Source organism: Bacillus sp. ISL-46 (assembly GCF_018613205.1).
In genome coordinates this window covers 115,343-173,013 of the sequence record NZ_JAGGQR010000013.1, presented here as the reverse complement: position 1 = coordinate 173,013, position 57,671 = coordinate 115,343, and the positions used below count along the sequence as shown (strand labels likewise).

At 38.2% G+C, this 57,671-nt stretch carries 56 protein-coding genes and 2 pseudogenes; 21 read left to right on the top strand and 37 right to left on the bottom strand.

Annotation, left to right across the window (positions count from 1 at the left end; translation table 11 throughout):
• Positions 1-18 precede the first annotated feature (18 nt).
• From J7E67_RS07870 to J7E67_RS07855, 4 genes are all read right to left on the bottom strand, one after another.
• Positions 19-1,596, bottom strand: a complete 1,578-nt coding sequence (locus J7E67_RS07870; RefSeq protein WP_251026623.1) for a response regulator transcription factor — start codon at positions 1,594-1,596, stop codon at positions 19-21.
• Positions 1,571-3,367, bottom strand: coding sequence for a sensor histidine kinase (locus tag J7E67_RS07865; RefSeq protein ID WP_214715119.1), 1,797 nt, complete (start codon positions 3,365-3,367; stop codon positions 1,571-1,573). The genes J7E67_RS07870 and J7E67_RS07865 overlap by 26 nt, the downstream gene beginning before the upstream one ends.
• 155 nt (positions 3,368-3,522) lie before the next feature.
• Complete coding sequence (locus J7E67_RS07860; protein ID WP_214715117.1) at positions 3,523-5,112, bottom strand: response regulator transcription factor; 1,590 nt, start codon at positions 5,110-5,112, stop codon at positions 3,523-3,525.
• Positions 5,109-6,932, bottom strand: a complete 1,824-nt coding sequence (locus tag J7E67_RS07855; protein ID WP_214715115.1) for a sensor histidine kinase — start codon at positions 6,930-6,932, stop codon at positions 5,109-5,111. Before J7E67_RS07855 ends, J7E67_RS07860 begins: the two co-directional genes overlap by 4 nt.
• A gap of 211 nt (positions 6,933-7,143) precedes the next feature.
• Here J7E67_RS07855 and J7E67_RS07850 point away from each other — a divergent pair, with 211 nt between their 5' ends.
• From J7E67_RS07850 to J7E67_RS07840, 3 genes are all read left to right on the top strand, one after another.
• Positions 7,144-8,112: a carbohydrate ABC transporter permease gene (locus J7E67_RS07850; RefSeq protein WP_214715113.1), complete on the top strand. Its 969-nt coding sequence runs from the start codon at positions 7,144-7,146 to the stop codon at positions 8,110-8,112.
• Positions 8,112-8,939 carry a carbohydrate ABC transporter permease gene (locus J7E67_RS07845; RefSeq protein ID WP_214715111.1) on the top strand — a complete coding sequence of 276 codons (828 nt, stop codon included), beginning with the start codon at positions 8,112-8,114 and terminating at the stop codon, positions 8,937-8,939. Before J7E67_RS07850 ends, J7E67_RS07845 begins: the two co-directional genes overlap by 1 nt.
• Positions 8,940-9,034: 95 nt before the next feature.
• The gene (locus tag J7E67_RS07840; protein WP_214715109.1) at positions 9,035-10,333 is read left to right on the top strand and encodes an ABC transporter substrate-binding protein; all 1,299 of its coding nucleotides are present in this window, start codon (positions 9,035-9,037) and stop codon (positions 10,331-10,333) included.
• A 61-nt stretch (positions 10,334-10,394) separates the two neighbouring features.
• Here the strand turns inward: J7E67_RS07840 and J7E67_RS07835 are convergent, their stop codons facing one another.
• The gene (locus J7E67_RS07835; RefSeq protein WP_214715107.1) at positions 10,395-10,799 is read right to left on the bottom strand and encodes a globin domain-containing protein; all 405 of its coding nucleotides are present in this window, start codon (positions 10,797-10,799) and stop codon (positions 10,395-10,397) included.
• 233 nt (positions 10,800-11,032) lie between these two features.
• Between J7E67_RS07835 and J7E67_RS07830 the strand changes: the two genes are divergently transcribed.
• The gene (locus tag J7E67_RS07830; RefSeq protein ID WP_214715105.1) at positions 11,033-11,380 is read left to right on the top strand and encodes a DMT family transporter; all 348 of its coding nucleotides are present in this window, start codon (positions 11,033-11,035) and stop codon (positions 11,378-11,380) included.
• 1 nt (position 11,381) lies between these two features.
• Positions 11,382-11,696, top strand: a complete 315-nt coding sequence (locus tag J7E67_RS07825; RefSeq protein WP_088085642.1) for a DMT family transporter — start codon at positions 11,382-11,384, stop codon at positions 11,694-11,696.
• Between the two features lie 63 nt (positions 11,697-11,759).
• On the opposite strand, the gene J7E67_RS07820 is transcribed toward J7E67_RS07825, so the two are convergent.
• From J7E67_RS07820 to J7E67_RS07805, 4 genes are all read right to left on the bottom strand, one after another.
• Complete coding sequence (locus J7E67_RS07820) at positions 11,760-12,143, bottom strand: VOC family protein (RefSeq protein ID WP_214715102.1); 384 nt, start codon at positions 12,141-12,143, stop codon at positions 11,760-11,762.
• Positions 12,144-12,166: 23 nt separating this feature from the next.
• On the bottom strand, positions 12,167-13,156 hold the full coding sequence (locus J7E67_RS07815; RefSeq protein WP_214715100.1) for a hypothetical protein: 990 nt from the start codon (positions 13,154-13,156) through the stop codon (positions 12,167-12,169).
• 763 nt (positions 13,157-13,919) lie between these two features.
• Positions 13,920-14,408 (bottom strand): hypothetical protein, encoded by a 489-nt coding sequence (locus J7E67_RS07810; RefSeq protein ID WP_214715096.1) that lies wholly within the window; start codon positions 14,406-14,408, stop codon positions 13,920-13,922.
• Between the two features lie 125 nt (positions 14,409-14,533).
• Positions 14,534-14,761, bottom strand: coding sequence for a hypothetical protein (locus J7E67_RS07805; protein ID WP_088085639.1), 228 nt, complete (start codon positions 14,759-14,761; stop codon positions 14,534-14,536).
• A gap of 263 nt (positions 14,762-15,024) precedes the next feature.
• Here J7E67_RS07805 and J7E67_RS07800 point away from each other — a divergent pair, with 263 nt between their 5' ends.
• Together J7E67_RS07800 and J7E67_RS07795 are read left to right on the top strand one after the other, a co-directional pair.
• Complete coding sequence (locus J7E67_RS07800) at positions 15,025-15,549, top strand: DinB family protein (RefSeq protein WP_214715095.1); 525 nt, start codon at positions 15,025-15,027, stop codon at positions 15,547-15,549.
• 234 nt (positions 15,550-15,783) lie between these two features.
• Positions 15,784-16,209, top strand: a complete 426-nt coding sequence (locus J7E67_RS07795) for a VOC family protein (protein WP_214715093.1) — start codon at positions 15,784-15,786, stop codon at positions 16,207-16,209.
• Between the two features lie 82 nt (positions 16,210-16,291).
• Here J7E67_RS07795 and J7E67_RS07790 read toward each other — a convergent pair whose 3' ends face one another.
• The 3 genes from J7E67_RS07790 to J7E67_RS07780 all read right to left on the bottom strand — a co-directional run bounded on the left by J7E67_RS07790 (position 16,292) and on the right by J7E67_RS07780 (position 18,672).
• Entirely contained in the window at positions 16,292-16,897 is a 606-nt protein-coding gene (locus J7E67_RS07790; protein WP_088085635.1) for an exonuclease domain-containing protein, read from the bottom strand.
• A 482-nt stretch (positions 16,898-17,379) separates the two neighbouring features.
• Positions 17,380-17,952: a TetR/AcrR family transcriptional regulator gene (locus J7E67_RS07785; RefSeq protein WP_214731319.1), complete on the bottom strand. Its 573-nt coding sequence runs from the start codon at positions 17,950-17,952 to the stop codon at positions 17,380-17,382.
• A 12-nt stretch (positions 17,953-17,964) separates the two neighbouring features.
• Positions 17,965-18,672, bottom strand: a complete 708-nt coding sequence (locus J7E67_RS07780) for an MBL fold metallo-hydrolase (RefSeq protein WP_214715726.1) — start codon at positions 18,670-18,672, stop codon at positions 17,965-17,967.
• Between the two features lie 192 nt (positions 18,673-18,864).
• Here J7E67_RS07780 and J7E67_RS07775 point away from each other — a divergent pair, with 192 nt between their 5' ends.
• The 4 genes from J7E67_RS07775 (at position 18,865) to J7E67_RS07760 (ending at position 20,812) form a co-directional block, all read left to right on the top strand.
• Positions 18,865-19,188 carry an ArsR/SmtB family transcription factor gene (locus tag J7E67_RS07775; RefSeq protein ID WP_210427106.1) on the top strand — a complete coding sequence of 108 codons (324 nt, stop codon included), beginning with the start codon at positions 18,865-18,867 and terminating at the stop codon, positions 19,186-19,188.
• Positions 19,172-19,627: an SRPBCC family protein gene (locus J7E67_RS07770; protein WP_214715727.1), complete on the top strand. Its 456-nt coding sequence runs from the start codon at positions 19,172-19,174 to the stop codon at positions 19,625-19,627. The genes J7E67_RS07775 and J7E67_RS07770 overlap by 17 nt, the downstream gene beginning before the upstream one ends.
• A 56-nt stretch (positions 19,628-19,683) precedes the next feature.
• On the top strand, positions 19,684-20,073 hold the full coding sequence (locus tag J7E67_RS07765; protein ID WP_168242051.1) for an SRPBCC family protein: 390 nt from the start codon (positions 19,684-19,686) through the stop codon (positions 20,071-20,073).
• Positions 20,074-20,302: 229 nt separating this feature from the next.
• Positions 20,303-20,812, top strand: coding sequence for a DoxX family membrane protein (locus J7E67_RS07760; protein WP_214715728.1), 510 nt, complete (start codon positions 20,303-20,305; stop codon positions 20,810-20,812).
• A 60-nt stretch (positions 20,813-20,872) separates the two neighbouring features.
• Here J7E67_RS07760 and J7E67_RS07755 read toward each other — a convergent pair whose 3' ends face one another.
• From J7E67_RS07755 to J7E67_RS07730, 6 genes are all read right to left on the bottom strand, one after another.
• Entirely contained in the window at positions 20,873-21,094 is a 222-nt protein-coding gene (locus J7E67_RS07755) for a hypothetical protein (RefSeq protein ID WP_214715729.1), read from the bottom strand.
• Between the two features lie 178 nt (positions 21,095-21,272).
• Positions 21,273-22,469, bottom strand: a complete 1,197-nt coding sequence (locus J7E67_RS07750) for a class I SAM-dependent rRNA methyltransferase (RefSeq protein WP_214715730.1) — start codon at positions 22,467-22,469, stop codon at positions 21,273-21,275.
• Between the two features lie 560 nt (positions 22,470-23,029).
• Positions 23,030-24,661: a M4 family metallopeptidase gene (locus J7E67_RS07745; protein ID WP_214731317.1), complete on the bottom strand. Its 1,632-nt coding sequence runs from the start codon at positions 24,659-24,661 to the stop codon at positions 23,030-23,032.
• 362 nt (positions 24,662-25,023) lie between these two features.
• Positions 25,024-26,028 (bottom strand): DUF3231 family protein, encoded by a 1,005-nt coding sequence (locus tag J7E67_RS07740; protein WP_214715732.1) that lies wholly within the window; start codon positions 26,026-26,028, stop codon positions 25,024-25,026.
• Between the two features lie 433 nt (positions 26,029-26,461).
• Positions 26,462-27,706 carry an MFS transporter gene (locus J7E67_RS07735; protein WP_214715734.1) on the bottom strand — a complete coding sequence of 415 codons (1,245 nt, stop codon included), beginning with the start codon at positions 27,704-27,706 and terminating at the stop codon, positions 26,462-26,464.
• A gap of 284 nt (positions 27,707-27,990) precedes the next feature.
• Positions 27,991-28,674 (bottom strand): AlkZ-related protein, encoded by a 684-nt coding sequence (locus tag J7E67_RS07730; RefSeq protein ID WP_374223921.1) that lies wholly within the window; start codon positions 28,672-28,674, stop codon positions 27,991-27,993.
• A gap of 149 nt (positions 28,675-28,823) precedes the next feature.
• On the opposite strand from J7E67_RS07730, the gene J7E67_RS07725 reads away from it, so the two are divergent.
• The gene (locus J7E67_RS07725) at positions 28,824-30,173 is read left to right on the top strand and encodes an FAD-dependent oxidoreductase (protein WP_214715736.1); all 1,350 of its coding nucleotides are present in this window, start codon (positions 28,824-28,826) and stop codon (positions 30,171-30,173) included.
• Positions 30,174-30,251: 78 nt separating this feature from the next.
• Here the strand turns inward: J7E67_RS07725 and J7E67_RS07720 are convergent, their stop codons facing one another.
• Positions 30,252-30,707 (bottom strand): DUF2269 family protein, encoded by a 456-nt coding sequence (locus J7E67_RS07720; RefSeq protein ID WP_214715737.1) that lies wholly within the window; start codon positions 30,705-30,707, stop codon positions 30,252-30,254.
• 156 nt (positions 30,708-30,863) lie between these two features.
• Between J7E67_RS07720 and J7E67_RS07715 the strand changes: the two genes are divergently transcribed.
• On the top strand, positions 30,864-31,091 hold the full coding sequence (locus J7E67_RS07715; RefSeq protein ID WP_214715738.1) for a hypothetical protein: 228 nt from the start codon (positions 30,864-30,866) through the stop codon (positions 31,089-31,091).
• 94 nt (positions 31,092-31,185) lie between these two features.
• Here J7E67_RS07715 and J7E67_RS07710 read toward each other — a convergent pair whose 3' ends face one another.
• The 5 genes and pseudogenes from J7E67_RS07710 to J7E67_RS07690 form a co-directional block, all read right to left on the bottom strand.
• Positions 31,186-32,604: a tetratricopeptide repeat protein gene (locus tag J7E67_RS07710; RefSeq protein ID WP_214715739.1), complete on the bottom strand. Its 1,419-nt coding sequence runs from the start codon at positions 32,602-32,604 to the stop codon at positions 31,186-31,188.
• A gap of 129 nt (positions 32,605-32,733) precedes the next feature.
• Positions 32,734-33,273: an HD domain-containing protein gene (locus J7E67_RS07705; protein WP_214715741.1), complete on the bottom strand. Its 540-nt coding sequence runs from the start codon at positions 33,271-33,273 to the stop codon at positions 32,734-32,736.
• Between the two features lie 32 nt (positions 33,274-33,305).
• Positions 33,306-33,878, bottom strand: a complete 573-nt coding sequence (locus J7E67_RS07700) for a GNAT family N-acetyltransferase (RefSeq protein WP_214715889.1) — start codon at positions 33,876-33,878, stop codon at positions 33,306-33,308.
• Between the two features lie 9 nt (positions 33,879-33,887).
• Positions 33,888-34,364 (bottom strand): annotated as a pseudogene (locus J7E67_RS07695) (GNAT family N-acetyltransferase); the annotation flags it as partial.
• A 166-nt stretch (positions 34,365-34,530) separates the two neighbouring features.
• Complete coding sequence (locus tag J7E67_RS07690; RefSeq protein ID WP_214731315.1) at positions 34,531-35,535, bottom strand: DUF3231 family protein; 1,005 nt, start codon at positions 35,533-35,535, stop codon at positions 34,531-34,533.
• A 151-nt stretch (positions 35,536-35,686) separates the two neighbouring features.
• Here J7E67_RS07690 and J7E67_RS07685 point away from each other — a divergent pair, with 151 nt between their 5' ends.
• The gene (locus J7E67_RS07685) at positions 35,687-36,028 is read left to right on the top strand and encodes a DUF3889 domain-containing protein (protein ID WP_214715743.1); all 342 of its coding nucleotides are present in this window, start codon (positions 35,687-35,689) and stop codon (positions 36,026-36,028) included.
• A 230-nt stretch (positions 36,029-36,258) separates the two neighbouring features.
• A complete protein-coding gene (locus J7E67_RS07680) occupies positions 36,259-37,113 on the top strand; it encodes a hypothetical protein (RefSeq protein ID WP_214715744.1) in 855 nt (284 codons plus the stop codon).
• Positions 37,114-37,168: 55 nt separating this feature from the next.
• On the opposite strand, the gene J7E67_RS07675 is transcribed toward J7E67_RS07680, so the two are convergent.
• On the bottom strand, positions 37,169-37,876 hold the full coding sequence (locus J7E67_RS07675) for an MOSC domain-containing protein (RefSeq protein ID WP_214715745.1): 708 nt from the start codon (positions 37,874-37,876) through the stop codon (positions 37,169-37,171).
• A gap of 253 nt (positions 37,877-38,129) precedes the next feature.
• Between J7E67_RS07675 and J7E67_RS07670 the strand changes: the two genes are divergently transcribed.
• From J7E67_RS07670 to gnd, 4 genes are all read left to right on the top strand, one after another.
• Positions 38,130-38,855: a GntR family transcriptional regulator gene (locus tag J7E67_RS07670; RefSeq protein ID WP_214715746.1), complete on the top strand. Its 726-nt coding sequence runs from the start codon at positions 38,130-38,132 to the stop codon at positions 38,853-38,855.
• Positions 38,855-40,396, top strand: coding sequence for a gluconokinase (gene gntK / locus J7E67_RS07665; protein WP_214731313.1), 1,542 nt, complete (start codon positions 38,855-38,857; stop codon positions 40,394-40,396). Before J7E67_RS07670 ends, gntK begins: the two co-directional genes overlap by 1 nt.
• An 87-nt stretch (positions 40,397-40,483) precedes the next feature.
• Positions 40,484-41,830: a GntP family permease gene (locus J7E67_RS07660; protein WP_214715749.1), complete on the top strand. Its 1,347-nt coding sequence runs from the start codon at positions 40,484-40,486 to the stop codon at positions 41,828-41,830.
• Positions 41,831-42,170: 340 nt separating this feature from the next.
• Positions 42,171-43,574, top strand: a complete 1,404-nt coding sequence (gene gnd, locus J7E67_RS07655) for a decarboxylating NADP(+)-dependent phosphogluconate dehydrogenase (RefSeq protein ID WP_214715751.1) — start codon at positions 42,171-42,173, stop codon at positions 43,572-43,574.
• A gap of 79 nt (positions 43,575-43,653) precedes the next feature.
• On the opposite strand, the gene J7E67_RS07650 is transcribed toward gnd, so the two are convergent.
• From J7E67_RS07650 to hemY, 8 genes are all read right to left on the bottom strand, one after another.
• Positions 43,654-44,724, bottom strand: a complete 1,071-nt coding sequence (locus J7E67_RS07650; protein WP_214715753.1) for a sulfate/molybdate ABC transporter ATP-binding protein — start codon at positions 44,722-44,724, stop codon at positions 43,654-43,656.
• A 1-nt stretch (position 44,725) separates the two neighbouring features.
• Positions 44,726-45,613 carry a sulfate ABC transporter permease subunit CysW gene (gene cysW / locus J7E67_RS07645; RefSeq protein ID WP_214731311.1) on the bottom strand — a complete coding sequence of 296 codons (888 nt, stop codon included), beginning with the start codon at positions 45,611-45,613 and terminating at the stop codon, positions 44,726-44,728.
• A gap of 397 nt (positions 45,614-46,010) precedes the next feature.
• A complete protein-coding gene (gene cysT / locus J7E67_RS07640; protein WP_214715758.1) occupies positions 46,011-46,844 on the bottom strand; it encodes a sulfate ABC transporter permease subunit CysT in 834 nt (277 codons plus the stop codon).
• An 83-nt stretch (positions 46,845-46,927) separates the two neighbouring features.
• Positions 46,928-47,998 (bottom strand): sulfate ABC transporter substrate-binding protein, encoded by a 1,071-nt coding sequence (locus tag J7E67_RS07635; protein ID WP_214715760.1) that lies wholly within the window; start codon positions 47,996-47,998, stop codon positions 46,928-46,930.
• 218 nt (positions 47,999-48,216) lie between these two features.
• Positions 48,217-48,375 (bottom strand): YezD family protein, encoded by a 159-nt coding sequence (locus tag J7E67_RS07630; RefSeq protein ID WP_214715761.1) that lies wholly within the window; start codon positions 48,373-48,375, stop codon positions 48,217-48,219.
• Between the two features lie 346 nt (positions 48,376-48,721).
• Positions 48,722-49,225 (bottom strand): GNAT family N-acetyltransferase, encoded by a 504-nt coding sequence (locus tag J7E67_RS07625; RefSeq protein ID WP_214715762.1) that lies wholly within the window; start codon positions 49,223-49,225, stop codon positions 48,722-48,724.
• A gap of 433 nt (positions 49,226-49,658) precedes the next feature.
• Positions 49,659-50,906, bottom strand: a complete 1,248-nt coding sequence (locus tag J7E67_RS07620; protein WP_214715763.1) for a cation:dicarboxylate symporter family transporter — start codon at positions 50,904-50,906, stop codon at positions 49,659-49,661.
• Positions 50,907-51,388: 482 nt separating this feature from the next.
• Positions 51,389-52,795, bottom strand: coding sequence for a protoporphyrinogen oxidase (gene hemY, locus J7E67_RS07615; RefSeq protein WP_214715764.1), 1,407 nt, complete (start codon positions 52,793-52,795; stop codon positions 51,389-51,391).
• A 268-nt stretch (positions 52,796-53,063) separates the two neighbouring features.
• Here hemY and J7E67_RS07610 point away from each other — a divergent pair, with 268 nt between their 5' ends.
• Entirely contained in the window at positions 53,064-53,873 is an 810-nt protein-coding gene (locus J7E67_RS07610; RefSeq protein ID WP_214715766.1) for an alpha/beta fold hydrolase, read from the top strand.
• Positions 53,874-53,972: 99 nt separating this feature from the next.
• Here the strand turns inward: J7E67_RS07610 and fabF are convergent, their stop codons facing one another.
• The 4 genes and pseudogenes from fabF to J7E67_RS07590 all read right to left on the bottom strand — a co-directional run bounded on the left by fabF (position 53,973) and on the right by J7E67_RS07590 (position 56,855).
• Positions 53,973-55,220: a beta-ketoacyl-ACP synthase II gene (gene fabF / locus J7E67_RS07605; protein WP_214715768.1), complete on the bottom strand. Its 1,248-nt coding sequence runs from the start codon at positions 55,218-55,220 to the stop codon at positions 53,973-53,975.
• A 75-nt stretch (positions 55,221-55,295) separates the two neighbouring features.
• Complete coding sequence (locus J7E67_RS07600; RefSeq protein WP_214715769.1) at positions 55,296-55,874, bottom strand: TetR/AcrR family transcriptional regulator; 579 nt, start codon at positions 55,872-55,874, stop codon at positions 55,296-55,298.
• A gap of 136 nt (positions 55,875-56,010) precedes the next feature.
• Positions 56,011-56,447 (bottom strand): annotated as a pseudogene (locus J7E67_RS07595) (DUF1801 domain-containing protein).
• A 219-nt stretch (positions 56,448-56,666) separates the two neighbouring features.
• Positions 56,667-56,855, bottom strand: coding sequence for a hypothetical protein (locus tag J7E67_RS07590; RefSeq protein ID WP_214715770.1), 189 nt, complete (start codon positions 56,853-56,855; stop codon positions 56,667-56,669).
• Positions 56,856-56,992: 137 nt separating this feature from the next.
• Here J7E67_RS07590 and J7E67_RS07585 point away from each other — a divergent pair, with 137 nt between their 5' ends.
• On the top strand, positions 56,993-57,592 hold the full coding sequence (locus J7E67_RS07585; protein ID WP_251026635.1) for an HAD hydrolase-like protein: 600 nt from the start codon (positions 56,993-56,995) through the stop codon (positions 57,590-57,592).
• Positions 57,593-57,671: the final 79 nt, after the last annotated feature.

Below are 57,671 nucleotides of genomic sequence, written 5' to 3'. Positions count from 1 at the left end.
CCTTTCTTTCTTGAAAACTTAAACATCTAAGGCATTACGGAATTCAACAGGGGTTTTTCCAAAGTGTTTTTTAAAAACAGTACTGAAATATCCGGAGTTAGAAAAGCCAACTAAGTTTGCTACATCAATGATTTTTAGTTGCTTATCTCTTAAAAACTCCAGGGCTTTGTCCATTCGTAAATTCACCAGATAATCACTAAAATTCTGCCCGACATAATTTTTAAATGTTTCCGATAAATGAGCACTATTGATATGAAAGAGCTCCGATAATAAGGTAAGTGAAATTTCACTAGCATAATGCTGATCTAGATAATGCCGAACACTATCAACGATTAATTTCCCGTTCGAAAACCGCGCCATACGTACCTTTTCAATAATTAGCTGGGCTAATTGAAGGAGGTTTTCAAGCACTTTACTTTGCGAATTAAGTTCCCATATACTTTGTTGGCAATTCCAAATCGTTTTTTGAATATCTTTAGTTTCAATATCATATTTTTTTGCCAGTGACCCTAACAAAAATAACACTCGATTGGCAGCAAATGAAAAGGACAAAATCGATCCATTCCCTTGTAATAATAGTTGAATATTTTCCTTAAACGCCTCGAAATGAACATTTTCAATCGTATTTGTTAACTTTCTTTCAAAATCAGGTGAAAACTCAAATTCTTCTTCTTTCGTTATCGCGGCATCAATCACCTGTGATTGCGAGCCAAGTTGACTTTGACTCCAAGCAAGCAAACTGGAAATATAACCTGTCTTAAAGCTAGCTAGACCCTTGACAACATTTCCGATTCCAATCACCGTTTCTAAACTCAACAACCTTTTCACATTCTGTTGTACCCTTTCAACCAAATTAGAAGGACTATTTATATCTATTCGTATTAGAAAATGAACCATATTTGAATAGCTTGGGTCGTAAAACGAATAAGTTCCTGTATTCTCTTTTGAAATTTCCTTGCATAACATTTGGAAAGGAAGCCAGAGTTCCTTTAATCGATTGGGATTGCCATAACTCTCTCTAATTTCCACGGTGACAAATTGGACAACTGCGTCCTCATTTACAAGGTCCTCGATCTGAAGCTGGCGCAGTCTTTCAATGACCAATTTAAGCTGTAACCATTCCTCTTTTACTAAATAGAGCAAGTATTGTTCCTGCACTTCTTGCAATTGGGTGTGAACCAGATGACGCATCTGGGCCGTTTCCACTTGTTTTCGTCTCTCTTCCTCTATTTCTTTACGGATTTTTCGTAATGCTTCTACTAATTCATCCGGGGCTACCGGTTTTAACAGATAGTCTCTAACCCCTTCCTTCATGGAACCACGTACCAATTCAAAATCGCAATAACCCGATAATACGATTACTTTTACTTTTGGAAATTCCTGCTGACAACGTTTAGCGAATTCAATGCCATCCATAATGGGCATTCTCATATCTGTTATGACCAAATCAATATCCATGCAACCAAGCAATTCAAGTGTATCTTTCCCATTAGAAGCTTCGCCAACAATTTCAAAACCTTCTTCTTCCCAATCCACCTTCATTCGTAAACCTTTACGAATTTGAATTTCATCATCCGTGATTATGACCTTCATCATGTATATCACCTCTATCAAAATTTATACATAATGTAATCCTCGTGCCTACATTCTTTTCAGATTCAATCTGATAGGAAAAGCGTTCTCCGTAGTAAAGCTTTAATCGCCCAAGGACATTCTTTAGACCAATGCTGTTTCCTTTGCTCGCTAGGACACTAATCCTTTCATTCTTTGTTTCTTCACTCACTAAGTCTGATATCACTTCTTCAGACATGCCAATCCCCTTATCTTCTAAAACTATCATTATTTGATTATTCACTTTTTTCGTTTTAATAAAAATTTCAGCCGTGATCTTTTCTATAAAACTATATTTGACGGCATTTTCTACGAGCGGTTGGAGGATGAATTTAATAATAGAGAGATTTCTTGTCTCCGGATCCTCTACAATATCAATCGTGAGGGCATCCTCATATCTCACCTTTAAAATGTCGGTGTAGCTGCGAATATAGCTGATTTCTTCACCTAATCTCACGACGTCATTTTGTGTATTCAATGAATACCTCATCATCCGGCCTAAGTAGATACTTACATTCATCACCTCTTTATTCTTCCCCTGAACAGCTAATCCTCCGATGATTTCGAGTGTATTGTTCAAAAAGTGAGGATTGATTTGCAGTAATAGGGCTTTGTATTCCGCATCTTTTCGACGGATGTTGGCTTCATATTCTATTTCAATTAAATGCTTCAATTGATCGACGGTATGGTCGAATACTTTAATCACATAACCAACTTCATCATTAGACGATTTAATGGTTGGCATAAAGCGTTTTGCACCTAAAAAATCCCCATGCTCGATAAATTTCATCGCTTTTGCTAGTTTTCCTAAAGGGCTTACGATATTGGAAGAGAGCATGAACGACGCAAAGATTGTTATTAAAAACACAATCGCACTAGTAATAAGTAAGTTTCGCTGTAGAATATTAACTTTTGAGAATAAGTCAGACTTGGTCACTTCACTAACAAGAATCCAATCACCAACTGCTAACTTTTGGAAAAAAACAAAGTATTTGTCTCCCTGATAATCAGTTTCTAATAAACCTTTTTGTTTGGTATTATTCTTTATTTTAGTTAAACTATTTTTTAATACCCTTTTTGGGGTATCGATCTTCCCCTCTAATACATTTGCTCCCTGCTGATCCAATAAATAAGCATGTCCATTTTTTCCGATCGTGATTTTTCGTAAGGCTGTTTCTAGCAAAGATGAAGGGAAATTAACCTTTATAAATCCGTATGAAACAACCGTATTCAAATCAACGAGGGGCAAAATATAACTATTACTATTTCCTTGTGCTGGCATATATGGATCAATATGTGATTTTACAAATCGTTGTTCATTGATCGTAAAGTCTTTAAACCAATCTAGGTTGTGTAAGTTGGGGGTATTGCCCCATGCCCCCTCACCATTATTCAGAACGACTGAGATAGACATACCATTTGAATTGTTCACCATCATTGATGATAGCATCATTTTCAGTTGATTCTTCTGTAACAAGCTCTGTTCTTTCGGAATATTTGCATCCTTTTTTTCTAACTTTAACCACTGCTGAGTCGTTTGATTGACTAGGACCTGTTTTCCTAAATCCTCCGCCTGCGTTGTAATCAAGTCAATATAGAGCGAGTACTGATCCATTGCTTCTATTGTTAACTCCTGGGTCTGATCTTCAATAATTGATGTAAACCAACTTGGGATTATCATCGATAAAATGATTAATGGAATTGTTAACAAACAAGTAAAAATAATAAATAGGCGATTGCGTAAGGAAAAAAACATGGTATCCCCCCAAACAAAAAAGAAAACCCTTACATTCTATGGCTCAATCTATTAGTTTTGACTATTATTATCTATTCAATTTAACATATCCCCTATCAACTTACCACGGGATATTTAAATCCATAAAATAAGCAGAAACCGGATTTCGGCTCTGCTCATTTCTGATTCATATAGGCTTCCCGATATTCATTCGGGGTAATGCCCTCAACCTTTTTAAATACTTTGCGAAAATATTTGTCGTCTTGATACCCTATCATAGTAGCAATTTCATAAATTTTTAACTGGCTGTTTTTTAATAATGTTTTGGCCTTCTTCATCCGAAACTTCACAATATAATCGGATATATTGACGTTAAATTCTTGTTTGAATTTTCTCGAGATATATTCTCGACTGATATAAAAATGCTCGGAGATCTCTTGCAGTTTTACATCCCGATCGAAGTTCGCTTGCAAATACTTTTCAATATCATAAATGATGTTACTATGTTTCTGAAGGGTTCCTTTCTTAACTTTTTTCAAAAAGATAGCAATCTCTCGTTTTTTTCTCTGTTTGTATTCTTCAAGCATAAAGTGACCGTTTACATCAAAAAATATATCAATTCGTTTTTCGATGTCTTCAGCTGCTTTAACAGGTAGATTATAATGCTTAAACCATCTATTGCTGATCACCAAATATTCATTTTCTAAATGGAACAGCTGTTTTAATGATAGAAAGTGGTTTTCTGTAAAATCAGACTCGATTTGGTTGATTACTTCAACAAAGGCCCCAATCTCCCCAGCTTGTACAGCCATTTCTATGCTAGCAGAGTAGTCCATAAGGTTCCTTAATCCATGACTTGGAAGGTCCTCTATCACATGGACGCGAGTTTCTCTATCTTCCAAAATATTACGATTAAAAAATAATTGCTTAGCATGACGATAGGACTCAATTAAGCTGGAATTCTCATTAACCAGTTTACCTAAAACAATCGGACAAGAGATAGTCATTGTACCTCTTAGCATCTTAAAGATTTGTTTTAATAGTTCCCCTATTTGCTCAAACTTGTTCCAAAAGATAATCACAATTTCGCCTTTATTGGATAAGTAACGAAATCCAATTCCACATTCATTTTCCATCATAATTTCGTTAATGACGTTCAAAATCGTAAAGTAGGCTAAATCTCGATCTCCTTGAAATGCCTCAATTGTCTTTCCATTAATCCGAACAAGGGCTACTTGATAATTGTGAGACGGATGGATTCCAAAATCCTTAAACAAATCTCCCTTCAGGTTATCGCTATTTACTAGCTGGGTAAGCTTGCGGTCTCGATAAACCGGCTTCATTTCATTGATTAATTGAGAGCTGCTTTCTTTTCTCTCCCTGTCTAAAGCTTCCTTTTTCCATTCATCCACAGCTGTTTCCAACGTATGATTTAAGATTTCGGGATCAATCGGCTTTAGGAGATAGTCTGAACTTCCGAAATGAATGGCTTTGCGCATGTAGTGGTAATCATCATAACCTGTCACAACAATAGTTTTGCTGGTTGGCTGATTTTCTTTAATCCATTCTAAAAGCAGGACGCCATCCATTTTTGGCATTTTCATATCTGAAAAAATAATCTCTGGCTTATACTTTTGAATTAACTGTATTGCTTCTTCTCCATTTCCGGCTTCATAAATTTCATCAATTCCGTTTTGTTCCCAATCACCCAGGATCTTAATTCCTTCGCGAACGTGCTTTTCATCATCAACGATTAATGCTCTCATGAATGCTCCACCTCTTTTTGCATAACCTTTGGAAACTGAACGGTCACCGTAAAACCACTTTCTTCATTACTGTTAATAGTCATGTGTGCTTGATTCGCGTAATAAATCTGTAAGCGGTCATATATATTTTTTAAGCCAATCGTTTCTCTATGCTTCTCTTCTTTTGACACACCATGATATAATTCCTGCCTGATACTTTTCAACTGTTCTTCATTTGCGCCTATTCCATTATCTTTTACAGTAAGGCAAACCAACGCGTCATCCTGAACACTCGCCTCAATTTGAATAAATGCTTTTCCTACCTGCTGATCAAAGCCATGCTTAAAACAATTTTCCACAATGGGCTGCAAAATCATTTTCGGTATCATGATTTCTTGTACTTCTTTTGAGACATTTAATTCAAATTCGAACTGCTCGTAAAAGCGTTGTTTTTGTAACAATAAATAGGATTTAACATGCATCAGCTCTGAAATAAAAGGGACAATGTCCTCCTTCATATTCATACTGTATCTCATGATTTTCGATAATGAAGTGAGTAAGGAATAGACAGGAACGGCTTTCGATTTCAACGCCAAGGTACCAATCGATTGAAGGGCGTTATATAAAAAATGCGGGTTAATTTGTGACCGCAATACGCGCAGCTGTGATTCTTTATTTTCTATCTCCAATTTATATTCTCGCTCAATTAAATCATTGATTTTGGTAATCATTACTTTGAAATGCCTTCCTAACATCCCAATTTCATCGTTTCCTAATGAATCAAAATCCGCCTCAAATTCACCTTTTTCTACTTTTTTCATGTTATCAATTAATACCTTGATCGGTGCGGTTATCTTAAATGAAACAAACATGGTCGCAATTAACACAATAACGAGCGTCACGATACCAATCAAAATGTTGATTAAGGCCGTTTCTCTTGCACCTTGATAGAGTACATTGTAAGGAATTCGTTTCACAATATACCAATTCTTGTAGGGGGCGGAAAACTTATCGTGAACAATCACACCCGAGAAGTGTTTATCCTTCCATTCCGTACTTTTACTGGAGGCGGACTCCTTTTTTACTTTCCCAAACCACTTTTCTTTATTTTCCTTGCCGATCATTGATTCATTGGAGGAGTATATAATAACTCCTTTTTCATCCATAATGTACAAGTCTTCCATGTCCTTTGTATATAAGCGGCCGGCAATCGCACCTATTTTGGAAAGATTAATATCAATAGACAAAAAGCCTAATAGCTTGTCTGACGGTACGTCACGAAGGATGTTATGAAAGCTTAGGACATTTTTCATTTCCGAGTTTGGGATAACTGATATATTGTTATAACTATACATTTCATGGGGCGGTTCAATAACGGAAAAAAGGCTTTTATATCGATTTAATCGTGCATAATAAGGATGCGAAAGGATACTCTCATACTTTGCTCTGCCGCTAATTCTAGAATGATAATTAGTATAGGAATCCTTTCCTTTATCAATGTAAATGTGCATTTGTTCAATCTCAGGCCGTGTATTAAATAAATAAGCAAGAGCTCGTCGAACTTCTTCCCGATTAGTGTTTAAATTCTGTGATAGCCCATCCCTCATCACATTCATAAATGGTGTATATCGGTAAAGAACGGACGACATCTGGGCCACATCTTCCAAATAAACAGTTAGTTCATCTTCACCTTTGACAATCAGGTCATGATTGGTTGAAACAAAGCGATTATTAAGAGACTGTGTTGTTTGGTAATAAGTAATCGCGATCGAACTTCCAAAAGGCAGAACCGTTACTAGTATTAAAAATATAATAAGCTTTTTACGAATTCCCCACTGCATATCATCTTGGTTAGTTATATGAAAAAAATAGAACTAACCTTCCTCCAATTAATGAATTTTCTCCATTGTAACAACTATCTATATCCATTCCTATGGCATATATTGACTTGTCAATAGTAATGACTGTTCAATATATTCCACCCTACTGGTCAATGTAAGCCGTTTCATAATTTTTATTATTCTCTAAAATGAAATTATGGAGGTGCAGGTAATGAATATGCAAAGTAAGGTGGAAAAAGTTGAATCCTCAGTATTAGTAAATCCAAAAAACGCAGCAGTATCGAAGTCAGTTTCCTTAAATAAAAATAAGAAACTGAAAGAAGCAGGATTATTTGCTCTATTTGTAGGACCCGTTTTATTAGCTTTTATGCTCATTGTTCTGATTCCTTTCTTTACAGGAATTTATTATGCCTTTACAGACTGGAACGGAATCACAGGAGCGGTTAAATGGGTGGGCTTGGACAATTTCAAGTACATTTTCACCGAGGACAAGCAATTCCAAGCTTCCTTTAAACTTACAACGAAATATACAGTCGTTGCCATTATCTTAACAAATGCAATTGGGTTTGGGTTAGCGTTACTTGTCACCCAAATGTTGAAAACGAGAAATATTTTACGGACAGTGTTCTTCATGCCTAACTTGATTGGCGGTCTTTTATTAGGCTTTATCTGGCAGTTTATTTTTGTCAAAGGCTTTGCCTCCATCGGCGCACTTACTGGTATCCCTCTTTTTGAATTAGCTTGGTTAGGCGATAAAAATACCGCCTTCTGGGGAATTGTGATTGTCAGTGTATGGCAAGGTGCAGGCTACATTATGATTATCTATATTGCAGCATTACAGAACGTTCCTCAAGAATTAATTGAAGCAGCGAAAATTGACGGTGCAAATAGGTGGCAGATTCTTCGTCACATCACCATGCCCCTCGTCGCACCAGCTGTTACCATTTGTTTATTTTTAACAACGGCATCATCCTTTAAGGTCTTTGATGCAAACCTTTCCCTGACGAATGGCGGTCCATTTAAGTCAACGGAAATGTTAGCGCTTAATATTTACACAGAAGCATTTGTTAATAACCGTTACGGAATTGGTGAAGCAAAAGCACTTATTTTCTTCCTTGTTGTCGCAGCTATTTCTGTAATTCAAGTGACATATTCGAAGAAAAAGGAGGTTGAGTCCTAATGGGAAACAGGTACACAGGAAAAACATTTATTGTTGAAATCCTTGCCATCCTGCTTGGCCTAGCCTTTTTAGTCCCTTTCTATTATGTTATAGCAAACTCCTTAAAACCGTTTGCTGAGATTTTAACTAACACTTCGGCCCTGCCGTCCGTGCTGCAGTTTGAGAACTATGTGAGCGCCTACGAAAAACTGAACTATCTGAAGGTATTTTCAAACTCCTTAATCGTTACAGTTGTGAGTAATATCGTTCTTGTTATCTTTTGTTCAATGGCGGCGTACATGCTGGTCCGAACAAAAAAGAAGATCAGTAACGTGATTTTCATGATTTTCGTTGCAGCGATGATTATTCCGTTTCAATCAATCATGATCCCGCTCATCAAAACAGCAGGTACCTTTGGACTTTTAAATAGCGTCTGGGGTCTTGTCATTATGTACTTAGGCTTTGGATCAGGGATGACTATTTTCTTGTATCACGGTTTTATCAAAGGAATTCCCGTCGAGCTTGAAGAGGCAGCAATTATCGATGGCTGTTCAAGGTTTGGCGTATTTTGGAGAATCGTTTTTCCACTATTAAAACCGATTACGGTTACGATCGTCATTTTAAACAGCTTATGGATTTGGAATGACTTCTTATTACCATCACTTGTTCTTCAGGATCCGGAATTAAAAACGATTCCATTAGCAACGTTCTCCTTCTTTGGACAATATACAAAGCAATGGGATTTAGCACTTGCAGCATTGGTTATGGGCATCATTCCGTTGTTAATCTTCTTCTTTGCGATGCAAAAACACATTATTAAAGGGATTACCAGCGGATCAATTAAGTAGTAATAATTTAGTTATGGGGAACTACCTCTGCTATCTGTTTGACAGATAGCAGAGACTAATATAAAAATAGATTTTACAAACAGGAGGGAATTTTAATGGGGATCAAAAAGTATTCTTTACTTGCAGGTGTACTATCCGCTTCACTTCTATTAGCAACAGCTTGTTCTAGCGACAGTGCATCTAGTGATAAAAAAAGCAGCGGTAGCAAAGACGGGAAAGTAGTTGTTGATCTTTTTAATGGGAAAGTTGAAATCGCTGACCAATTAAAGGCATTAACAGACCAATATACAAAAGAACATCCAGAAGTTACCTTTAATATTGAAACAGTTGGCGGTGGCGCAGATGGTTCTGCAGCCTTAAAAGCAAAGTTTGCTTCCAACAAAGCTCCTGATATCTTTGGTAATGGCGGTTATCAAGAGGCTCAAACATGGAAAGATAAATTTGAAGATTTATCCGACCAGCCTTGGGTAAAAGATGCCTATGAGAGCGCATTACTTCCTATGACAATCGATGGAAAAATTTATGGTCAACCTGTTAATATGGAAGGCTATGGTTTTGCCTACAATAAAAAGTTATTTGCAAAAGCTGGTATTACAGAACTGCCAAAAACCTTCACGGATTTAGAAGCTGCTTCGAAAAAACTGAAAGCTGCCGGGATTACTCCTTTCTCTGTTGGCTATGCTGAATGGTGGGTTTTAGCAAACCATGGTCTTAACGTTCCGTTCGCTTACCAACAAGCGGATGACGAAAACTTCATTAAAGGCTTAAACGAAGGTACAGCAAAAATTGAAGGCAACAAATACTTCAATGACTACTTTAAGCTTGTAGACCTAACGATTAAATATGGTAATAAAAATCCATTAACAACTGACTACAATACAGAAGTAACACAATTTGCCAACGGCGAAACAGCAATGATTCAGCAAGGTAACTGGATCCAGCCGATGCTAGATAAATTAAGTCCTGGCATGGAAGTTGGTTTCATTCCATTGGCACTGACTGATGATGCAGCACAAGCAGATAAATTAATGGTTGACGTACCAACAAACTGGGTAGTTCATAACAAAGCTCCTGAAGCAGATAAAAAAGCGGCAAAAGATTTCTTAAACTGGATGGTTTCATCTGAAGAAGGTAAAACAGCATTAGTTAAGGAATTCAAATACATCCCTGCTTTTAAAACAATTGAAGCAAAAGCAGAAGATATTGGACCACTAGGTGCAGAACTTCAGAAATACTCTCAAGAAGGCAAAACCTACTCTTGGCAGTTCATGAAATATCCTGATGGTGCTGGACAAGAATTTGGCGCTTCCCTTCAAGCCTATGTTGGCGGCCAAAAATCTAAAGCAGAAACAGAAAAAGCTTTAGATGCAACTTGGGCTAAACTAAAAAAATAGTATGAGTATATCAACAGGCTCCTCTCAATCTGAGAAGAGCCTGTTAACATTTAACTAGTTCTTATTCACGATCCGGGCTATTGACCATAATTCCAGCCACTTGCGTTAAGCGATCATAAAAGGCCTGCCCTGCTGGTTGTTGATCAAGCCCAATTTCTTCAAATGCTTCCTTCATACAGCGAAGCCAGCATGCAGCTCTTCTCGGTGTTACTTCAAATGGTAGATGCCGCCCTCTCATTGCTGGCGGACCAAATTCCTGAGAATAAAGGGCCGGACCTCCTAAAAACTGCGGGAGAAACATTCGCTGCTTGCGCTTAATTTCTTCCATGTCCCCTTCAAACAATGGTCTTAACTCAGGGTCAGCATATACTCGCGGATAAAAGGCATTGACCAGTTTATCAATTGTTTCCTGCCCGCCTATTTCCTCATAAAGCGATTTAAGTTTGTATTCCAATTTCGTCACCATCCACTTTTATTTTTTCCCCTATTTTTTGATTATTATAAAGTTAAAGCGGAGAGACTTTTGTGATTGATATCACAGTAAATTAAAAAATACATAAATTCCCACGCGTTGAAAAGGTGTTTAAAATAACTTTCTAAAAAATTGTGGTATCCTAATATAATATGCTGGGTTCATATTAGTAATTAATCGGACCATTTTGGTTTATAGTACAAGCGGTCTTTCAAGAGGTGTAAAGAATGAATAAGGCCTGGATTTACGTTGGTTTAACCTGTTTGTTTGAATTGATTTGGGTATACGGATTTAATGAGGCTCAAACCTGGTGGCAGTGGGCAATCGTCGTTGGAGTTATTTTTTTAGACTACCATATTCTACCTATGGCATGCGAGACTCTCCCCACAGGTACTGTTTATGCGATATTTGCCGGAATAGGTACAATTGGAACGGTGTTAATGGATATATATCTTTTTGGGGAAAGCTTTAGTCCTGGGAAGGCTTTTTTTATCTTGACTATTGTCATTGGCGTGATCGGATTAAATCTCTCAGACAAGGAAGATGAAAAAACAGCCGTAAAGGGAGTTGCCTAATATGGGCTGGGTTTTTGTCTTTTTAGCAGCTGCAAGTGAAGTCGCCGGTGCGGCTGGACTCAAATTATACAGCCAGCAAAAAACGCTCCGAAATGGTGTTCTATATATTGGCGGGTTCGGCGCATCACTAGCTTTTTTATATGTGTCATTTCAGTTTCTTCAACTAAGCATTGCCTATGCCGTTTGGGTCGGAATTGGGACAGCCGGTGCTGTTTTTATTAATATGTTTCTTTTTGGTGAATCAAAAAACCTTGGGCGCATCATTAGCGTCATTTTAATTATTATAGGTGTTGTCGGCTTAAAGGCACTATCATAATACTTAAAAGGGTCAGCTCTCAGGTAAGTTAACGCGTAACTTTTCGGGGACTGACCACTGCTTTTACGGTGCTACTAATTCCACTTTGATTCGATCAGGATCTTCGATAAAAACAGCATAATGAGAATCTCCTCCGGCAAATGGATGTTTATCCTGATAAAGAATGATTACCCCTTTTTCCTTTAATTGTGTTGTTATTTGATTAACCTGCTCTCTTGATACTGCCTGAAAAGCTAAATGGTTCAGGCCGACTCGTGAGCGATGGTAAGGAACATCTAGAAAACGTTCATCAGTTTGTACAAATACGATATAGGTTTCTCCATGTTTCCAGCTGATACCAGAATCCCATTTTTGGTATGGTTCATATCCTATCTCCGTTAAAAACCACTCCCAAAATTTAATTGATCTATGTAAGTTGGAAACATTGATTTCTAAATGGTGCAACATTGGGCTTCTATCTCCTTTATGGCTTACCTGATTTTCCCCAATTCCTCTAAAAATGCAGGCCGTCTCATGTACTTTTGTCTTAATTCTCCGATCAGCTTATGTGAATGAATCGTTCCACAAGCATTTTTGTAGGTTTTTATGATTGAACAAACCGTACGATATTTTTTTCGATCCGTAGCCTCCTCCGCCGAGTATTCAATATACTTAATAAAAAGGTTGTTTACTTCTTCTAAATATTCCTTAATTACATATGGATAAAGGTCCGTTATAGATGAAATATGATTTTGACAATAGTTTAAAAGCTCATCAGACAAATTTTCCTCTTTTAATATTGAGAGGTACACAGAGGGCTGGTACTCCATCTTTTTAAAATCATCAACAAGCTTTTTCAAAGTAACATCCCATTCATTTGCTGCATATAATTCTTGTAGTTTTAAATAATATGTAAATTCATTTTTGAATAATAGTTCCCTCGCTAATTGCTTTTGTTGTTCTATATCTCCAAGTAATTCATTGGCTTGATATCGGTATACCCGCCACTTATGGACAAGGCCTCGATATTCAGCGTCTGCTTTTTCTCCATCCAAACATAGTTGAATCACTTTCTTATAGTCGCCTTTTCCTAATTCATTAGCGATTGCCTTTTCACGAAACTCGGTATGTTTGATATTCTCATATATAAATTTCTCAGCTGCATCTACACCATCACATCGTTCAATGATTTCGAACTGTAGCAATTTTATTTGTGTTTTTTCAAATCTTTCACTCCAAGATGATTCTGTCTTCTCAAAGAGGGATTTTAGCTGTTTTTCTAACTTTTTTCTCAAATCTTTAATAGGAGAATAATAGGTACAAATTTTTAAAAGAGCATAGCGCCAATCACTCCAGCCATTATAATGTTCTTTTAAAGCTTCTTTCACGATCGCGTCAAAAAGCCCCTTCTTCTCTTTTTCATTAAAATTGGGCAGACTGGCAATTACTGCATCGTCAATCGTTCTTATCGCCCAATTCATAACGTCACCGATTGAGCCATTTGAGTCATCAGAAAAATTGAGCATTTTTACAACAGGTGACAATACAACTAGTGATAGTAAAATTGCACTCTCCCATTCACCTTTATCTACTTTTTCTCGTGCTTTTTGGAGAGTCAGATCTGCACCTTTTTATGCTGGGGCCACGTGACGCCAATCGATGAAACCTTTCCTTTTTGCACGATTAATAGATTCAGTAATAAGCTTTTTCGCTGATGAAATTTCGTCTTTATGAGGAGTGTATTTAAAAAGAAGTTGTTTTTCAATTTCGGGGAAATCATCTGACAGGTCAAGAATAATCCTCATTAATTCTTCTTTATTTTGATTGGTAAGGATAGTTTTTAAATCGATTTCACTTCATCGTGAGGTATTGTTTGGATTAGATGGATTCATGCTTTTCACCCCGTGTGGATTATATATATTAATTGTATCATTTTAAATTAAGAGCAGCCGAAAATTGGAAGCACAAATTCGCCCATAAAAACACTAAATACGCCCATAGAAGACCAATATTCGCTCATTGAAACCAAAGATTCGCTCATAGAACTCAAAAATTCGCCCATGGATGGGGAATGCATTTAAATAAATTATAAATGTCCAAATATCGTAGTGTAATATTACACAAAATATGATTTTTATTAAGCTTCTCCTTGAGTTATAACAGAAACTCTTATAATTATTAAAGGGATTTAATAATTCATAATAAAAATACCACAAGTTAGATGCTAACTTGTGGCGGCTCTATTTACGAAAATAATTTTTGAAGAAGGGATTTAGGTTTTTTCCTCAACTTATCCACTGAGTTCTGAATCCCGTACATGATCACGGATTTACTCATAAATAAAATAACCATTTGGAATGGTCTTAATCTAACAAACGAGGCAATTCCCAATCTTTTTAAAATAAACATCCCAGGATAGGCAAAAAGAGTATCTAAAAATAAATTTAAAAAGAGGTAACGAATAAAATTACCAAAAGTGAATTTTAATATCCATAAGGATCCTACAAAAAATGGACCCACCATGAATGGCATTTCGCCAATTGCGTTAGGAATGATTTTTTCATAAATTCGCCACCATACTCTTCTTTTGGCGATAATACTTTCAACTGCTATCCAGACAACAATAAATAAGGCTCCTGGATAAAAGCGCTTAATGGTTAGCTTCCCTAAGAACGGCACTGTCAACCAAGGTAATAACATCATTAAGAGCAAAATCATTTTATTCTTTCTCATCTATATGCCATTCCCTTTTTCTTTTTAGAATGCGCAAATTGGAAAAATTTATTTATTATTATACAAAAAAAGGTATTTTTTCCACCTAATTTTGATTTGAAAAATGGATAATTAAAAATGAGTGACTATTTTTTTGTATAATAAGCAAGTCCAAACAATAGCAGAGGCAGCAGACCAGCGAATCTAAACCATCCCTCCGCACCGCCAACATAGAGCGAGATGGTTGGTATCGCAAGGGCAATCCCACTCCACAAAAAGGCTTTCCATGATTTTTTCCAAAGACCCCTAACAAAGAGCAGCACGGATGCTCCAATTAATAGCCAATAGACGATTCCTACCAAGAAAAAATCCATTAAATCTCCCCCTGTAAAAATATTCTTTATCCATATATAATATGTCTTATTCACCAAACGGTCCTTTTACTATAGGAAATGTACTTTACTCGGCTTATTACTTAAAATGCCGGTAATGTAGTTATGAATATTATGATAGGATTATTCTATGCTAGTCCACCTTGTGGGTTTTCTTTATAAAAAACGAATAATATCTTTGCTGTCCCTCATACCATTAGGATGAGGAGAGACTGATGTCATGAGATAAGAAGGGAGAAAATGAAATGCTGCAACGTCCTTTAGCAAGTGAGTATCCAGAATACTATAAACCTTATGTGAATCTAGTTCCTGAGGGTAATCTATTAACACTTTTGAAAGAGAATTTGGTCAAAACGATTGAACTTTTTGAGTCGCTTTCGGAAGAAGATGGCCACTTTCGCTATGCCGAAAATAAATGGAGCATCAAAGAAGTACTTGGCCATATGGCAGATACGGAAAGAATTATGAGCTACCGGCTTCTCCGTGTTGGACGGGGAGACCAGACTGCTTTGGCAGGTTTTAACGAGAATGATTATGTCCAAGGTTCGCAAATTAATAACTTACCAATAAAAAATATTCTCGAGGACTTTATTGCCATTAGAAAAGCTAGCCTTACCTTAATTCAAAACATGCCGGAAGAGGCTTGGGCAAACATTGGCTTTGCCAATAACACTGAAGTCACTGCCCGTGCCATCGGCTACATCATAGCAGGTCACGCCCTCCACCATTATAAAATCGTCAGTGAAAGATACCTTACTTTATTGAAATAAACACTTTTATCGAATTTAAAATGGTATCAGGCACCACTAGTAAAACCCGTGAGTTTAGTTTTAGCTCATGGGTTTTTATTGATTTTGGTAAAAATTCACTTGCGAACATTTGTTCTTTGTTTTATAATCAAAATATCGGTAATAATAAGAAGTGAGCATCTCTTAGGGGTTTGACTGGCTTATTTCCTATCGAGGATAGCAAAAAAATACTTTTAAACCGAGGAGAGATTTATTATGACATTACGTTTGATTCCCTATTTAGTGATGGATGGAAATGCGAAGGAAGCGATTCAATTTTACGAAAAGGCTCTGGATGCACAGGTTCTCTTTTCTCAATCTTTCGGTGAAATGCCAGAAAACCCTGAATTTCCATTACCTGCCGAAGCCAAAGATCGTGTAAGTCACGCGACGATCAAAGTGGGAGAAACAGAAGTAATGTTTTCTGATACGTTCCCAGGGCAACCACATCAAAGCGGAAATCAAGTGACTATCTGTATTTCAACGAACGACGCAGACCATGCGCATAAATTTTTCGAAGCCTTACAGCAAGGTGGTCAAGTGAATATGCCTCTTCAGGAGACGTTTTTCAGCCCAGCTTATGGTAGTCTAACAGATAAGTTCGGTGTGAACTTTCAAATCTTCACTGAGGGTCGACAATAGATATTTACATACGAAATAAATGCATAAAAGCCCGGTCCATATGCGACCGGGCTTTTCCACATTAGTTTCCTTGATTAGTTTTTTAACCCATTTTAGTTCGCGAAACGGCTGGCTGATATTTTCTCATCGGGGCTTTTTCTAGAACTTCTTGCAGATAGAGGTTTCCATTCGGACTTGTTTTCTTGAGCAACTCTAACAAGTATGTAATATCATCTAGAGCTCTATGTGTTTGGTAATTTGTGATGTTATGCGCTTGTAATAGGGTTAATAGTTTCCCATTTGGAAAGCCGTAATTTTTCCAAGGGATGTTTCTCATTGTGCAATACCACTTCAGGTCGTTGACTTCCGGATACATGTGATAAAGAAAGCTTCGGTCAAAAGAAGCATTATGGGCGAAGACCGAATCGGCACGATGGAAATAGGTTTTTATTTTTACATCATAAAAGCTTTTCCCTTGTACTAACTCGTAAGGGATTCCGTGAACTCGATAGGCTGTGTCATAATTATTTCTTGCTGAGCGGGAAAGCGGCTCACGCAAAAAGGAGTCTTCATCGATAATATCGATAACCTCGCCAGTATCTGCTCGATAGGAAAATAACTTTAATGCGAGCTCGATTACTTCATCCTTGGTAGGACCTAAACCGGTTGTCTCCACATCTAATACTAAACCCAATTTTTCTGACCTCATCTAAATGATCATCCCTTTAATACTAAACTTTATCCCATTATACCAAAGCTTGCCATAGGACTCTATCTCCAAAATGTACCTTCATGTGAATTCTACAGGAGAGGAACCTTAGAGAGTGACCGTGACCGATATTTTTCGATGAGTACGGGCACTGTGATCCCCTCAGAGTGACCGTGGCCGATTTTTTTCGATGAGTTCGGGCACTGTGATCCTCCCAGAGTGACCGTAGCCGATACTTTTCGATGAGTTCGGGCACTGTGGTCCTCTCAGAGTGACCGTGGCCGATTTTTTTCGATAAGTTCGGGCACTGTGATCCTCTCAGAGTGACCGTGACCGATACTTTTCGATGAGTTCGGGCACTGTGGTCCTCTCAGAGTGACCGTGACCGATATTTTTCGATGAGTTCGGGCACTGTGGTCCTCTCTTAGTTACTGTCCTCGGCTTTTTTCCTCCAGCACGGGCACTACAGACCCTGCCATCTATTAATCCTCTAGCCCAATCCCCGCAAGAAATGCCTTAATAATTATCATAAGACTTTCATTCAAATCCAATGACATCTTGAATCCGCCTTTTTGCTCTAGAGCAGAAAATCCGTGTAAAATACTACGTAAGCCCCGGACAGCATGCAAAGCACGCTCTCCTTCTAAATGATATGCCTGCAAAACGCGGACGGAAAGGTCAACGATTTTTGCCCCTGCTTGCTTCACATCCACATCTTCCGGGTCAGGGGCAAGTAAGGTAGCCTCATAAATCCCTGGGTGCTTTCGGGAAAAATCCACATAGGCCTGGCTAACCGCCAGCACAGCTTCGGTGCTTGACACCCCAATTGCTGCATTTGCCATCACTTCATAAAGCTTATCGATTCCGTAAATCGCCAATTTCTTTCTTAATCCAGTGAGTCCATCAAAATGATTATATAAAGAAGGAGAACGTATCCCCAGCTTCTTTGCTAAGTTGGCCAAGGTAACTTCCTGCACACCATGTTGGTCGGCAATCTCTCCTGCAGCTTCGATAATAATAGATATTTCGAGACCGATTTTTGGTCTTGGTGACATAATAATTACTCCCTATCCTATTTTTCGTTCCAGATTTTTGATTGCATGCTCCATTGAGTTAACAGGATTTATCACGATCTCTCCGTGGCCGACTGCAAGCAATTCAGGCCGATAACTCACTAATTTCCGGGCACTGGACAAGGCGGTTTCCTTACTCCACGTACCAAAAGCCGGGAATGGAAACCAAGCTCTAATATCCCCTGCAACAGCCATTCCACCTCGTGTTTGAAAGGAATCACCTGCTATCAACGCCTTGGTCCGCAAATCTAAAAATGACATGGAACCTGGTGTATGTCCTGGCGTTTCGATCGCTGTTAACGAACCAATCAGGTCGCCTTCCTTCAATAATAGATTGGCCCGCGTTTTTAATTTTTTCGGTACACCGCCTTTAATCGGGGTTTGTGCCTCCTGAGGATCAAGTGATCGATCGCCATTCATTAGTCTGTTGTCTCGCTTCGAAATATAAACCGGTACATCTGGCAGGATTTCTTTTATTGCATCCAACGCCCCGACATGGTCTTCATGCGCATGCGTCAACACAATTTTGGTGATCGGCCTTCCAATTGATTCAGCCGCCTTCATAATGCCTTTGGCACAAAAGCCAAGCGCTGCATCAATTAACGTTAACCCGTCCTCTTCCTCCACCAAATAGCAGTTGACCGGAAAAACATTCGCCATGAATGTAACTTGATACAAGTACCCATTTTTGATCATCCTCATAGTCTCACATCCCCTTAAACTAATATCATTAGTTTCATATTAACTAATACCATTAGTTTTATCAAGTTCTTTTTTGGAAAAAATTACAATCCTCTTATGAATTCATATATTCATCTTTTTTGCCAAAAGATACTAACATGACTAGCACTTAATTAAGTTGACACTTAATTAAGTGTGCGCTAAAATAACGATATGATTGAAAAAGTCCTTCATGCATTAGCAGAACCTAGACGTCGAGATATACTCTATCTCGTTCGTGATGGAGAAATGACCTCCAGCGCGATTGCCTCACATTTTGACATTTCAGCTCCAGCAGTTTCTCAGCATCTCAAAGTTCTCGAACAATCCGGCCTAGTTATAGTTCGGAGAGACGGAACGAAACGGTACTACGGTATTAGAAGGGACGGTTTTTCTGAATTAAAGCAGTATATTGACCGTTTTTGGGATGATAGTTTACTTCGTTTGAAAGAAGCTGCCGAAGAGGAAGAAAGGAGAAAAAATGAATCAGACCAATAATGAAATCATCACAAAAGAAATATTTATTGAAGCCCGCCCAGAAACATTATTTTCGTTCTTTACTGATGCGGACAAAATGGTTCGCTGGATGGGGAGACATATCCTGCTCGAACCAAAAATCGGTGGTAAATATCGAATTGATGTGAATGGCAGCGATATTGCCATGGGCGAATATGTAGAAATTGTTCCTTATGAAAAAATCGTCATGTCTTGGGGCTGGGAAAAATCAAAGCTCGTTCCACCTGGTTCAAGTAAGGTGGAATTCAAACTGACTCCGAAAGAAAATGGCACAAATTTAGTTTTAACTCATTATGACTTGCCAGTTGAAGAAGTCCCATCGCACCAACAAGGATGGTCACATTACATGCCCCGCATTAAAGATTTTGCAGAAGGCAACGATCCAGGTGTAGATCCATGGTCCGAAATGCCCATGCATTAATTTTTATATAAAATAAATAACCTTTTCTACTGAATAATATATTGGAGGAATAAAAAATGACTAAAACAATTCATCAAGAAGTAGTTTTCAATGCCAGCCCTGGACTTATATATGAAGCACTCACAGATTCGAAACAATTCAGCGAAATGACGGGAGGTGCACCTACAGAAATCAGTCCCGAAGCTGGCGGTACTTTTTCGTGTTTTGGCGGCATGATTCTTGGAAGAAACATTGAACTTGTTCCAGGTGTGCGAATAGTACAAGCTTGGCGAGTAGCGAACTGGCCAGAGGGTGTTTACTCTATTGCTAAGTTTGAGCTAAAAGAACAAGACTCAAAAACCCTTTTGGTTTTCGACCACATAGGTTTTCCTGAGGCTGAAGGAGAACATCTTGCAGCTGGATGGGGAGCGAATTACTGGAACCCTTTAGAAAAGTATTTAGGTTAATTCACACGCAGAATGACGTTAAAAATGCTTGGAGCATTTCCAAGCATTTTTCTTATTAAATAGGAAGTAATGGAGTTCAAGACTCTGTTAATAAAATGTTCACAACTTTTTTACGAATATGTGAAATAGTGAACAATTTACCCTTATTTCAAAATAAGTTTGGTATAGTAACAATGTAGTTAACGAACAAACAAACAAATAAAATTTAATTAACAAAGGAGTGTTTCACATGGTAGTAAGTTGGTTAAGGGAAAACAAAGTTGCCGCTGGAATTTTAACTGTTCTTCGCTTATATATGGGGTATTCTTGGATAACAGCTGGGTTCCACAAATTATCAGGCGGTTTTGATGCTTCTGGCTATCTAAAAGGGGCAATCGCTAATCCAGTGAAAGGTCCAGACGGTGCGATGGTTTATGGCTGGTATGTTGATTTCTTAAAGCATTTCGCCTTACCAAACGTTGATATTTTTAACACGATCGTCCCACTAGGTGAATTCTTAATCGGACTTGGACTTATTCTTGGATGTTTAACAACTGCCGCCATGTTCTTTGGCCTTGTGATGAACTTTTCATTTTTCTTAGCAGGAACCGTATCACATATTCCAACAGATCTTTTCTTAGGAGCAATTATTCTTTTCTCAGGCTATAATGCGGGCCGCATCGGTCTTGACCGTTGGGTTATCCCATTCATTCGCAACACAGCATTTAAAGGGAATAAAACTGTAAAACATAATGTTTAATCCAAACAAAAAGCGACGCAGTCTTGGTCATCCTACCAGATTGCGTCGCTTTTTTTAATACTAAAAACTTTTATCTTCTTTTAAACTTTCTTTGTTCATATACCAATTGGTTAACTGTGTAAGGATGGCAAACATGAAAAAGAAATTCATAGCCCAGACATTAATGAACGGAGCCAACCCGCCAAATTCAATCGTTTCAAGGCCTTTTAGCTTCATCACAATCATCGACTCGATAAAAATAAGCACAAAACCAACAACACCAGCAATAGCCGCTCTAATCATATCGCTTCCCCCCAGAAATGATTATATATATATATGTAAGTTAAGAAAGTAGCATTTTTTGACAATTTCGTGAACATCTTCCCTCTATTATATTGCAAAAATGGGATTTACAACACCCTGAAAAATAAAAAAAGGCCCTCCCCTACATTTCAATGCATGTGGGTGTCAGGCACCATTCTTATCTTATTTTTTTAATAAATACTACCTTCAAGTAGTCCCCTTCTGGAAATTCTTTGACGGTTTTGAAATCGACGGGAAGTGAAAATTCTTCCAATTGTTTGTACCGGCTGCCAGATTCTTTAAAGGCAGCATCGATAAAGCTCTTGAATTTATCCATCCCAAAAGCGCTGCTGTTTGTGGATGCAACAATGGTTCCGTTGTCCGCAGTTATGGCAATCGCTTCGATTAGAAGATTCTTGTAGTCCTTTTCCGCACTAAAGACAAATTTCTTTGACCGGGCAAAGCTCGGCGGATCAAGGATGACCATATCAAACTTCAACTGTTTCTTGACTGCATATTTAAAGTACTTGAATACATCCTCAACAATAATTGCTTGTGTTTCATGGTCCACACCATTTACACTAAACTGCTCAATCGTTTTACTCTTACTCCGATTTGCCAGGTCTACACTTGTTGTTTTCGTTGCTCCTCCTAGAGCTGCAAACACGGAAAAAGCCCCCGTATAAGAGAAAGTATTTAAAACTGTCTTACCGTTTGCATACACATCTCGGATTGTGCGCCTTACATCCCGTTGGTCTAAAAACACCCCGACCATGGCGCTTTCATTTAAATATATTGCAAAGTTGACGCCATTTTCTTTGACAATAAGCGGGAACTGACCTCTTTCACCTGCGACAAAGTCATCTTCCTCGATGTATTGCCCTTTTTCATCAAAACGCTTTTTCTGATAAATCCCCTGGAATTCAACCAGTTCCTTTAAAGCTTGAATGATATAGTCTCGAAAATGATAGATACCCTTGCTGTACCAAGTTAATAAATAATAGCCAGCAAAGTAATCAATCGTCAAACCACCGATTCCATCGCCTTCACCATTAAACACTCGAAACGCGGTAGTTTCTGAACTTTGATAAAATGATTCTCTTTCCTTAATCGCTTCTTTTAGCATTTTCTCAAAAAAACGTTGATCAAAAGAGTCATTTTCTTTTCTGCTCAACACCCAGCCAAGACCCTTATTTTGTTTACCATAATAGCCTTTGGCAATAAATATATTTCTATCATCGACCAATTTAACAATGGACCCCTCTTCTACGAGGTCGTTCACATTTATAATGGCTTCCTTAGAAATAAGTGGATAGCCGCTTTTAAATTTATTTACAAACTTTGTTTTCACCTTAAGACTGACTTCTTTATTCATCGTGTCATCCCATCTGTTTTTTATCCTATAAAAATATTTTAGACAATATCTTGCCTTACAAATCAACTGGAGAGCAATAACGTTATCATAACATTAATTCTGCTTGTTCTAAAACAAAACCCGCCACTAATCCAGTAGCAGTTGTGATCATTATTCTTTTAATCCTTAAATGGGCGCAGGCCTTTATAAAATACACTGGTCTGTTGAAATCTTCACAACTTCCACACAACTTCACTATAAGTTCTACATATCTTTTTCTTATGATTATAAACAAGTTAATATGGAAATGGTTCAAACAACTCATTTCTTAAAACTTCCCATAATTTTGATTGGTGCTGACACCAATCTATTTTTTTTTGCCCTTTGGCCCATCTTCACAACTTCCACACAAGTTCCACCTAAGTTATGATAAAGGTAACTTAATTAGGAAATGGTTCGAAGAGCTCATTTCTTAAAACTTCCCATTTTGGATTGGTGCCTGACACCAATCTATTTTTTTTGCCCATAATAATGTCAGCCATCACATTATGTGACGGCTGACATTGGAAATAGTTAATGGCCTAGTTTACTCCCACTTGTGTCCAAGCAGTTTTAACGGCATTGTACTGTGTGCTGCTTGAGCCATACAAATCAGCTGCAGCTGCAAGAAGAGCCGCGCGTGCGTCGCTAAAATCACTTTGTGGAGCTAAATAAACTGTGAGTGCTCGATAGTAGATTTTTTCAGCAACAGCTGTACCCAGACTTGAAATCGTTAAATAGGCTGCTTTATTGGGAATCCCGCTGTTCGTGTGAACTCCTCCATTATCCGAAGTAGTATTCACGTAGCCGCTCATATTCTCCGGTTGTCCATAAAGACCAGGGTTTGAAAGACTGCGAAGAGCATCGCCAGCTTTATTCGGCGTGTACACATCCTCACCCATTAAGTAATCCCCTTTATCAAGGAATACTCCGAACGTATCAGAAATGGACTCATTTAATGCACCTGACTGATACTGATACTCTAACCCAGCTGTTCTTTCTGTTACTGCATGTGTTAATTCATGGGCTACGACATCAAGCGCACCCGACAATGAACGGAAGGTAATTCCATCCCCATCTCCATATACCATTTGCGAACCATTCCAGAACGCATTGTTGTAATTCCTGCCATAGTGGACGGTTGAGCGAAGAGTCGCTCCATTATTATCAAAACTGTTTCTATTAAACGTATTTTTATAATAATCATAGACGACACCCGCATAGTAGTGGGCATCTACATCGGCTCGCTGTGACGTTGCGTTAAAATTATTGTCAGGGTCAACAGAATAATTTCCAGGTAACCGGGATCTATTTACCGCCGTTCTTGTTTCTATGACACCCGTCATTGGCTTAGTAATATCATATAGATAGTAAGTACCGCTCGAATAGTAGGTGTTAAGAGTTTTTGTATCCCCTAGAACACCGACCCCAGTGCCATCAGCCACTGCATTATAGGAATTTATAATGTTACCATTAATGGCATCCACATAGACCACCCAGTTTGCAGGATATGGCTGAATAAATTGCAGATTTGTTTTGTAAGCCAGATTAAATTCATTACCATTTTTATAAACAACTAGTTCCGCCTTTTCAACGGTATCTTCTATTTTTTTGCCAGTAGGACCTGCTTCAGCATTCGTGATGGTTTCCTCTTTGGTTACTTTTATAGATTTCCAAGACTGCTCAAGGGCAGTTTCCTTGGATAGTTGTGCTTTCAGGGCCCCTTTGAAATAAGAAGATGCTTCTGGGAACACATCACCATTGACTGCTGTAACGATTCCATTTTTATCGGTATGGACCTTAAACTTCGCCCCATCCACTGGAATCCCCTGAATCGATTGAATAAAATTATAGTGAGTGCTGCCTAGCCCGTCCGTCTCAACATCGAGTAATGTTAAATCTTTAGCTGTATCTAACTGATAAAGTGCCTTATTTTCTTTTAAAAATTGCTTAATCCCATCTATGTCTTTATAAACTTTGGTCGATAGTTTCCCATGGACAAAAGATGGTACCGTTTGTCCTTTCTTCCAGTTGACCTTTGCATCCTTACCAAACTGCGACGCGTCTTTCTTAACCGTAACATTGTAAGGAATTGTCTCCGCCGCAGCAGTAATCGGTAGTACAGACCCCATCGTTAATCCCAAAGCTAGTACAAGTGAAGTTCTCTTTTTCATCTCCAACCGCCTCCTAATGATCTTTCTGTACGAATTTTCAAAATAATCATAACACGATGAATCTTTTAGGATAATTGGGAAAAAGTGTGGGACATGGTGTCAGGCACCAGCGAAAATACCATCTATTCTATTAAAAATCCAACGCTAAGTTCATTTTTGCGTTGGGAAAATTTATTCGATTATTTTTTGGAGGAATAAACGGGTGAAATCCTGATGGTCCAAAAGTTTCAATTTTTTATTAATAACTTCATAGGATCAAAAGGTAATTCATATGCAGTTTAAGTAAATAAGAAAAAAACCGACATTTAAAAAATGACGGTTTTCGAAAAAATAGTTGAATATAGTAACTTAAACTTAATCTCCTAGCCCTGAATGATTTTATCCCGATCATCTGCTTGAGGAGGTTCCTCCATCCACCCATGCTTGATCATAATCTTCGCTCCTGCTTCCGCATACAGAGAGATTTCCGGAATCAAAGCCGCATACTTTAGCGCAATATCCCTTCTTGGACTTGCAGCGATGGCCATCCCGTAATTTCCAATCCCTGCTGCAATCATTGATGAAATATTAAACATAATTAATTTATCTGAAAAAACAGGGACGGTTGAGTCGGTAACAGCTGAATCCCGACTCATTGGAGCGGGAAGATCCTCTTTTATTAAAATCTCACTAAATTGATTTGCATGTTGTTGCGCAATTTGCATTCCTCTTACCAAAAATTCTTTCACTTCTTGATCCTGTGCAATCTGTGCATACCCTGTTATTAGTGCCTTTCCAATCATATTTGTTTGGATATTTAAAAACAAATGCGTGACTTCTACAGAAGTAATCGGCCTCTTATGTCCGAAAAAGCCAGCTAAAAAATGATCCCTTTTCACAAAATCAACCTTGTCAGGTGTAGAAATGTAGGGAGGTCTGATATATGTACCTTGTTCCAACATGAGATCCCTTGTCAGATCCTGCAACTTAACCGCAGAATTTAATATACGTTTATGAAAATCGACGATATCTGCCTGTGTCACCAATCCTAATGCTGCACTACTTGCAGCCAGTGCAAGAATAGACATATTGCGAAAAAACATTAAAACAAAAGTGTCTGAAAATAGTTTTGGGGCTTTTGGATTTATATCTTGATCCGTAAAGCCAATCGGGACAGGGAAATTCTCCTTTTTAAACAGTTCCTGCATAATCGTTATGTTGCCCTTAGCTACATCCAGTGTAAATTCAATGATGGGACGTACTTCCTCGTCTTCCACCTTCTCTATAAAATAACTGGACACACAAACCGCAAGTGTGTCACTCAAATATTGGCTCCATAATGTTGACATTTCGGCAGCCGTTAATCGAATTTTTATTTTATCTTCCATAGAATCTCCTCAGTTCTTTCATATAAATTCGGATTATAAATACCATTTGGTATTAGAATCCACAATAAGAGAACATTTATTATACATATACAGGATTTAACAGAATTTTTATCCCTCTTTCCTTCAATTGCGGTTTCTTAAACTATTAACGATCCAACACTTTAATGATGTGGAAAATTTACTTCGGGAAACAATGGGTAAAGATCTTCGCCTTTCAGGTTTTTTTTTGCAAATGCAAATGGAGACTTATTAATTAGCACGAATACAAATTCAAAAAATGTCAATGTAAGCGATCAACCTTATTTTCAGCAAGCTATCAAGACTAAAAAATCGTAGGCTTCCACTACTTTTTTTTTGTGGCAGAAAGAAGCAGATGGCACTGGCGATTTTTTGCATAAAAAAGCTGCTCTAAAAAACAGAGCAGCTTTAAAACTTATACTTCCTCACTCTTTTTCAATATACTAACCGAACGCTTGAAGAGTGGAATGAGGATAATTACACCCACTATAAAGAGTAGGGCTGACGCTTCGTACATCGCGACAAGCGAAGTTGTTTTCTTCAGCCATCCGCTCGCACTCATGGTAATGACCATGGTCCCCATAAACATCGGGTTTAAAATGCCATTGACTCGACCAATAAAAGCTTCATCTGTATTTTTCAAAATCATCGTATTAATTCCAATGTGAATACAGGGCATAAACAAGCCGCTAATAAATTGCGCGGTCAATGTCAGCCATAACTGCTCTGAAAGCCCCATTACAAAAAATCCAATAGCACTTGCGCTCATTCCAATTGCAAGCAAGATTTGCGGAGGAGTCTTTTTCGCTAACCCCATCGTGAGACCTCCACCTAAAATCATCCCTGCTCCAAACGCTGCCATCAACCATTGCAGCATCTCTTTAGGTAAACCAAGTTGTTCCGTAATGAGGAAAACGGAAAGTGGCTGCGTTAGCCCCAGTCCTAAACCTGCTGCTGCAAAACAGCCACCCAGCAAAGTCAGTGCCCGGCTGTTCCAAACATAACGGAAGCCTTCCTTCATTTCCTCCATAAGTGTGGTTTTTACAGCATTTTCTTCGCTTTCCCGGTCAGGAGGAAGCATAAATAGAATCGCTGCCGATAGCATAAAGGCAATACCCATAATGGCAATCGCTGCACTAATGCCGTAATGCTGGTAAACAAACGTACCGATAATCGGCCCTAAAATCATAAACAAAGCAAACACCGTTTGGTACATCGACATACCCGTTTGAATAAGTTCTTCCTTTACATGAAGCTTGAACAGTTTCATTCCAGAAGGCTGTGAAAACTGTGAAAGAATCGATGATACAAGTGTGGCGAAGAAAATAACTTTCCAGCCCCCAAATACTAGTGTTAATAATACAATAAAGATAGACAGCGCGCTGAGGAAGTCACACCATATCATTGTCCGTTTCGGACGCCATCTGTCAGCAAAGGTGCCACCAATAAAGGAAAATAGAAAAATAGGCGCGAATTCTGCAACAGAAATAAGCGATACCGCAACCGGATCTTCATTTGTCTGCTCAATAACAAATAACAATATGGAGTAGTTACGTACCCAAATACCAATTTGTAAAAATAATGTCGAGAGTAAGATGGTGCGTATCACTCGATTTCTAAATAAGTCCCCCATGGTAATGTTTGATTTTGTTTCTTCCATAAAAAAACCTCCTTATCCATTTATCTGGACAGGAGGTACTTTACAACAAAAGGGCACAGTACACCAAGTACCTTAAACTCCCTTTTGTCTATAAAAGCCCGCACTAACCCTATCCAGAAATATGTTCGTATGATGATCCGAATTTTTTCTTTTAATAGGTTTAGTGAATCATTGGCTTTATGGTCACCCTTTCGAATATCGTAGTTTACATACTACTTTATTCTACTCTAAGAATCAAGAGCGAAATTTGTCATAATATGTATATCAATGAAATTCACCTAAACCTAAAGCTTAAAAATCTTTACTAATGCTTTCATAGACTCGGGACTGCATAACTGCGCAAAATGGTTTTTCAGCTCATGTTTTGCTTCGTCCATTTCTATTTTTCTTTGATCCACGTGGTTATTTTTTGACCAAAAGGCAAGTGTTTCGAAGGATGTACTGCTCCAGCCGTTTTTCTCGCCCGAAACGTTCGTTTTCTCCTTTGTCCCTGAAACAACAATATCCATAGACCCCTGTAATTCCAACAATGCGTTATCAAACGCCTTTTTCTTTTCTTTGTCTTTCATACCTGCTTTGGCTCTTAATACTCTTGTGTCTATGCCTTCTTCCTCACTAATCAAAGTAAATAATTCTAAGGCTTCTCTAGAAACAAGACCGTCATTGTAACGTTTAGCCACTGAATACTGTGACCCCAATATCGCACTTACTAATGGGAGGAACTCACGGGAGATTAAAACTGATTTCTTCTTAACAAACTTTCCGTAGGCTGCCACACCATCAACAGGGAACTGCGCCCTCCATAACCATGGGTCAAATTCTGAACCCGAATACCAATGTTCTTTGGATGTAATGCTATCAAGCGAAGGATAGTGAGGAATTAGCGGCGACAATGGAAGAAAACCAACTTCCTTAACGACCTTGACTGCTTCCTCATATGTACTAATTTTATAATCTATCAAACACACCAATCTCCCTCTAATCCGATTTTCTCTTTAATTCCCTATTAGTTTAGGTAAATCCTACACATTCTAAACTCATAGGAACCATAAAAAAATGATATAATACTAACCATTAATTATATCGTGCAAATAGTATTATCGGAGGTTTGCTAGGAATGTCAACAACAAATAGGTTTTTAGGAGAAAAAGCACTGGTTATCGGCGGAAGCATTGCCGGTTTGCTCGCAGCGCGGATTTTGTCCGATTTCTTCAAAGAAGTGTTAATTTTAGAGAAGGACCATATGAATGAAAAGGATTTTACTAGAACCGGAGTGCCACAAGGGGCACATGGTCACGCCCTTTTGAAAAGTGGCGAGGAGATATTAAATGACCTTTTTCCAGGGATTGTGGATGAACTTATCGCAGATGGATCAGTAAAATCTGATTTTGCGAGTGAACTGGCCTGGAATCATCATGGATGCTGGAAGGTGAAATATCAAGCCGGCATGTCAATTATCCAGCAAAGCAGACCATTCCTTGAATGGCATATCCATCGCAGACTAGAGATGATTCCGAATATAAACTTTTTATATGGTGCTAAAGTGAAAAAGTTACTGATCAGTAGTGAATCTACCAGTATCGTAGGAGTAGAGATTCAAAATGATGGAGAAGCAGCCATTTCACTTAAGGCTGATTTGGTTGTTGACGCTACAGGTGCTAGGTCAAGTTTATCTAATTGGCTCAGACAATTAGGTTTCGATGCCCCCCAAAAAACCGAAGTAAAAGTCAACCTTTTCTATGCCAGCCGAATCTACAGCTCCCTTTCCTCCATAAATAATGACTGGGGGAGTTTGTTGGTTTATCCCAATCCTCCAAAACAAACCCATGGAGGAGGGATTTTCCCGATTGAAAATCAGCGGTGGATGGTGACTTTACTTGGGTATGGAGTGGAATCGCCACCAAGTACAGAAGAGGAATTCATTAAGTATGCCAAAAGTCTTGAACAAGCCGATGTATATGAGGCAATTAAAAATGGAACACCTGATACGGATGTCAGCGTTTACCGCTTCCCTGCATTACGACGTTTTCATTATGATAAGTTACAACGGTTCCCAAATGGACTAATTGTTATCGGGGATGCCTTTTGCCGTATTGATCCTGTATTTGGTCAGGGAATGAGCATTGCTGCACTTGAGGCGATTGCTCTGAAAAAGGAACTTCAAAAAGCGTTACATAAAAATAAACTTACGCAAATATCGAATAATGCTCATCGAAGCTTCAGTAAAATCATAGATGTCCCATGGTTAATCGCTTTAACTGAAGACTTTCGCTTCACCCATACCGACGGTGCAAAACCGTTTGGACTGCCATTACTGAAGTGGTATGTAAAACGAGTGATTTTAGCCTGTGAAAGCAATCAAAATGTATATGGAAAGCTTATCAATGTACTTCAACTGAAAGCCCATCCGATTAGCTTATTCTCACCTTCCACGTTAAAAGCAGTCCTATTCCAAGTTAAGCGGTAAACTTAAAAGACATGATAAATTAAAAGGTGTCAGGCACCGTTCGTGGACATTTGTCTACGAGTGGTGCCTGACACCTTTTTAGAATGGCTTGAAAATCATCAGGGCGATGATGATGAGAAAGATCACATTTTCAAGGTTTTCAAATCGAAAAAGAACTTTTGATAAACTCCAATATTCTTCGGGAATTTCTTCTCCTTTGTGCGACGCTAAAAGGGCTTTAACTGGTTTTGACCTAGGTGATAAAACGAGAGGTCCAATTGCTAGCGCAGCCAAAAAGAGAAAGAGACTGGTTACATACCATCCCATCCGAAACAGGCTCGGATTAATGAACCCCATGCTCAACCCTGTGATTAATAAAAGCGTGCCGCCGACCATTACAAATATATGTAACTTATGTCTAATCCTATATGAATGTCTTAATTCGGTCATGTTCTTCCCAGATTTGACCACTGTCGTTAATATGAAACCTGGACCCATCCCCAAGATGGCTGAAAAAATATGTATACATACAAGGATTTTATAGAAAGTAATCAATTGCTGCCAACCTCCATTCGCTCCCATCCCCATTTTATCATATTCTTATTTAATATATTAAAGTGAAATATAGTAGTTTTTGTAGCTACCATTGAATAAACATATTTTTAAAGTTAACCCTATTTACATACAATAAAGATACAAAGGAGCATAACCGTGAAACCTTATGAAATATTTAATATGATTATTGATGAGGAAGCTTATGACCAAGAAGAAGTGACAGCTGATTTTACATACGAAGACCAAGATTATAGTATTACCTTTAAAAAAGAGGACTTTGAAGTTGTTAATGCCTGGGTTTTTAAGAATGGGACATCCCTGCCTGCGAATTTATCCGAGAATATTATCGAACTGATAAGAGAGGATGTTAAAAACAGAATTTAGTTTTTATGATTAAAGGTATAGTAACCACGAAAGGTCATCAGAAGTCTACTCTGATGACCTTAGTTTATGCTACTAGTTAAGCGGATGATGGGGGTCATCCAGTTTCTTGATTACTTTTTAATTGAGCGAAAATTTTTTGATAGGCTGAAGCCTCTTTTACCATCCCTTTAGATTGATACATTTTACTGATTTTTCGTACGGGAGAAGGATTTTGCGGCTGCAGCTCCATTTCCCAGAAGAAGCAATCGATTGCTTGATCGAATTGTTTAAACTCCGCATAATAATCACCCAATTCCATCATCCGATCGGGATCCTCTAATAAATTTACCATTTCACTAATTTTTCTAATCACATCTAAATCTGGGATTACCTTTTGAATAGGGATAAGTTTTTCATGAACAGTTTTAAGATCATGCTCCTTAAGAAGGATTTCAGCAAATTTAAAGACCATTTCTTCAAATTGTTTCGTCTTCTCTTCGTGGGAAAGATGCTGCAATAACATAATGAATTGATCAAAATGTGCAATCACAAATATTGGGTCGGAATGCTCCCAGATTAAAAGAAGAATGGCATCGTAGGAGGCGGGCATGTCATCGATAAAATCTAATATGCATAAGGCAGCTTTCTCATAATTACCATCTTTAAGCATTTTTTTGATAATAGATTTTGAATCATGCAGCACATGAAACGGATTGATGTTGAGTTGAGCCAATATCAGCATCCATTCTTCCATCGTCACATAACGTAACGCAATACTCGTATACTTTTCAATCAATTTAGTCTCTTTGTATTTCCCTGTATTTTCCAACCACAACAATAACTCAACTAAATCGTCTTGTTTACTCACTATTTCTTCTAATAAAATTCGTTCATCTGGATTGGTTCGATTTTTGAAGCAATGTAATTCAACATATAGAGGGTCCTTCATTTGGATTACAGGTAAACTCGAGGAATGGTAAAAATGGTTGTTTGAACTAAATTCGAGAGAGGACAAACGATCTTGTGCAGATTTTAATGTCGGTTCAAACTCACATAACATTTGAATGATTTGAAAGGATTTCATAAATTTCCCGCTTCTTCTAAAGTGGAAGAACACTTTGTCGATAATCTTAATAAGCTGTTCTTTTTGAAAAAACGAGTCAAGTGTTGTCAGAATGTAGACCATTTCCTGAAGTGAATAATGGATTTGTAACTGAGAAAATAGGTTATTTTTATTCGGAATAGTGATGTTTACGTGGGGAATTAATACACTTAAGAGCGGATGCGGGGATTCAATAATGATACCTTCATGAAATGCCTTATCTATAAATGTTCCTTCTTCAATCTGATCAAGCTTCTCCCCATATATAAGGGCATTTTTATAATAAATAAGATAATATCTTTCCTGGTCAGCAGTCATAACCTCAATTACTTTGCTTCGTGCAAATACGGCTGTCCTTATAGCATTTCCTTTTACCATATGTTTTTTATCTTTAATGGAAATTTCGGTTGGCAACATTTCTTTCTTATTCATATCACTTTTGCCCCCTATCATAATATACACATATTAAAATCATTTACTCTCGTGACTTTATTATAACATAATTGAAAAAAAGAGTTCCTTTACCAAGGTCCTCTCCTTCCGATTCGAGTCTTATCGACATTATTTTTTAAAAAGCAGATTTACTTCAACGTCTAATTCCTTTAGTAATGGGAACGATGACATGTGACCGAGACTGTCAACAATATTTGTGTAGTACCACGCTTGCAGTTCTTTGCCGGCGTTAAAAATGTTCCACACAGCATCCCCCAGCTGATCATAATCCTTTACTATGGAGCGAATGTTATGTAATTTATCCGCACAGGCAACGACACGAATTTCCTCTGATGCTGTCTTTAAAAACTCAATAGTATGTTCCTTCCGCTCCTTCCAGGGGAGTGATTTATTGGGTTCAGAACATCCTTCCACAATCCTAGCAATTCTTGGTCCAAATTCCCGCTCAATGTCTTTCAAAGTAAGTTCTGTATCTTCAACCGTATCATGCAAAATTGCCGCTGCGATGATGTCATCATCGTACCCTGCTTTCATTAACATCATTCCGACGGTAACTGGGTGCGTGATATAAGGGATGTCGGTATTCTTTCTGCATTGGTTTCGATGACTTTTACTCGCTATCTGCAGCGCTTTTTCAACTATATTCATTTCTAGGACCTTCCTTTTCACGTTAATTAATATTAGTCATTCGGATTAATAATCGCCAAAACTTGATGGTCTTCCCATTTTCCGTTGATCTTTACATTTTTCAAAGCGATTCCTTCTTTATGAAATCCGGATTTCTCTAACACTCGAATGGAACCAATATTATGAGGCATGACACCGGCTTCTATCCGGTGTAATTTCAATTCATTGAATGCATATTTCACTAGCAGTTTAGCCGCTTCAGTTGTGTAGCCCTTCCCATTGTGCTTTTCATCTAAAAAATAACCGATGAACGCACTTTGAAGCGAGCCTCTTAGTACTTGAAATAGATTAATAGTACCAATTAAGAGACCATCATTTTTAAAAATTCCAAACGTATATGTCTGATCATTTTTACTATCTTCTTCATATATATTTATTCGGTTCAATTGAGATTGGACCGTATAAAAATCGTCATTTCGTTCCATCGAAAACTTTTCGAAAAAACTACGGTTAACAGTTTGCAATGTAAGGAGTGCTTGTGCATCTTCTGTGGAAAATGGTCTAATATAGATGCTTTCACCTTTAAGGCTCGAATCTTCCTTCCCCAATTTCAAATGCAGAACCATATGTTCATCATTATAATGAATACCGTTCACTTTAAGGGCATTTTCTTCAAATCCATACACTTTAAAACCTAATTGGGTATAAAGATTTTTCGCCTTTTCATTGCTTGCCATCACTGATAAATTAATTTTTTCAATCTCTTCCATCGTTTTAGCTTTATTGATCGCCTCTACCATTAATGCCTTACCTACGCCTTGTCCTTGTTTCTTGGGCGTGACATACATCGCAAAAATATTTGCTCGATGCCGTATTTTCTCGGCACTTTCTTGAAGTAAGGTGACTACTCCGATTAGTTCATCATCATCAAATGCACCAAACGTAAAGTTTCCTTCTGTGGTAAAGTTACGGGCAACTTGCTCAATGGGATTTTCTCTTTTTATGGCATCCTCATAACTTGTTAAAAATGCCTCTGGATTTTGCTTGAGTGCTTCTAGTCTTAACTTCCAATACCTCTCTGCATCAGATGTATCTAATAATTTAATTTTCAAAATGATCCCCCCTTTAATCCATTTTGTGTTTCTCTTTTTACCTAAAATTTTCCCACAACAGATTGCTACTCTTATTAATTCTATGAATATAATTCCATTCCTGTTTATTGCTCGGAAAACGTAAAAAGCCGAGATATCATCTACATCTTGGCTTTTAGGCCCTTAATTATTTTTCTTTGGCAATTTCTGTTCTATTAGGGGCAAGTGGCGGTTGCTCCAACCACTTATTTTGTTCCATTATGTTAAACCATTTTTTGGTTACGTACAAATTTTTCAGAATAATGGTTTCATACGCTGCAACGAGGTCTGATCTCATGGAAGATGCCAAACCTGTCCCATGATAGGCTTGCGCAACTTGTGACAAGAAACCTATATGATACATCATTAACTTATCGGAAAAAGGAGACATTGTTGAAGTGGTCACTTCCGTTTCCATGGAACGAGGAACTGGTAAATGCTCTGCCTGCAGGATTTTTGAAAAGGTTGCGATATGCTGCTCAGCCACGTTTTGCGACTTTGTCATAAACTTCCTTACTTCTGTTGATTGAGCAACCTGACTAAATCCAATACAAAGGGCTTTACTCATCATACTTTTCTTTAGGTTTAAAAAAATACTGATGATTTCAATGGATGCTAAACTTCTCCCTTTTCCAAAAAATCCATCGATGAAATCATTGCTGGAGATAAACTCAGGGTTCACGGAAGAATAAATATAAGGGTCGCGCTGGAAATGCCCTTTCTCGAGCAATAGCTCAACGGTTTGGTGGTACATCCTACTTCCATCATTTAAACATGAATCGAAAAAATGGCGTAAATCTGCTCTGACAGAAACACATAAGGATGTTGAATGACCTATAAGCCCATGCAGGGTCATGATATGTAAGTAATTTAAGCAAAATATATCAGTAAATAATCTCTTTGCACCTTTATTGATATCATATACAGTAAATCCAATCGGAACCGGAAAGCCCTCACTCTCTAAAAAAGCAGCGGCTTGTTTCTTTTGTCCTCCGAAGGTCTGAATGGCATCCTCAAAAATGGCCTTTATTGATTGATCATCAATAATGGAGACCATATATCTATTTACCACGTCAGTCATAGTTCCATTTATATATTGTCCCCAAAGTGAACCTATTTCGGAAGCTGTGAGTCTTAAATTTCCCTTATCCATATTTTCGCCACCTCAATTGTATTATTTACCAATGAGCGAGGGTTATGAATTATTTTGTGTTTAAGGTTAATAATTACAGTGATTTACAAAAACCTACATAAGTTATTGCTCGAAATGAAATGATATAAGCAAAAACAAAGAGGGTAATTACGTGAAAAAGATCCTGATTAGTTTATATATAAGCTTACTTTTCATCTCGGTAAGTGTACATCCACTGACCCCCATTCATGAAGTAAGTGCACAACACAAACCGATTCCCTCCTATGCCAAGTGGGGTACATTAGCACTAAAGAAAACTCATGAAAAATATCCGCATGCAAAAATAATTGATTATCTCCACATTGGAAGAACGAGTGGACCACAAACCTCCACCGAAAGGTTCAAGCTTTGGTTAAAAGAAAACAATAGGGAATTCGGCGTTTTCATCACAATTGAATTTAACAAGCAGACCGAAAAGGTCCTTAAAGTAACTTTTGAGGAGACAGCAAGGTAATTCCTTTTGAAGGTTGATTTAAAACGCCTAGTAAGACAGGATTCTATAGGAATTTGGATATTGTTGGCTATGACCTGATTGATAAAAAATAAGAACATTGTTAAAAACCAAGTAAACCACTAAGAAAAGTTTCTACTTAGTGGTTTTGTTTATAAATAGTAAGCCCTAGTGCATAATTTCCATTCTTAGGAACAAACTATATTAATCCAGTTACTATCGGAGTGAATAATATGCATAATTCATATTGGTATTATGCTTTACTGGTTCTCAGCACTAGTTTATTTTGTTTTATACTATTCAAAAAAAGAAATACGCAAACTCTATTCCTATTATTAACCATGATTGGTATAGGATTTATTATTGAGACCATCATCTTTAATTTCTTAGCATGCTATAAATACAACCCTAATTTTATCCAGCATAATACATTTTATGACAACAATTTGGGGGCATTTGTCTCAAATGCCTTTTCTTTACCCATAGTTGCCACCTTAATAGCAACCTTTCATTTAGGCTGGATTTGGATGTTCTTCTTTTCAGGTGTATTTGTCGGGATTGAATGGTTATTTTTAAAGCTCCATATCTATTCCCATAATTGGTGGAGGTTAGGATATACTGGGTTTGGACTCCCCTTTTATTTTGCGATGTCGAAAGTTTATTATAAATGGATTAAACCACCTTCAAAAGGGCTCAAGCATAATTGGATGCTTTATTTAATTATTGGCTCCATATCTTGCAGTGCCCATATACTTCCGATCATCTTCTTCTCGAATCGAATATACACTCCTGGGTGGTTTGAAAATTCTGGACGGGATTCGATTGCCTTAGCAGCTATTTTCTATTTATGTGATAGTCTGTTTTATTGTCTAATGAGTACCCTTAAATGGAAAATAAAGTGGGGCAAATATATCTTAGCAGGATTACTTATGTATGCGGTGAACCAAGTTCTGATCGAATTTGGGATCCTTCATAGTTTGGTATGGTGGGACCAGCCGTACTATGTGGGTCTATCTTTATTACTTACCCTTATTACGGGGATTGTTAATAAAAGATTGTATAGGGTCCCCTATAAAGAGCAAGCATAAAAAAGCTGTAAATTTATATATTACAGCTTTTTTGAAAAGGAAGGACAATTAGCAATTAATCATTTGGTCCAAACACCCTATTTCTGATATCCGGTGTTTCCCTCATTTCTATTCGTTTCTCTAGCGTGGTTCTCATCCCTGGTGCAAGCAATTCACATTGGGAAAGTTCACGCATTTCCTCGATATTTTGTTTCTTAGCATGGATAATTTGATTGCACTTTTGAATGGTCCATTGTGGATATGGTCGGTCAACCAAAGTAAACGTCTGCCCATCTTCAACAAACCCCTCTGTTAACACTCGAAAGTACCAGCCGGTTCTGCCCGTATTTTGTAATAATAGCGCCAAGTTTTTAACTTTAAAACGGCGGGCTGGTTTCCAGCAGGGCTGCCTTGGCTGTGATACCTGTAGAACAGCCCCGCCAATCTGGAAAGTATCACCAATAGAAATCTCCTCCTCGTTTATTTGTTCCATGACGAGGTTCTCCCCCATTGCGCCGGATGTTATCTCAGATATCCCTAGTTCCTTTTGCCAATGGGTGTAATTTTCAAATCCATAAGCAAATACAGCTTTTTCCGGCCCGCCATGATGTTCCAAATCCCATTGTCCATCACCGTTTAAACCCGTTTTCCCGACCCAGACAGGTCCTTCAACCAACTCTTTAAAAATGGCGCTTGTCCATTCTCGATCCATAGGATTCTTTGCCTCTTTATTTCCGACCGTTTTTGGTAAACCTACAAAAACTTGTTTTAGAAAAATACTCATCTTAATTTCCTCCTAAAAAAACTGCCAATATTTTCAACATATGTATTCATTCATGCATCAGTAATATGGCCTCTTCATCAAGTCTTCTATATTTAATGGGCCTTTCTTAGATTATTTTAATTAAATTCGCTAAGAATAATGAATACACCTTCCTGCGTTGTCATGACTTTATTAAAAAAAGCGCTTGCATTTTTTGATATGTATCTTATAATACTTGTATACAAGTATACTCGTATAACAAGAAGGTGAATCAATGACAGAATCAAAGGAATTCTTATATCCCGCAAAATGGCTTTTAAAAGCTTCTGCTGGTGAACGTGTCACCTGTGAGCTAAGAATGCGAATAATTTCAGGCCTTATTGAAAGCGGTACCACCCTATCAGAAAATAAATTAGCTGCCGACTTTGATGTAAGCCGTTCCCCTATTCGGGAAGCATTAAAAACTCTTGCATCAGAAAATTTGATCCGTTTAGAAAGAATGGGTGCCGTCGTAATTGGTTTTACCATTAAAGAAATAGTAGAAATTTATGAAGTCCGATTACTGATAGAAACGTTTGTATATGAACGGCTTGTGAAATTAGACACCAAAGAGTTAGTTAAGGAACTGAGTAAAATACTCGAGATGATGAAAATTGCCATCAAATATCATGATGCCGATGAGTTTTCATATCAAGATGTCTTATTCCATGAAACAATTATTCGAGCGATTAATCATTCCTACATCATGATGATCTGGAATAATGCAAAACCTGTAATGGAAGCTTTCATCCTATTGTCGATGCGGGCCCGCTTCGAGGAAAAATACGATGACTTTCCACGTATTGTGGACAATCATCAACTTTATATTGATGCGATCGATGCGAAAAATAGAGACCTGATGATTCTCTCTTTGCATCAAAACTTTGATGATGTTGCAGGAAAAGTAGAAGACCTTTGGAGGTCTCAACTAATGCTTTACAAAGGAGTTGTACAGGAATAATGACAAGCTATATGTTAGGGTTAGACATCGGTACAACAAGCACAAAAGCTGTTTTATTTACTGAAAAAGGCGAAGTCATCCAACAAGAGAATATCGGTTACCCACTCTATACTCCTGATATTTCGACAGCCGAACAAGATCCAGAAGAAATCTTTATGGCAGTGGTACAAACCATTTCGAGGATCATGAAAAATCATCCCCAAAAAGAGATTTCATTCATCTCATTTAGCAGTGCGATGCATAGCCTCATTGCCATGGATGAAAATGACCAACCGCTGACACCTTGTATTACTTGGGCAGATAATCGCAGTGAGGCCTGGGCACATAAAATAAAAAATGAATTAAATGGGCATGAAGTCTATAGACGAACAGGAACGCCTATTCACCCGATGTCGCCATTAAGCAAAATCACGTGGATTGTGAATGAACGTCCCGAGATAGCCGAAAAAGCAAAAAAATATATCGGAATAAAGGAATATATATTTAAAAAGTTCTTTGACCAGTATGTTGTCGATTATTCTCTTGCTTCTGCCATGTGCATGATGAATCTCAAAGAATTAGATTGGGATAAGGAAGCAATAGAGATCGCTGGTATATCACGTGAGCAATTATCTAAGCTCGTGCCAACCACCGAAATTTTTACAAACTGTAATCCAGAATTAGCAAAACAAATGGGCATTGATCCTCTAACTCCCTTTGTAATTGGTGCAAGTGATGGCGTCCTTTCCAATCTTGGTGTAAATGCGATTCGAAAAGGTGAGATTGCCGTAACCATTGGAACAAGCGGGGCAATTCGTACCATCATTGACCAGCCGCAAACCGATGAGAAAGGAAGAATCTTTTGCTACGCATTAACGGAAAAACATTGGGTTATCGGCGGGCCAGTAAACAATGGCGGGATGGTCTTTCGCTGGATTAAGGATGAGTTTGCAGCTTCAGAGGTAGAAACCGCGAAAAGACTAGGAATTGATCCATATGAAGTATTAACCAAAATTGCAGAAGGTGTAAAACCGGGGTCCGATGGATTGTTATTCCATCCATATCTTGCTGGTGAACGTGCTCCCTTATGGAATCCAGACGTGCGTGGATCCTTTTTCGGCTTAACGATGGCACATAAGAAGGAACATATGATTCGATCTGCGCTCGAAGGTGTTATTTACAATTTATACACCGTATTTTTAGCATTAGTTGAATGTATGGAGGGACCAGTGACTCGAATCCAAGCAACTGGTGGCTTCGCAAGGTCAGAAGTTTGGCGTCAAATGATGTCTGATATTTTTGACTTGGATGTAGTCGTTCCAGAAAGCTACGAAAGTTCTTGTCTCGGTGCTTGTATCTTAGGCCTATATGCTACTGGGAAAATCGAATCCTTTGAAGTCGTTTCTGAAATGATTGGCAGTACCTATAAACATACACCTAAAGAAGAGGCTGCAAGAGAGTATAGACAATTATTGCCGATCTTTATTAATTTATCGAGAGTATTAGAAGAAGATTATACACGAATTGCCAAATATCAACGAAGTATAATTAGAAAAGCATAAGTCCCAGTTTAGCGGCTGCCACTAGCCGCTTGGCTGTTTACTTGCATATTGTTTTTAAATCATCATTAATTTTTGGGAGGAATTATTATGCCATTGGTCATTGTAGCAATTGGAATTATCGCATTACTTATTTTAATCATGGGCTTAAAATTAAACACTTTTGTCTCACTCATCATAGTCTCGTTCGGTGTTGCTTTAGCACTTGGAATGAAACTAGACGATGTCGTCACAACCATTGAAGCTGGTTTAGGTGGAACACTTGGTCATTTAGCTTTAATCTTTGGACTTGGTGCAATGCTAGGTAAGTTAATCGCGGATTCTGGTGGCGCACAACGGATTGCGATGACCCTCGTCGATAAATTTGGAGAAAAAAATATTCAGTGGGCTGTAGTCGTATCTTCGTTCATCATTGGAATTGCTTTATTCTTTGAAGTAGGACTAGTTTTATTGATTCCAATCGTATTTGCCATTTCAAGACAATTAAATGTTTCTATTTTATATCTAGGTATTCCAATGGCAACAGCTTTATCGGTAACACACGGTTTCTTACCGCCACACCCAGGGCCAACTGTCATCGCAGGTGAATATGGTGCAAATCTTGGTGAAGTATTACTATATGGTTTTATTATTTCGATTCCAACTGCTATTATTGCCGGACCTATATTTACAAAGTTTGCCAAAAAAATCGTACCTGCTTCATTCACAAGAACTGGTAATATTGCCTCTCTAGGTGAACAAAAAACATTTAAACTTGAAGACACACCAGGGTTTGGTATCAGTGTATTTACCGCAATGCTTCCTGTTATTTTAATGTCAATTGCTACAATTATTACTTTGCTTCAAAAAACAATGGGCTTTGAAGATAATACCGGACTCGCCATTATCCGCTTTATTGGCGGTGCCTCTACTGCGATGGTCATCTCTTTATTATTTGCTATCTATACAATGGGCTTGGCAAGAAAAATTCCAATCAGAGATGTAATGGATTCTTGTACATCAGCCATTAATGCTATTGGTATGATGCTCCTAATCATCGGCGGCGGCGGTGCTTTCAAACAAGTATTAATTAATGGCGGTGTAGGTGACTACGTAGCTGAATTATTCAAAGGTACTTCCATATCACCGATATTACTTGCGTGGATTATCGCGGCAATTTTACGAATTGCCTTAGGATCTGCCACTGTTGCAGCATTAACAACTGCTGGTTTAGTAATCCCAATGTTGGGTCAAACAGATGTTAACCTTGCATTAGTCGTCCTTGCTACTGGAGCGGGTAGCTTAATTTTATCTCACGTTAACGATGCCGGTTTCTGGATGTTCAAAGAGTATTTTGGTTTAAGCATGAAAGAAACATTCGCAACATGGACATTACTTGAGACAATTATTTCCGTTTGTGGATTAGGATTTATTCTTTTACTAAGTTTATTCGTTTAATAATCGTGACCAGCAGCAGAAGCTTTATTCATTATCTGCTGCTTGGTTATCTAAAGGGCAGGGTCCCCCCTCTTATACTTAGAATTCACTAAGTATTAAAGCGGCGGATTTACTGCCTTTTATTTTTATGGCTATGTTAAAGCTTATTGTTGATTTTGGCACCCTGTTGATTGGAGTGGAAGGCGCTACGCTCCTGCGGGAGGACGGGGCAGGGGAGACCCCGCAGGAGCGCAGCGACGAGGAGGCTCCCCGAACCGCCCGCGGAAAGCGAAGCGCCTGGAACGGAAATCAACAGGCAAGTTTAACATAGCCATTTTTATAAAAAGGAGAAGGAAGTTAAATGGACAATACAATTGGAGTTATTGGTTTAGGTGTAATGGGCAGCAACATCGCCTTAAATATGGCGAACAAAGGTGAAAAAGTAGCTGTCTATAATTACACGAGAGATTTAACAGATAAACTTATACATAGAATTGAAAATCAATCGATCGACCCGTACTATGACGTGCAAAGTTTTGTTCAGTCCTTAGAAACCCCAAGAAAGATCTTTCTTATGGTCACAGCTGGTGCCGCGATAGATTCTGTGATTTCTTCATTAGTACCTTTTCTTGAGCAAGGTGATATGATCATGGACGGCGGCAACTCCCATTACGAAGATACAGCCCGAAGATATGATGAATTGAAGACTAAAGGAATTGATTATTTAGGGATTGGTATTTCTGGTGGTGAAGTAGGCGCATTAAATGGCCCGTCAATCATGCCTGGCGGAGATAAAGAAGCTTATGAAAAGGTTGCTCCCATTCTTACAAAAATAGCAGCCCAAGTCGATGGGACCCCATGTTGCACATATATTGGTCCAAAAGGTGCAGGGCATTTTGTGAAAATGGTCCATAATGGAATTGAATATGCTGATATGCAATTGATTGCTGAAGCCTATACCTTTTTAAGGGATAGGTTACAGTTATCTGTGAATGAAATTGCTGATATCTTTGGAACATGGAATCAGGGTGAACTGAAAAGTTACCTAATCGAAATCACGGCAGAAATTTTAAAGAAAAAAGATGAAAAAACAGATTTACCACTGATCGATGTCATCCTTGATAAAGTAGGGCAAAAAGGCACAGGTAAATGGACAAGCATGCAAGCGATAGATAACGGTATCCCCCTATCAATCATTACCGAGTCATTGTTCGCCCGGTATGTATCTTCATTAAAAGAGGAACGGGTCATAGCAGAAGATATATTAGCAGGCCCAGGAATGGACCAGCAGGCTTTAGATAAGAATTTATGGATTGAGTACGTTAGACAAGCATTATATATGGGGAAAGTTTGCGCCTATGCCCAGGGTTTTACACAATATAAAATGGCATCTGATCTCTATGACTGGAATTTACCATTAGAAGAGATTGCACTTATTTTCCGGGGCGGCTGTATTATTCGGGCCGAGTTTTTAAACGTAATCAGTGAAGCCTATCAGAGTCAAGTAAATCTGAAGAATTTATTAATCGCACCATTTTTCGCTGAAAAAACAAAAGAGTATCAATCAGGACTAAGGAAAATGGTATGCGAGGGTATAAATTCCGGTATCGCCTTTCCATGTTTAAGTACTTCCCTTTCTTATTTCGATAGTTACCGAAACGGCCGTTCAAATGCCAGCCTTTTACAGGCACAACGGGATTATTTCGGTGCCCATACGTATGAGCGAACTGATATGGAAGGAGTCTTTCATACGGACTGGAACTAATAGATAGAGGTATGCCTACTCCTTTCCAAACCATTAAAGGCCTATGCTCGATTTGAGTATAGGCCTTTGGTTTTCTTATTTAAATGGAATAATCAGCAGGAATAAAAACCTTTAATTGTTTTGGTTTTACAAACACTTCTTCCCCTGACTTTAGATTAAGGCTTCGAAATTGCTCCTTTCTTAATTCCACTTCTAGGTACTCGCCATTATCTTTTCGAATCAGTTCAAGTTGGACGGTGGCGCCGACTAAATGAATATAATTAATTTTTGCAGCAACTGAATCCAGGCTAGCCTCTCTTTCGATACTTATATCATGCGGTCGAACGTAACCGACTGCCTCGGTATTCTCTGTTGCGGAGAATTCGGGTGCATCGACTTCAAAATTACCGTGTTGTAATTTCCCTTTATGGAGGCGCCCTTTAAACAAATTAACATTTCCTAAAAAGTGATAAACAAAAGGACTGTTTGGATTTTCATATACTTCCTCTGGCGTGCCGATTTGCTCAATCTTCCCTTCATTCATCACGACAACTCGATCGGCAACATCCAGCGCTTCCTCTTGGTCGTGCGTCACAAAAATGCTCGTAATCTGGTAGTCATCATGGAGCTTTCTTAGCCATCTGCGAAGATCTTTGCGGACTTTGGCATCTAACGCACCAAATGGTTCATCTAACAAGAGAACCTTGGGCTCAACAGCCAGTGCTCTCGCTAATGCCACCCGCTGCCGCTGGCCGCCTGACAAATGGGAAGGATACCGTTCAGCAAAGGCTTCTAATTTTACTAGCTTTAGTAATTCCATGACCTTTTCTTTTATTTCGGTTTTGGAAGGACGCGTTTTCCTTGGCCGGACTTTTAATCCATAGGCCACATTTTCAAAAACAGTCATATGACGAAACAAGGCATAATGCTGGAAAACAAATCCTACTTTCCGCTCCTTTGTACTGATATGGGTCATGTCTTCTTCTCCGAACAAAATGGCTCCCTGATTCGCACCTTCTAAGCCTGCGATGATTCTTAGAAGTGATGTTTTCCCAGAACCAGACGGACCAAGAAGAGCGACGAGCTCCCCTGTTTGAATATCAAGATTAATTTGATCGAGGGCTTGAAAGTTCCCAAATGATTTTGAGATATTTTGAATTTGAATGCTCATCTTAGTGAACTCCTTCTCCAGGTTCAAATGATTTTTTTGCTTTCCATTCAATGACATTTTTTACAATCAAGGTTATGATGGAAAAAAATGACATTAAGGAAGCAACCGCAAATGCCGCGGAAAATTGATATTCATTGTATAAAATTTCAATATGGAGCGGCATTGTATTCGTCATTCCTCGGATATGTCCTGAAACGACCGAAACAGCTCCAAACTCCCCAATTGCTCGAGCACTACAGAGAATAATCCCATATAATAGTCCCCATTTAATATTCGGCAGAGTTACCAAAAGGAATGTCTTCCAACCGCTCGCCCCCAGTGTCAAGGATGCTTCCTCATCGGCCGTCCCCTGAGTTTGCATCAATGGAATGAGTTCCCGGGCGACAAAGGGCAATGTCACTAAAAGTGTTGCCAGGGCGATTCCGGGTACTGCGAAAATAATTTTGATATTATGGTCGATTAACCATTGTCCAAATAAGCCATGCGCACTAAATAATAGAACAAATACCAATCCCGCGATGACTGGGGAGATGGCAAATGGCAGATCAATAATCGTAATCAGTAGACTTTTTCCCTTAAAATTGAACTTGGTTACGGCCCAGGCGGCAGCCACGCCAAAGATGGCATTAAGTGGCACGGTAATCAAGGTAATGATCAAAGTTAACTTGATTGCAGATAATGCATCTGGATTGCTAACGGCCTCTAGGAAAACGGCTATACCCTTATCAAAGGCTTTTATAAAAATGGCAACCAATGGTAGCACCAAAAACAAACCTAAAAATGCTAATGCGAGTGTGATTAGTAACCAGCGTACGAGTCCCGGTTCTGAATTGCGGGTTGTAGTTTGAAGCGGTGTACTGGAATATTGGATTGGAACATTTCCGGCCATAGGTACCTCCTTCTGGACTTAAATTTATATCCTCTTTTTAGACGAGTCCGTAATGGTTCTTTGTTAGAATATTGTTGCTAATTTTGATTTCGCTGATATATGGCTTAGATTCGCTGATAAAACCTCATTTTCGCTGATATATGGCTTAGATTCGCTGATAAAAGGTAATATTCCGCTGATAAATTTTATAAACTCGTTGATAAGGTGTAATTTTATACTAAGTTAGACTTGAACGTAGTTAAAAACTAACAATTTTACGCAAACAGCGGATCATTCACTTGGATACAAAAGTTTATTTGCGGAAATACCTAGTTTATTTGCGCATCTAGCCGGTTTATTTGCGGATTGAACCATTTTATTTACGTATCGCAAAATCACCCTCTAAAACTATTAAAAGCTATATAAATTTCCGATTCGTCCACCACTGCAATACGTTAATAATAAGTAGAATCGTGAAGGAAAAAATCAACATAACAGCTGCTATCGCCGTAGCACCAGCGTAATCATATTGTTCTAACTTGGTCATGATTAGCAGCGGAGTAATTTCTGTCTTCATCGGCATATTCCCTGCAATAAAGACGACCGAGCCATATTCCCCCAGCGCCCGGGCAAAGGCAAGCGCGAACCCCGTTAGAGCAGCTGGCAGGATTTCTGGAAAAATTACTTTTACAAACGTTTGCGAACGGTTTGCACCTAAACTAGCCGACGCTTCTTCCATTTCTTTTTCTAAGCTTTGCAGGACGGGCTGAACGGTGCGAACCACAAAGGGCAGCCCAATAAATGTTAATGCTAGTGTAATCCCGAGCGGAGTAAACGCCACCTTAAAACTTAAAAACTGCCCAACCCAGCCATTTTCCGTATACAAAGTCGTTAAGGCAATCCCGGCAATCGCTGTTGGTAAGGCAAAAGGCAAATCAACTAGCCCATCAATAATTCTTTTACCAAAAAACTGATAACGTACCAGCACCCATGCGATTAGTACGCCAAAAATAACATTAATAAATGCTGCGAAAAAGGCTGCACCGAAACTCAGTTTATAGGAGGCAACTACCCTCGGGTCAGAAATCGTCCCCCAAATTTTCGACCACTCTACGGTCATAGAATGAATAAATATCATGGATAATGGCAGAATGACAAGGATGCTTATATAAAACATCGTAAATCCGAGCGAAAGGCCGAATCCCGGCAGCACACTATTTCTTTTCACTTTTAAACTTGCTAAACGAGCCATGAGGTTGACCCCTTCCGGATAAGATACATGTAGGGCATCCCCATCACACCTGATGAAGGACACCCGTCTAACTGAACTACTTACTATGGCTGGTAAATCTGATCAAACGTCCCGCCATCATTGAAGTGTGTCTCCTGTGCTTTTTTCCATCCTCCAAAATCTTTGTCAATTGTTACTAAATAAATTTTTGGAAAGACATCTGCATACTTGTCAAGAATCGCTTGATTACGGGGGCGATAATAATTCTTTGCGATAATTTCCTGTCCTACATCACTGTATAAATAATTTAAATAAGCCTCAGCAACTTCTTTAGTTCCCTTTTTCTCGACGTTCTTATCCACCACAGCAACTGGCGGTTCGGCAAGAATACTTATGGATGGGACGACAATCTCAAACTTGTCTTTTCCTAATTCATTAAGTGTTAAGAAAGCCTCGTTCTCCCAGGCAATCAAGACATCACCAATGCCTCGTTCAACGAATGTAGTAGTTGCTCCGCGGGCACCAGAATCTAATACTTCAACATTTTTATATAGTTGGCTCATAAACTTTTTAATTTTCGTTTCATCCCCATTAAATTTATCTTTTGCGTACGCCCATGCTGCTAAGTAATTCCAACGGGCACCACCGGATGTCTTTGGATTTGGAGTTATGACCGAAGTTCCCTTTTTCGTTAAATCGTCCCAATCTTTAATCCCTTTTGGATTCCCCTTTTTAACTAGAAACACAATCGTTGACGTATACGGAGTCGAGTTATCCTTAAGGTTCTTTTGCCAATCCTTCGAAAGTAAGCCGCCTAAGTTTGCAATCTCATCGATATCATATGCCAATGCCAGCGTAACAACATCTGCCTCAAGACCATCGATGACAGCACGTCCTTGCTTCCCTGAACCACCATGTGACTGTTGAATAGTTACCTTCTGACCTTTTTCCTTTTCCCAATACTTAGCGAATTCTCCGTTAAACTCTTCATAAAGTTCTCGGGTTGGGTCATATGAAACATTTAATAATTGGACAGGTTCTTTTGTTTTCGCGGCCTCTTGTTTGGTCCCCCTATCTTTTTTCTCAGTGCTTTGATTACTAGGCTGACTGCTGCACCCTGTCAGAATAAGAGCGATAAGAATAAGCACGGTTGTGAATTTGTAAGCTAGTTTCATTTGTGATTTCCTCCTTTTTTTTAAACAAAAAAGGCTACCTATTTTTAGGACTATCGCTTAAAGGTCGGTTGTCTGCTTTTCGGAGTTAAGATAAGTCCGGTGAGCAACAATCATCTCTCGCATAGTCTAGAAAATAAGTAGCCTTCAGTAGACTGATCGGCTATTTTTTTAAAATAAATCCAATAATAAGTGTGGTCACTTTTTGCAAATCATCTTTGTTATTTAGATGTTCTCTTATTTTGTGCAAATCGTGTTTTCTCTGTCTTATCAATTTGAGTGATCGTACCGTCATGAACGGTTATGACCACAGAACCATACTCCATCCCCTTTAGTGTCGTTAGAATATAGTTTGCTTTTGCTTGATCCACAATTGCCATATTTTCATCCTCCCTTAAACTGCTAATATCACATAGGAATACTTGGTTTTATAGTCTAAAAAAAGACCCTTTGATTCTATTCATCTACATAAACCTGAAAAAATACAAAATGACTGACAACAATGTGGACTCCACTTACTAATCGGATAGATCATAATTAGTCCCCCTTCGAATAAAAAAAGACTTATACCCCTAAATAAGAGTATAAGCCTTTGGTTTTCCAATCAGCTTAATATTAAATTAATTGTTTTCTTTGAATTATTTACATTTTATTCTGACTTTTCCTACCTGTCAAGTGGGTTTTATAAAATAATTTCTAGTACCAGCTTTCCAAAACAATAAAGTACTATTCAAAAGTAAGTCGATACGCTTTCACTATGATGCCGTCATCCGCAGGTTCAAAATCGAATTGCGGTAACCTTTCAAAACCAAGGCGGCCGTATAGTCCCATCGCACTTTTCATAAAATCTGCGGTATGCAGGCCGATTGAATGACAGCCTTGCACTTTCGCTCGTCGAATACATTCTGAAATCAGTGCTTTTGCCACCCCATTGCCTCGAGCTTGCGGTGTCACTGCGAGCATTCGTATTTCAGGATAATCCAACTCATCTACCAATCCTTCGTAGGCATCGGTTTTTGCAGGAAACAAGGCAACACTGCCTACTATTTTCCCATCAATTTCAGCAACAATTCGTTCCACATCCTCCTGCGCATCAGCATCCGACGAGATTGAATGTTTAAGAGCCTTCCAATGATCTTCAGGAATGTTTTGGGCATGTTCTTCATATGAGTTTACTCTTTGTTCTCGAATGAATGATAATTCATCCGCTGCAGCATTACGAATAATCATTTTACCACCTGCTTCTAGTCAGTTTTTCTCAGTGTATTAAAAACTTTTCAACCTTATTACTTAAAACTTGTCGACCATGTTGAGAAGTAAGCCCAGAGAGGTCGGGACCCTTCGGCAAGATATTATATCCCTTCTGATCATCACTAGCGATATGGTTCGACAGATGATAATGCCGTTTAATTGCATCGAATTCTGTCGTATCTCCAAAACCGGGGGTTTGAAATAAATCTCGTAAATAGCCCCATAAATTTGGAAAATCAATTTTCTCGTTTATATACAAATCAAAATATGAGTATTTCTATCGGTTTTATCCATTTTAGTATGTAAAACTTTTATAAGTCAATAATATTACCTGACTTTATTTAAGATTCAGAATCATTAACCCGATGAAAAGGACATCTCCCATTTTAGAAGATGTCCTGTTTTCCCTATTTTAAGCTACCTTACGTTCTTGATAATTTTTAAGCTCATGGCCTTCCCATTTGGTAATAACAATTGCAGCCAAAGAGTTTCCGACAATGTTTACACAAGTACGAGCCATATCAAGAATACGGTCAATTCCGGCAATAAATGCTAGTCCTTCTACAGGAATACCTACGCTGCCCAAAGTGGCTAGTAGAACAACAAACGATACACCTGGTACCCCGGCAATTCCTTTAGATGTTAACATCAATACAAGAACTAATGTAATTTGATGTCCAATACTCATATGAATTCCATACATTTGCGCAATAAACAGAGCGGCAATCGCTTGGTAAAGCGTGGAGCCATCTAGATTAAAGGAATATCCTGTTGGAATCACGAAAGATGTAATCGACTTAGGACAGCCCAATTTCTCCATTTTTTCCATAATTTTTGGAAGAACGGTTTCTGAACTTGCTGTCGTGTAACCTAAAATTAATTCGTCTTTTAAATATTTAATGAGGTGGATAATATTGAATCCTGCAATTTTTGCTACTAATCCAAGGATGACAAGAATGAAGAAAAACATGGATCCGTATACAACCAGGACTAGTTTTCCCAGTGGAATTAATGAGGTAATTCCAAATTTCGAAACAGTAACACCAATTAATGCAAACACACCGAATGGCGCGAGCTTCATGATTTGGTTTGTGACATAGAACATCGCATCGGCCGTTCCTCGGAAGAAATTGATAATTGGTATCCCTTTCTCTCCAATCGCTGCCACACCAAGTCCAAACATAACAGAGAAGAAAATAATTGGTAACATTTCTCCGTTAGCTAATGATTGAATGATGTTCGTCGGAACAATATTTACAACGGTGTCAATCATAGAATGAGACTCAGTTTTTTCGGCTGTACTTACATAGCTGTTAATATCCGTTTTGGTAAGTTTCGATTTATCAACGCCATCTCCTGGCTGAAACACGTTCGCAGCAAGAAGTCCAACAATGATCGCAATCGTGGTAATGATTTCAAAATAAAGCAGGGTTTTCCCGCCCAGTTTTCCTAAAGACTTCATATCACCAACGCCAGCAACACCAACAATAAGGCTGGAGATAACAATTGGGACAACAATCATCTTAATTAAGCGAATAAATATATCGCCAATTGGCTGAAGGTAGCTTGCCACATGTGGATTACCGTAAAAAACCGCACCGACAATAATACCGAGTGTTAGACCAATGAAAATCTGCCATGCTAAACTAATCTTCTTCATTTGTATTTCCCCTTTTTTATAATATTAAAAGTTGATTACATAGAGGTATCAACTAAGAAGTACAATCTTTCAAATTTTTTTATAAAATGATAATTTCTCTCTACTAAACAATCTATCTTTATTTTAATGATAATTCTTCTATTAAACAACCTATATTTAAGTGGGAATTACTCTCATTTATGATATTGATATAATAAAAACCATAGATACCAAGGCTTCGCGCCTATTAATTGATTAGTTATTACATTCAGAAAATCCGCCATCAAATTGACATATTTACCATTTTTACATTCGAATCAGTTAAAAAGTTGGTAACAATGCTTACACAAAAAGTCATTAGAAGTTATTCTAAAAACGCCAAATGAGAGCGGTATGCTCCTCCTCTCATTTGGCATTTTATTGGAAAATATCCCATTAAACGATATTGATTCCAGTCAAAAAAAATAGAGCAGGAATTTCGAATCCCTACTCCATCTTATTGACTATCTCAAAAACTCGAGTACCTTTTTAACCGCAGCTTCGCCTTGGTCGATACAGTCTGGAATACCAACACCTTCATAGGAACCTCCAGCTAGAAATACTCCGGGTAATTCCTTAATCAGTGATTCCTTCACACTCTTCATCCGTTCAATATGACCAACATTGTATTGCGGCATCGCCTTTTTCCATCTTGTGATGATATGGAACAATGGTTTATCGGTTATGTTCATGGTTTTATTTAAATCCCGTAATGCAATATTAATAATCTCTTCATCTGATAAATCAACGGCCGCTTGATCATTTGGTTTTCCAACATAACAGCGTAATAAGGCCATATCCTTTGGTGTCGTACCAGGCCATTTTTTATGCGTCCATGTGCAGGCAGTTATTCTAAAGTCACTGTTTCTCGACACTAAAAAGCCTGTCCCCTCGATGTCCTGTTTAATTGCCGACTTTGGAAATGCCATGGCAACGTTGGCCACAGAATAGGATGGCATATCATCAAACGTGTGCATGAACGGATAATCAGAAAGCATTTTTTGTGCATGGAAATGTTCTGTCGCAATGACCACGCTGTCCGCCTGTTCAACCGTTCCATTGGCGAAGGTAATCGAATAGTGGTTTTGATCTCTCACAATTTTTTCAACAGGGACTCCTTTGCTAACAGCTCCCTCATCCATCCGCTTGACGACTTCGTCAATTAACGATTCCAAACCGGTTGATAAGGAGAGAAACATTCCTTTTTTTGAAGGTTCTTTTTTCGCTGTTTTAGGTGGGGCTGGCATCGTTTTTTTTAAGCCAAGCACAAGGCTTCGATGTTTTTGCTCCATATGATAGAACATCGGAAACAATGACATTAAGCTTAAGCGGTCGATATCGCCTGCATAAATTCCTGACAGTAGAGGGTCGATTAAGTTATCCACTATTTCATCCCCAAGCCTTCTTCTGAAAAACTCACCGAGGGATTGATCTGCCTTTTCCTTTCCTTTTGGTAAAATAAAATCACCTGCTGCCCGTAGTTTTCCTAGTGGGGAAAAGAGTCCTGAGAGCGCAAATGGTGTAACCTGGGTTGGGATCCCCATGAATGCTCCCTCAGGCATCGAATGGATCCTTCCTCTAACGTATATATAAGATTTCCCGGCTGTATTCGCGACCACTTTGTCTTCTAAGCCGACTTCTTTAATTAATTTAAGCGCACTGGCTTTTCGAGCCAGAATGGAATCGGGACCTTTTTCAATCATAAAGCCATCCCTCTTCACCGTGTGAATCACACCGCCAAATCGGTCACAAGCTTCATATAGCTTGACTACAAGCGGCAGTGCTCTATCCTTGATCTCCTTTTGCAGGTAGAATGCTGTTGCTAAACCTGTGATTCCTCCACCTATTATGACGACCTTCTTTTTCTCCATTTCAGAAACCAGCTCCAGATAATTATTTTTAGAAAAAAATTCTATGCTGTATGAAAGTTAGTTTGCTCACAATTTCACATATCTATATTTTTATTAAGGAGAGTGCGATCCATTCTCCTACATTTATCATTTTAAACTATTAAATAAAATAAAAAGTAGAAATTTACAACTTGTACCAAAATGTTCACGAATGTATTAGCCTAGCTATCCATGAATAGCTTATTGATAAAAGGACTTTTCCATACCTTTTTCAAAGGAGGGATAAAAAATGGGATATTATGTTAAAGTTGCTCCTGAAGTGAATATATATGTTGAAGATGTAAATCGTAAAAGTAGTAAAACCATCCTCTTTGTTCATGGCTGGCCAGCCAATCATAAATTATTTGAATATCAGTTTAATGTCCTTCCTGCGATGGGATATCGGTGTATTGGGATCGATCTAAGGGGATTTGGCAAGTCAGATAAACCTTGGGAAGGGTACTCGTACAATAGACTTGCTGATGATATTCGGGAAATTGTTAAAGCACTTCGTTTACAGAGTTTCACGCTTGCAGGTCATTCTGTCGGTGGAGCGATTGTTATCAGGTATATGGAACGCCATAAGGGCTTTGGGGTATCGAAATTAGCCCTTTTTGGTGCGGCTGCCCCTAGTTTTATAAAGCGGCCAGGCTTTCCTTTTGGATTAGAGGCGAAGGATGTCAATTTACTACTGGGGCAGATATATAACGATCGGCCGAAAATGCTCTCTGATTTCACGAACATGTTCTTCCATCAGGCGCTCACAAAACATTTCTCAGACTGGTTCTTTCAATTAGGACTTGAAGCAGCAGGGCATTCCACTGCAGGCCTACTAAACTCCTTAAGAGATGAAACCTTATTTACAGATATCAAGAGAATTCAGGTGCCTGCATTGATTCTTCATGGTCAACATGATCAAATTTGTTTGCCACCGCTGGCTTCCATCTTGCATCAGGGAATTATCAACTCTAAGCTTGTTTGGTTTGAACACAGTGGTCATGGTTTGTTCTGGGAAGAGCAAAAGAAGTTTACGAATGAATTGGCAAATTTCATTGGGTAAAGTGATATTCTTATGTACGATTTCCCTACTGGATGTTCATCTTCACAACAAAAAAACAAGCGCTTTCCACGCCAATAAGTGGGAAGCGCTTGTTTATATCTATTTAATTAAACCTTCCGTAAATTTTTTAAATACTAAGACGGCATTGTGTCCACCAAACCCAAAGCCGTTGGAGATAGCATAGTTTACTTCTGTTTGAATTGAATGGTTCGGCACATAATCCAGATCACATTCTTCATCTGGATTTTCATAATTAATAGTTGGTGGGATTGTATCTTCCAAAATGCTTTTCAGAGTGATGATTGCCTCTACTCCTCCTGCTGCTCCAAATAAGTGACCTGTCATCGATTTAGTAGAGCTTACCTTCAATTGATAGGCATGGTCTTTAAATACCTCTTTTATTGCCTTTGTTTCTGATTTGTCCCCTTCAGGAGTGCTTGTTCCATGGGCATTGATATAATTGACTAATGTTGGCGGGATCTCTGCCATTTTCAAGGCAAGTCTCATCGCCCTTTCTGCCCCCTGATAAGCAGGGGATGTAATATGGTGAGCATCGGTTGTGGATCCGTAGCCAATGATTTCACCTAAAATAGCTGCCCCCCTTTTTTGGGCATGCTCATAATCTTCAAGCAATAAGATTCCTGCTCCCTCCGACATGACAAAGCCATCTCGTTCTTTGTCAAATGGTCTACTTGCTTTTTCAGGTGAATCATTATTGGTGGACATTGCTTTCATCCTTGAGAAACCAGCATAGGCCAGAGGATTAATCGTTGCTTCTGCTCCTCCGGCAAGGATTGCATCGGAATAGCCATGCCGTATATTCAAGAATGCTTCCCCAATTGCCTGGTTTCCGGTCGCACATGCTGACACAGGTGAAAAACTTGCACCTTTAAAACCTGTTTTAATGGAGACGATACCAGCAGCCATATTGCTAATCATCATAGGCACCATAAAGGGAGAGACTCTTCTAGGACCTTTTTCTAAAAAGAGTTGATGATTTTCTAATACTGTATTTAACCCGCCAATCCCCGAACCTATGAAAACCCCCATTCGCTCTAAGTCAGTCAATTGTGGATCTAGTTTCGCTTGATCCACAGCTTGTTTTGCTGCAGCATAGGCATATTGAACAAATAAATCATATTTACCTAATTCTTTTTTATCTAAATATTTTTCAGGATAAAAGTCTTGAATGACACCGCCAATTTTTGTATTGATATCTTCAAAGCCATTATGATCTATTTTTTTTATACCAGATTTTCCAGCCTTAATATGATTCCAAAACGTTTCAACATCATTTCCTAATGGAGAGACGACACCATACCCTGTTATTACTACTCTGCGTGCCATAGAAAAAACCTCCTTCTTAATATTTTAAAAAACCAAACGGTCTGTTTTATTTTAAAAAAATATATTAATAAACCATTAGAAAAGGTTTGATTTTATCTGTAAAATGACCATTTCTAAATATTCGTCATCCTTGTACAAACGACTTAGAGCTAAAGCACCCTCCAATGAGGATAAAATGAATACAGCCATTTGATCAGAGTCTACAGCTTTGTTTATTTCATTTTGATTCTTTCCATGTTGGATAATCCCTTTGATGAGTTTAATTAAGCCAAAGAATCCTTCTTTTATTAAATCTTCGAATTCAACTTTTGAATCATCTGCTTCAATTGCGGCATTCATTAAAGGACATCCACCCATGATGAACTCATCCTGAATCAGTGTTTTAAAAACAGATATAAAAGCATTGAATTGTTCAATTGCAGTACTCTTTGATGTGACTGCTTCGATATAATTATTTTTCAATGTATTTAGAGCATAAGAAAATGACGCTTTAGCTAGGTCATCTTTATTTTCAAAATGATTATAAATTCCACCTTTTTTTAGCCCAGTAGCCGCCATAATTTCAGAGATAGACGTGGATTTATACCCATTTTTATTAAATAATGATGAAGATTGCTCGATAATATAATTTTTTGTTCGTTCTCCTTTATTCATATTATACTCACCTCCACCAAAAAGAACAATCGGTCTTTTTTATTTAACACCAATCATATGATTTTTGTCAAATAATGTACAAATGGTCTTCTCGATTCACTGGGACATTTTTCAGTGGCTTCAGCTGCAGACCAACTTACTCGCTGCTGTTCGAATACGGATATTTTTTTTGCAAAAATTGGACCGATTGGGTAATTAATTCTTCTAATACATCGATATCAATATCGGCTACCTTATTAATATACACGCACCCTTTTCCAGTCGTATGTTTCCCAAAGTCCTTAAGCAATTCCTCACGCTTTGTTTCTCCCGTGCAAAATACAAACTAATTTTTGCCTTTCGAGGTGAAAAGCCCACCAAAGGGGCATCCCCCTCATGACCGGATGTATATTTATAATGATAGGAACCGAAACCAATAATACTTGGTCCCCACATCTTTGCCTCAAAACCTGTGGTTTCAGTAAATATATCTATTAATTTATACGCATCCTCGCGTTTTTTTGGGTTCTCTACATTCTCAATAAACTCAATTACACTGTTATCAGTTTCTTTTGTTTTTTGTTGATAGCTCATTTTTTCACTCCTATTCTTTATATTTGATGATAAATGTTTTCAAATGCATTATTAGTAAAAAAACAAATTACAGACTCCTGTATTAATTTATACTCTTTTAATCGTGACCGTCTCCTTTGGAAATTGCCGTCAAAGGTAACAATTAATGATAAGTACGAATTAAACAGTTGGGCTTTTTACAAAAAGTAATAAATATCCCATAAAAAAAGGAGAGTAACATTACTCTCCTTCTTCTACAACCACTTTATAACCGTTTTGTTGCGGGCCGTCCTCATATACTTCCCTTGTAACTATGTAATAATTTTCTCCAGTTTGGTCTGTAATGACCATTTCACTTGGACTCTTGTCCACTGATGCTGCTTCTAAGCTAAAATACGGTAACCCCAGTACTGAATTATCAAATGACATTGTTATCCCCCATTTCTATCTTTTAACATGTACATTACTCATGAAAAGTATAACAAATTTCAGACATCAATGTGACCTGATCGTTTCTTTTTTATATAATCTTATGGTACTCTCATTAAAGATAAAATCAAACGTTTCTGAAAAGAGGGATTATTATTAACGTATTATGGGATTTCGACGGGACCCTTTTTGATACCTATCCAGCCCTTGTCTCTGGATTCATCAACTTAAGCCAACAAGACCTTGATCGCGATGAGGTGCTAAGGTGGCTAAAAATTGATTCCAAAACGGCCTTTAAACATTATGGAATAGATGAGAAGCAGAGACTTGAGTATCAAACCTTACATAACTATTATTCAAAGACGGAAAGCAAGCCATTTGAGTACTTAGCGGAAGCCTTATCTTCTGTTGATCACAATATTATTGTTACGCATCGCGATAAGGAATCGACCATCTTTCTGCTTAAAAAATATCATTTAGACAAATACTTTAAAGAGATTGTTTCTGTTGAGGAACAAGGTTTTACAAGAAAACCCCACAGCTCCTCCTACGAATATGTTCTAAAAAGTCACCATATTGATTTGGTCGTCGGTGACCGTGACTTAGATTTAATTCCCGCTCGAGAATTAAATATTAAAACGTGTGCATTTCAAAATCGAAACATTGAAGCTGATTTTCATATCGACAGCTATGCCGATTTTGTCGCAGAAGTTCTTAACCCTCTTCAACAGAAATAGGTTGGAAGTTCCTTATTAATATTTTGAAACTTTATTGGACCTCAATCGTATATGTATACATAAGTTAGGTTTGTACGAT

Excerpts from the sequence above, each read along its gene's own strand:
- J7E67_RS07870 (WP_251026623.1), bottom strand. The coding sequence starts at position 1,596 with ATGATGAAGGTCATAATCACGGATGATGAAATTCAAATTCGTAAAGGT.
- J7E67_RS07865 (WP_214715119.1), bottom strand. The coding sequence starts at position 3,367 with ATGTTTTTTTCCTTACGCAATCGCCTATTTATTATTTTTACTTGTTTG.
- J7E67_RS07860 (WP_214715117.1), bottom strand. The coding sequence starts at position 5,112 with ATGAGAGCATTAATCGTTGATGATGAAAAGCACGTTCGCGAAGGAATT.
- J7E67_RS07855 (WP_214715115.1), bottom strand. The coding sequence starts at position 6,932 with ATGCAGTGGGGAATTCGTAAAAAGCTTATTATATTTTTAATACTAGTA.
- J7E67_RS07850 (WP_214715113.1), top strand. The coding sequence starts at position 7,144 with ATGAATATGCAAAGTAAGGTGGAAAAAGTTGAATCCTCAGTATTAGTA.
- J7E67_RS07845 (WP_214715111.1), top strand. The coding sequence starts at position 8,112 with ATGGGAAACAGGTACACAGGAAAAACATTTATTGTTGAAATCCTTGCC.
- J7E67_RS07840 (WP_214715109.1), top strand. The coding sequence starts at position 9,035 with ATGGGGATCAAAAAGTATTCTTTACTTGCAGGTGTACTATCCGCTTCA.
- J7E67_RS07835 (WP_214715107.1), bottom strand. The coding sequence starts at position 10,799 with ATGGTGACGAAATTGGAATACAAACTTAAATCGCTTTATGAGGAAATA.
- J7E67_RS07830 (WP_214715105.1), top strand. The coding sequence starts at position 11,033 with ATGAATAAGGCCTGGATTTACGTTGGTTTAACCTGTTTGTTTGAATTG.
- J7E67_RS07825 (WP_088085642.1), top strand. The coding sequence starts at position 11,382 with ATGGGCTGGGTTTTTGTCTTTTTAGCAGCTGCAAGTGAAGTCGCCGGT.
- J7E67_RS07820 (WP_214715102.1), bottom strand. The coding sequence starts at position 12,143 with ATGTTGCACCATTTAGAAATCAATGTTTCCAACTTACATAGATCAATT.
- J7E67_RS07815 (WP_214715100.1), bottom strand. The coding sequence starts at position 13,156 with ATGAATTGGGCGATAAGAACGATTGACGATGCAGTAATTGCCAGTCTG.
- J7E67_RS07810 (WP_214715096.1), bottom strand. The coding sequence starts at position 14,408 with ATGAGAAAGAATAAAATGATTTTGCTCTTAATGATGTTATTACCTTGG.
- J7E67_RS07805 (WP_088085639.1), bottom strand. The coding sequence starts at position 14,761 with ATGGATTTTTTCTTGGTAGGAATCGTCTATTGGCTATTAATTGGAGCA.
- J7E67_RS07800 (WP_214715095.1), top strand. The coding sequence starts at position 15,025 with ATGCTGCAACGTCCTTTAGCAAGTGAGTATCCAGAATACTATAAACCT.
- J7E67_RS07795 (WP_214715093.1), top strand. The coding sequence starts at position 15,784 with ATGACATTACGTTTGATTCCCTATTTAGTGATGGATGGAAATGCGAAG.
- J7E67_RS07790 (WP_088085635.1), bottom strand. The coding sequence starts at position 16,897 with ATGAGGTCAGAAAAATTGGGTTTAGTATTAGATGTGGAGACAACCGGT.
- J7E67_RS07785 (WP_214731319.1), bottom strand. The coding sequence starts at position 17,952 with ATGTCACCAAGACCAAAAATCGGTCTCGAAATATCTATTATTATCGAA.
- J7E67_RS07780 (WP_214715726.1), bottom strand. The coding sequence starts at position 18,672 with ATGAGGATGATCAAAAATGGGTACTTGTATCAAGTTACATTCATGGCG.
- J7E67_RS07775 (WP_210427106.1), top strand. The coding sequence starts at position 18,865 with ATGATTGAAAAAGTCCTTCATGCATTAGCAGAACCTAGACGTCGAGAT.
- J7E67_RS07770 (WP_214715727.1), top strand. The coding sequence starts at position 19,172 with ATGAATCAGACCAATAATGAAATCATCACAAAAGAAATATTTATTGAA.
- J7E67_RS07765 (WP_168242051.1), top strand. The coding sequence starts at position 19,684 with ATGACTAAAACAATTCATCAAGAAGTAGTTTTCAATGCCAGCCCTGGA.
- J7E67_RS07760 (WP_214715728.1), top strand. The coding sequence starts at position 20,303 with ATGGTAGTAAGTTGGTTAAGGGAAAACAAAGTTGCCGCTGGAATTTTA.
- J7E67_RS07755 (WP_214715729.1), bottom strand. The coding sequence starts at position 21,094 with ATGATTAGAGCGGCTATTGCTGGTGTTGTTGGTTTTGTGCTTATTTTT.
- J7E67_RS07750 (WP_214715730.1), bottom strand. The coding sequence starts at position 22,469 with ATGAATAAAGAAGTCAGTCTTAAGGTGAAAACAAAGTTTGTAAATAAA.
- J7E67_RS07745 (WP_214731317.1), bottom strand. The coding sequence starts at position 24,661 with ATGAAAAAGAGAACTTCACTTGTACTAGCTTTGGGATTAACGATGGGG.
- J7E67_RS07740 (WP_214715732.1), bottom strand. The coding sequence starts at position 26,028 with ATGGAAGATAAAATAAAAATTCGATTAACGGCTGCCGAAATGTCAACA.
- J7E67_RS07735 (WP_214715734.1), bottom strand. The coding sequence starts at position 27,706 with ATGGAAGAAACAAAATCAAACATTACCATGGGGGACTTATTTAGAAAT.
- J7E67_RS07725 (WP_214715736.1), top strand. The coding sequence starts at position 28,824 with ATGTCAACAACAAATAGGTTTTTAGGAGAAAAAGCACTGGTTATCGGC.
- J7E67_RS07710 (WP_214715739.1), bottom strand. The coding sequence starts at position 32,604 with ATGAATAAGAAAGAAATGTTGCCAACCGAAATTTCCATTAAAGATAAA.
- J7E67_RS07705 (WP_214715741.1), bottom strand. The coding sequence starts at position 33,273 with ATGAATATAGTTGAAAAAGCGCTGCAGATAGCGAGTAAAAGTCATCGA.
- J7E67_RS07700 (WP_214715889.1), bottom strand. The coding sequence starts at position 33,878 with ATGGTTCTGCATTTGAAATTGGGGAAGGAAGATTCGAGCCTTAAAGGT.
- J7E67_RS07690 (WP_214731315.1), bottom strand. The coding sequence starts at position 35,535 with ATGGATAAGGGAAATTTAAGACTCACAGCTTCCGAAATAGGTTCACTT.
- J7E67_RS07680 (WP_214715744.1), top strand. The coding sequence starts at position 36,259 with ATGCATAATTCATATTGGTATTATGCTTTACTGGTTCTCAGCACTAGT.
- J7E67_RS07675 (WP_214715745.1), bottom strand. The coding sequence starts at position 37,876 with ATGAGTATTTTTCTAAAACAAGTTTTTGTAGGTTTACCAAAAACGGTC.
- J7E67_RS07670 (WP_214715746.1), top strand. The coding sequence starts at position 38,130 with ATGACAGAATCAAAGGAATTCTTATATCCCGCAAAATGGCTTTTAAAA.
- gntK (WP_214731313.1), top strand. The coding sequence starts at position 38,855 with ATGACAAGCTATATGTTAGGGTTAGACATCGGTACAACAAGCACAAAA.
- J7E67_RS07660 (WP_214715749.1), top strand. The coding sequence starts at position 40,484 with ATGCCATTGGTCATTGTAGCAATTGGAATTATCGCATTACTTATTTTA.
- gnd (WP_214715751.1), top strand. The coding sequence starts at position 42,171 with ATGGACAATACAATTGGAGTTATTGGTTTAGGTGTAATGGGCAGCAAC.
- J7E67_RS07650 (WP_214715753.1), bottom strand. The coding sequence starts at position 44,724 with ATGAGCATTCAAATTCAAAATATCTCAAAATCATTTGGGAACTTTCAA.
- cysW (WP_214731311.1), bottom strand. The coding sequence starts at position 45,613 with ATGGCCGGAAATGTTCCAATCCAATATTCCAGTACACCGCTTCAAACT.
- cysT (WP_214715758.1), bottom strand. The coding sequence starts at position 46,844 with ATGGCTCGTTTAGCAAGTTTAAAAGTGAAAAGAAATAGTGTGCTGCCG.
- J7E67_RS07635 (WP_214715760.1), bottom strand. The coding sequence starts at position 47,998 with ATGAAACTAGCTTACAAATTCACAACCGTGCTTATTCTTATCGCTCTT.
- J7E67_RS07630 (WP_214715761.1), bottom strand. The coding sequence starts at position 48,375 with ATGGCAATTGTGGATCAAGCAAAAGCAAACTATATTCTAACGACACTA.
- J7E67_RS07625 (WP_214715762.1), bottom strand. The coding sequence starts at position 49,225 with ATGATTATTCGTAATGCTGCAGCGGATGAATTATCATTCATTCGAGAA.
- J7E67_RS07620 (WP_214715763.1), bottom strand. The coding sequence starts at position 50,906 with ATGAAGAAGATTAGTTTAGCATGGCAGATTTTCATTGGTCTAACACTC.
- hemY (WP_214715764.1), bottom strand. The coding sequence starts at position 52,795 with ATGGAGAAAAAGAAGGTCGTCATAATAGGTGGAGGAATCACAGGTTTA.
- J7E67_RS07610 (WP_214715766.1), top strand. The coding sequence starts at position 53,064 with ATGGGATATTATGTTAAAGTTGCTCCTGAAGTGAATATATATGTTGAA.
- fabF (WP_214715768.1), bottom strand. The coding sequence starts at position 55,220 with ATGGCACGCAGAGTAGTAATAACAGGGTATGGTGTCGTCTCTCCATTA.
- J7E67_RS07600 (WP_214715769.1), bottom strand. The coding sequence starts at position 55,874 with ATGAATAAAGGAGAACGAACAAAAAATTATATTATCGAGCAATCTTCA.
- J7E67_RS07590 (WP_214715770.1), bottom strand. The coding sequence starts at position 56,855 with ATGTCATTTGATAATTCAGTACTGGGGTTACCGTATTTTAGCTTAGAA.